Source organism: Neorhizobium sp. IRS_2294 (genome assembly GCF_050500145.1).
Taxonomy (GTDB): Bacteria; Pseudomonadota; Alphaproteobacteria; order Rhizobiales; family Rhizobiaceae; genus Neorhizobium; species Neorhizobium soli.
In genome coordinates this window covers 566,949-624,497 of sequence record NZ_CP191439.1, presented here as the reverse complement: position 1 = coordinate 624,497, position 57,549 = coordinate 566,949, and the positions used below count along the sequence as shown (strand labels likewise).

Below are 57,549 nucleotides of genomic sequence, written 5' to 3'. Positions count from 1 at the left end.
CATCCCAGGATCGCTGATGCTTTTCCACACAATGATTTTGAGAACCCGCTGCGTTTTTTGGCAATTGGCTCAGGCGCCATCCAATGTGGAGCCGTGAGGTGGAAGCGCGCTCAACCAAAGGATGAGAAAGGGCCGCTTCGTCTCAAATTATTTGGCGCAAACTTGCCGACGCGCTGATCACCTCTGGGAGGCGGCCGGAATGCAAGCTGTGAAGGGAATGAGCGGTCGTTAACAAGGTGATGGCCAGACAAACAACTTTGCCCCAAGAGCGGAAATTATTGCCGGGATACCTCTTCTGTTGCCTGAGGCCCAAAGCCAGGGCACAAAGGTCGCATCCACGGTCGCTCGCGGCAGGAAAACAGAGGGGATTCAAGGCTTTCCGATAAGAGGTCCCAGGCAAGTCATTTTGGAACGATTTTTCGATCTAAATTGACGACCATCTCCCCCCCCGGAAAAGTGGCGTCTTCTCAATACGTTGGGCGTTCTTGGCCGCACCTCCTTGGGCTGTCGCGTTCGAAGGCGGCTAGGAAATTGGCTGGGGACCCGCGGTCAATGACCGCAACGGGGCTGGCAGCGGCCGTCGGCTGCTAGGACACCCAACACGGAAAGCTGACTTCTAAGTTCAAACCGCTGACGTCTGAAATCGGCCCGAAGCTGCCATCGCCAGCCTGCGGAAACAACCCCGGCAGGCGGGAGGGTGCTTATCAGCGCTTGCACTAATCGTTGCTGGCGAGGGCTCCCCCTAAGCTCAATCGCTTCTCGGGTGCATAGTCCTTCAGAGCATCAATCAGCTTGCGAATTCGGCGAGGCAGGTGCTGTCGTAACGAGTAGTGACCGTCAGAAAGAACCCGAACGGATCTCGCCATCCGTCACAAGTAACGGTAGAACTCTCTGGGGATTTCCGGGCGGCGACATGGACGACGCGCATAAACAAGCGATCATCATTCGGGGCGCGATTACTGCCGTGCTGGTCTTCGCGGGATTTGCATTTCCGCTAGTCTGAATCGCGGCCGCGTTTTTCGCCTACACCACTTTCCAGGCTTTCCCGGATCCCGAGCCTGAAACGCCCGAAAGCATGTACCGAACCCGGCAGTCGACAATGACCGCCGATGATCCCGAATGGCGCGAATATTTCTTGGCGGCATGTGAATCGCCTGCAGAGACTGCTTTCCTCGAAGCGATGATCAAGGGCTACGATCTGAAACCCGACAAAGGCATCCTTGCCGGCGCGGGGATCGAGCTAGACATGCAGACCGAATACAAGCCTTACCGGCTCGATTTCCTCGTGAACAAATGGCTTGTCGTCGAGGTCGATGGCGCAGAGTGGCATTCTTCTCCAGAGGCCGTTGAGCGCGATGGAATCAGGGACGAATTCGTCAGAGCCAAGGGCTTTGCCGTCCTGCGCATTCCGGCAAAGGTCGTCTTTCAGAAACCAACCGAAGCCGTGAGCAGAGTAAGGGCGGCCATCGCCAATGGCAGGCCAGCACAGAAGGTGGCCGCGAAGGCAGCGCCAATATCGGTCGCCAAGACCTTCACCAACTCGATGAGCGCGTTCGGGAAGTTCATGGACGATGTCGATGCTCACGTCATTAGGGAAAAAGCCATTCAGGAGGCCTTGGGGCCATCAAGACAGACCTTCGATACCGAGAAGATGGTGATCGATTCCGGATTGGAAAATGCCAGGAAGGCGATAGCCCTTGAAGACGAGCTATCTGCGAATCCAAATCTTCGTAAGCATTTCGAAGAGTATCATGCCGAATTCGAAGCGCTCTTGAAAAGCACGCGTTCTAAATATGACGGCGGTCAGAGCGCGACAATCACAATCTCACCGATATCGTGGCCGAAGGCGCATCCGGATCCCGACTTGAACGCGACGATCATGGATATGCACTTAAAACTGCATGGCGACCGAACGCGCTACTTTAACGAGGTTCGACAGCAGATTTCGAAAGACCCACGCTTATCTCCTCACGTCCGAAGCCACCTGGAAAACTTCGGCTGCCATTCGTCGTGGAAGGAGATATCAACGAAAAAGGACCTGTTCTCGCTTGAAGCGTATCTGAAAGAAATTGAGGCCGAGGGTGGGGGCGGCGCACAAAAGAATCCGCCGCCGAGCTGATGAGCAGGGCGGCAGTCCTGTGAGGCCGATGCGGACATTTTCGCGGTCTAGGAGACGTCGGCGGATATCAGAGGTAGACGCGACGGGCCTCATCCAGATCGGCCAACGCTCCGATGAGTTGTTCACGTCACGCTCTTTGCTGTAGGCCGTTCGCGTAACACCATTGATCCTGATCTCGACGACGCTAACTTCTGTTCCATCCTTCTGTGTCTCAACGGATGCGACGACGATCTTCTCTCCAGGATCCGTAAGCCGCTCCGGCTTTCATCGTCATGTTCGACGGGTCGTGGGGGTTCACGTCCATGGATATATGTGAAGCGGGGTAGAACGTTTGCCATCCATCGGAGTTGGAACGACGTTCTGGAGCCGGAAGATCATACGCGTTGATTGGTCGTCGATGACCGGTCATGGGCGCGAAGGCGACCTGGGCTCGCCGCGAAGCGATGTCTGTTTTAAGGCGTGCGGAATGGCGGCCTCTACGACCGGGATGGAGGCGCAAAGCTGCCGGGATCCCGTTTGCCGCCCCGTCGCAAACGTGAGGTCGCACCGCGGAAATTATTTCCGCCAGCCCGCCCGGTTGACTGATGCCCAAAGCCAGGGCACAAAGGTGGCATCCACGGTCGCTCGCGATGGGAAAACAGAGGGAATTTCAGGGCTTTTCCGTTAAGCCGTTGAAATGATGTGAGAATCCAGGTCTCCCAGGCGAACCATTTCAAGCCCATTTTGCGCTGCAAATCAGAGACTATCTCCCCGCCAAAAAGTGGCGTCTTCCCAGGAACTTAGGCGACGTCTGCGAGAAAACGCGGGCTATCTCGCCACATTCAAAGGACGACGGAGAGATTGGCTGGGGACCCGCAGGCGACTGCGACGGGGCCGAAACGAGCTCTCCGATGCACCAATTACGGTCATTGCGGCTGCCGCAAAACTCCCTATTCTGCCACGTCGCAGAAGTCAGGAAAATAAGTGTCGTTATAACTAGGAAATTTGCGAGGCTGTGTTCCACGTTCGTGGCGGCAGCCAACCTTATGAAGGACTAGGGCCAGTCAATCCGTGACTCTGAATGATAGGAGAGACCTATGACGCAAGGCTTCCGTAAAAGCATATTATTTCCGATCACTCTCATGTTTGCTGGTGTCGCCGCGTTTTTTCTTTTCCTTTTTGTGACAGGGCATGATCCTGACGAAAAGCCGCTGACAATGATCCATTGGATTATCGGCGGAGCGCTGATCGGTCCAGGTTTTGGCTACCTCATCCAATGGAGGCGGGACAGGGACCGATCCAAGTTATAAGCAACTCTTAGCTTTGGCGGCCGTCGCAAATTTCCTGTCAACCTCCTGACATCCTTGATCGGGTTTAGGTACGCTGCTCTTCTCGGCGGTCTCTGCGTAGGGCCGACAGGCGGCATGACGCAGAAGCGCCGATATCGTTGAAAAACTCGCCGGATTAGCTGCTCATCCGCCCATTTTGTTTTTCCGGGCGGAGTACCAACGCGTTTCTACATCCGGCATCACCGAACAATCTTCAGCTCCATCGGGTCCGCTGTCATCCGTTCACACTGAAGTCCTACTTGCGCCAGAGAGGCCGAGATATCGACGCCGCAAAGGAAAGACAACATCAGCGCGGCACGCCTATGCTTGGACTTTCCCAAGGGGCATCACCGGATAGCGACTGCTAAGCGTGCCGCGTATCCTGCAAATCGATTTCAGGTCCCATTGGCGCCAGTCATGCAGTATCCATTGATGCCCCAATAGCACTGCCGACTGCGTACGATGAGATATGTCGAAGACGCGCTCCGTTTGAGACTCAAGCGTTTTTCGAATGACTACACAACACCTGCGATCAGACCGCATCAGCGTGAAAAGAAATCTTACGTCGCGCCGCCCGCCTAGCTGACAGATGCTGGTCGATCATCGTCTGTCACCATTTGATGCGATTGGCGCAAACCCTCTTAGTCTAAAGCCAACCAATGCATGGTCGATGCTATCTCTGCCGGATCGTAGGGCTTTGGAAAAAAGACGGTGTGGGCAGGAATGCCGCCGTCCTCGAGCCGGAAGTGACCGGATGTGATGATGATCTGAATCGGTGGCCAGCGATCCCTTACAGCCGCCGCGAGCTTCAATCCGTCCATTGTTCCTGGCATGTCAATGTCGGTAAAGACGATGCGGATATCGCTGCGTCCCTCTAGGATGTGGATGGCTTCGGCAGCATCGCGGGCCTCTACTGCTACGAAACCAGCGTCCTCGAAAGGTCGATCGCCATCAGCCGTAAAAGCGGTTCGTCCTCTACGACGAGCACCACCTGTTTCTTCGGAGCATTTGCCTGTCTCACACGGTTATTCCGCATGCTGCAATTGGTGTAACGGAGCCGTCATTTCTGCTCTGAAGCCTGTAGGAGCGTAAGTGATGTCCACGCCGCCTGTTCCGATTAGTCCCATGCGAATAAGCTTGGAACCGAAACCCCTTCTATCAGGTTCGCGCACTGGCGGACCCCCGGATTCCTGCCATGAGAATATGACGGATGGCTCGTCTTCAACGGTCTTCACACACCAGTCTATCGAGACACGGCCCACATCAACGGAAAGAGACCCGTACTTGAGCGCGTTGGTTGCCAGTTCATGGAGCATCAGAGCTAATGATAGTGTGCCCTTTGGCCCAATGGTGATCTCTGGTCCCCTTACTGCTAGTCGCTCCGTCGGAACAAGGCGGTTGAGGGTTGCATCAATGATCTGGGATATCGGAGCCTCGTCCCTGTTATCCAGCAACAGCACGTCCTGAGCGGAACTCAGGGCCCTGAGGCGATTATCAAAAGCCTCAACATAGGAACGGTCGCTAACTGGCCTCAGTGTCTGGCTTGCGATAGCCTGCACCATAGCAAGCATGTTCTTCAGGCGATGGCTCATCTCGCGGTTGATGATCCGCTGCTGTTCTTCCTGCTTCTTCTGGTCGGCAATATCGGAAACGACTATGACTGCACCAGAAAGTTTCCCGGCATTGTCATGAATAGCTTCTCCTACGATTGCTACCCACACCCAGTCTCCGTCAGGTTTCTTGAACCGCACTTCCATCCTGTTCGAAAGGCACTCTCCCGCCAATATCTTGGATAACGGATATTCTTCCGGCCTTACCGCAGTCCCGTCGCGGTGCTCAGCGACAAATACGTCGTACTGATCTTTGCTTCCGACATCGGTTGCGTCCTGGCCGATGATCTGGCGCAAACGCTGGTTTTGCATGACGATCCGGCCGCTTGGGGCCGAGGCGAGGACCACGCCCACGGGCATGCTGTCAAGGACCGTCCGCAACTGCTGCTCGCGATCCCGTAGTTCGTTTTCCATGCGAAGGCGCTCGGTCACTTCCACGAACATCACGACGAAACGCTCGTCATCGAGTGCTTGGACATGGCCCTCGTACCAGCGGTCGAGCGAGCCGACCTGACGGGTGAAGACCTTCGCCGTCCCGGAATCAACCACGTCGGCAAATTCCATGACCCACTCGTCTTCGATCCCAGGAAACACCTCACGGATCGTACGGCCCAGAGCAGTTTCCGAGGGCACTCCGACCAACTCGCCCCATGCGCGGTTGACCTCCTTGTAACGCCAATCAACGGCATTTCCCCGGTCGTCGCGGATCAGTTCTCCGAGGATGAAACCTTCTTCGAGTTGCTCGAACAGTCCGCGCCAGTGGGCCTCGCTTTCAGACAGGCGGATCTCAGCCGTCTTTCGATCCGTGATGTCGGTAAAGATCGAAGCGATACGCTCGGAATCCAGCCTACGGATACGGTTCTCGAACCAACGTCCGCCGAGTACAGTCGCGCTGTTGGAATGAAGAAAGCTTTCACCGGACTTCAGCACACGATCATAGGCGGGAATCATTTCCTGGACGACATCCGGGAAAAGAACCGTCAAAGTGCTTCCGACAACTCGTTCATAAGGTAGTCCCGTCAGTTCCGTAAATGCCGGGTTCACGTCTTCAAAAAGCACATCCGTCAATTCACCCTGCTGGTTTCTGATCGCGGTCGCGACGTAGTATCCTTCGTGCATGTCAGCGAAGAGGCTGCGGTATTTAAGCTCCGAAATCCCGACGGCGATTTCTTTCTCGACGACTTTGGCCAACGACTCAAGCGATCGACGATCCCGTTCTGTCCAGTCCCGTGGCTTCGTGTCGATAGCCGCCAAGGCACCCACAAGTTCACCGGTAGGGAGGGATATCGGAACACCGAGGTAGGCGACGACGCCCAGGTCGCCTATCGCATGGTTATCCATGACCAGCTCGTGAGCGTTGGCATTCCTTACTACAAGAGGTGCGTTGTCTTCGACCACATGCTGGCAGAATGAATGCGTCAAAGGTGTCTCGCCCTGCGATGCCCAAGGCTCGGGAAGTCCGCAATGCCCCGCGAATACCTGCCTGTGCCGATCGACGATAGAGATGATAGCTACGGGGACCTCAAGGGAAGTTCGAACATGTTCCGTCAAGTGTCCGAACTGCTCGCTTCCCGCGCGATCCAGAAGTCCGCTTCGCCTAATGGCATCGATGCGATTACTTTTAGGTATCAAAATGAGCGTCTCGTCTCTTGCCTCGGAAATGCTGCCGCGCAACTTCACCACCAAAACAGTCCGAGCACTGTCGGAGTAATCACTCAGCCGATATGGAGCTGTCTAGGGCAAGACCAATGTCATGTCTGTCAACAAAGCAAGGGGCAAGTTACTTTCTGGGAGTGTATTTTTAAAGGGGGGGCGAGCCAGCTCTCATCGAGTAGGTCGATGGTCTTTGCGCAGTTGTAAAACCTGTGACGTTGAGAAGGCGGTTGCCGCAGAGAGGTCGAGAAGCCCGGTCCTCGCGTTCGAGTACTGGAACAGCGCCTTCAGTGTACCCGTCCGTAGTCTGCTGGCCCGTCGTCCCAATCGCCTTTCATAAGCTGAGGCGCTCGCTCCAGCGCCTCCTCTCTAGCGATGAGTCAACGCCTTACCTAGATGGCATCCGCAACCGGCCTACTGTCAAACCTGCCATTGCCGATGATGACCTTGTACAGGCAGAGAACGTCGAAATCTTCGCCGATCCCCCAGAAAAGGCACCTGGAAGAGGCCGCGACGGCCAGAACATGCTGTGGAGACACTGCCTCCCCTCGTGCGGGTTCTACAAGCACGATCACATCTATTCTCGCTATCTCATCCCAGGCTAACGTGGGGTTGCCGCGCTGACCACACATTGTTCGGATGAAGTGGAGGTCGCCATCCTTACAAACTCGATCCAAGTTTGCCTCAATGCAAGGTTGAAGTTAACTCCTTAAAACAACTTTCTTTAGGAACGATATCCGCACGGTTATGTTGTCCCGCCACATGCAAGGGGTGGGTGATGCGTAAAGTACTGGTAGTCGACGATGAAGTTCTGATCCGGCTGACCGTGACGGACGCTCTTGAGGATGCGGGCTTTGAGGTCATCGAAGCGAGTACTGCAGACGAGGCCATGGAAAAGATGGACGAATCTGCCATCCACTTCTTGTTTACCGACATCCAGATGCCCGGCCGTCTTACGGGCGTTGATCTCGCCCACGAGGTGGCGGTGCGGTTCCCAGAGGCTGGGATAGTAGTCGCATCGGGCCGTATCAAGCCATGCGACGTCGACTTGCCCCCTTCGGCTCAGTTCTACTCAAAGCCATACGACCTCGCCCTAATTGTCGCGAGGTTCGAGGCGATGTCCCGCGCGCAGATCATCGATAGCTGACCGCTTCAGGTCGGAAAAGACAATCTGCCGTTCCGGTCCGTGATTATCGAGTTCGAATGGTCCCGTACCAGACCTTCCTGGCCCATCATGCGCAGACCTGCCTTCCCCATACCAGGGAAGGACGTTGTGCGCCAGGAGATACCACGATGCGTATGACCATGCCCTCGGCGTCGGAAATTGCCCAGGCCTCCAGCTTCCTGACTTTGATCGGGAACGGGAAGCGTTTGCTCATCCTGGATATCGTCAGCAGAAACGAAACCTCGGTTGGTAGGTTGGCCCTCATGGTGGGTCTGAGGCAGTCGGCTCTTTCGCAGCATCTGACCATACTGAAGAACGCCCACTTGGTGCAGACGCGACGCGATGCCCAGACGATTTATTACAGAAGCGAGTCTGCATCGGTCGCTTTGATACTGGCGGTCATCCACGAGATTTTCAACATCGACGTTCCCGCGTCCCAAGACGTCGATGGTGTCGACGAATCTGTGGTCGTGGAACTGCTCAGGCAGTAAGCGCGACAGCAGGAGATGTCGGCATGAATATCATCGTAGTCGACTTCCACGCGCGCTGGCGGGCGCCCGTCGTCATCATCGGAGACGAGCCGTCATCGACCATCACCATCCTTGGTCCGGCTGACGCGTTGCGGTATCTGAGGACGTGCGCGGCCAGGTCGGACAGGGTTTACATCCGTGCAGTCGATCTCTGCCAGCACGCCCTTCTGAACGGCGTTGACCCGGAATTGTCGCGTCCGCATTTTCTCGCCGCGTGCGCCAACTTGGGTTTAGAGGAGCCAGGCTAAGGCTGGAAGAAGCGATCAGGAAGCCAGGCGGCGCGCATTTAATGTCAGCGCGACAAGGCCGCCGACCGCGGCCCAGTGATAGGAGAACGTTCCGCCAATATGGGCTGACACGGTCCGCTAAATCAGAATGCTGCGGTAGCTACCCGCACCTTGCGGTGTAATTACTTCGAGAGCGCCTGTTCGGTTCAGGCAAAAAACACGTCGTCGCCGTCGACCGACCCCGAGACGTCTTTCGGCCCAATCGCTGCCAAAGAAGACCCGACCCGTCACATATGCCTCTGCTACCCAATCCTCGGCACCTCTCCTGAAACGGCCGGAGAACGCCGTCTCGTCGTAGGGAGCGAGCGCCTGAGTAACGGAGGTCAGCGCATGGCGTAATTGGATCTTAGTCCTTGGCAAACACCGTAGCGGACTCTGAGGTGGAGACCATCGTGTTGTAGTCAGAGACAAGCCATTCGAGATCGTCGCCCGCGCCTTTGCGGGCGTCGCCTTTGGCCATCTCGAGTTTTTCGTCGAAATTGCGAAGCTTCGACAGGAGCGACGCCGGGCTGGACTCAAACACGTGGAATGAGTTGGGATGCTGGAGAGCGTAGTCATCGAACTCCCGGACAGCCTGGGCGTAGTCGGCAAGCACTGATCTGAATGCAGGCATGGCGACCACGGGCTTTTCGTTTGTCGGCATCACGTCCATCACGGCCTCTGCCCGGAACATGACGTTTCGCACATGCCAGCGCGATTTCTTGCCCTCGGCCTTTTCGAGCGCGAGTAGCGATGCGCGGTCGAGCTTGACCTTTTCGGTCCTCAATGCGGCGTCCACTGTCTTCCGGCGTTCTTCATAGACGGGCGATAGGGCAGCGATGTCCTTATGGAACGCCTTACCGTCTGCCATCTTGTCCGACTTATAGTCCTGGCGCTCGTAATACTTGTTCGCCCGCTCGATGACGGGAGCCAGTTGCTGGTAGGTCTCGACATAGGCTGTCATGGCAGCGTCAAGCTCCGGCAGCTTTGGCTCTTCCTGAGCGGAAGCCAAGGCTTTGCCCGCCAACTCTCTCACGTCGTATAGAGAGTACATGCCATAGATGATGCGCTCCTTGCCGGTCGGGCCCTTCTTCATGTCGACCCAACTGTCGTAACGCTGTAGCGACTCGGACGCGCGCAGGGTTTGGTTGAGAAACTCGACGTACGTGTTCATCTTGCCCATCGCCGCGTCAGATACGGTGGCATCGGGTGGCGACTGGGCCTGTACGTGGGATGTCCCCAAAAGATATGGGACCGAACCCTGAAGGATCAGGACCAGAACCGAGGCGGTAACCGCCTTTGCGAGCGTCTTCATCGGATGCGTTCCCCCATCGATCAGCCTGCTATCTGTCGCGCAAGATCCCTAGATCAAGGCCTCGTCTTACTCGGAAGCGCCCGGACGCCGCCTTCATGTTAATGACGCTCCGCCGTCATCTAGCCATTGAAAGCGCTGTTGATACTCCAGCGTGGCCGCATATCTAAGCACGACACGGAGAGACGGGCATGTGCAACCTCTACAATGTCACGACCAACCAGCAGGCGATCAGGGACTTCATCAGCATCTCGCGGTTTCGGGAAGGAAACCTGGCGCCGTCAATCAACGTCCACCCGGATCGCGAGGGGCCGATCATCCGCGTGGACTCTGGTGGCGAGCGTGAACTGACGATGTCGGCATAGGTCGAGGTCGTGCCAATCTTTGCCAACAAACCAATTTAGAAAATGGATTTTTGTCTCGCCATACGAGGCCATCCATTCCGACAAGCGTCGCCAACTCGCCCGGCGTCTCGTAAATTGTTTCGCCATCCACAACCGAGTTACACACATCAGTCTCCTAGAAAGGCATCACGATATCTCGGCGGCCGGTTCGTGTCACGGCCGCTGAATTTCTAGGGGGCAGATGAGATGCTAACCACCAATAGTTTTTCAACAGTATCGGCCGACTGCCGCCCTTGCATGCGTTGCGCCAATAGCAGTCATAGCTACCGCAAGACAAAATTTGCGGTAGCTCCCAGTAAGGGCTGAAAACTGCCGGCACAACTCAAGAGAGCCAGCATGACCTCCCGCTAGTCCCGCGCGGTCCACAGGGCAAACGTCTCTCGTTGGTCTCCCGCTCTGACCGCCTCCAGGTAGCGCGGCTTCCAAACATCACCTATGAAGACCTCCATGGTCGTGGGCAATTTCGGACGATCCGCGTGCTCCCCATGGAACCTGACGATGCCATTATTGAGAGCGTCAGCAGTCAGTGTGTCGTCCTGCCATTTCTCCGGCGTCCCAAAGCGCGCCAGAAATTCAGCTTCCACGTCTTTGCGGGTCGTCTCGATGTGTCGGTACTCCACCGGCCTGCCGATCTCCTTGCCAATCATCGCGACCAATTCGTTCATCGAGATATCTTCCGAGCCGACGTCGCGATAGACACGGTGTATGCCCGTCGGATTGGTCAGTTCCTTCGCCGCCAGCCATGCGATGTCATCGGTCGCCACCCAGGGCATCTTCAAATCAGGTTTGCAGAACCAGGCAATTCGACCGTATTGGGCAACCGGCCCCGTCCACGCCAAAACATTCTCCATGAACCAGGCGGCGCGCAGGTGGACCAGATTGACAGTGTCGAGTTGGTTGAGCTTTTCGTCCAACTGGTGGAAGCTTTCGAAATGGCCGGTTTTCCCTTTGACGTCCGAGCCCATGGCCGTCAGGCTAACGGCCAGTTTGACGGAGGATTTTTCTAGCGCATCGACAAAGCGCTGGGCAACAGCGGGGTAGTGTCCCTCGATGTTGTTCCAATCGGTCTTCACCATCAGGAAAGCGGCATCTGCACCCTGGAAAAATTGGTCAAGGTCTCCCGCGCCTGTGTCGAAGCTTCCGATAAACGGCTCGGCTCCGAGCGCGACCAGTGCGTCCAAGGCTGGGCCACCTCTCGACAGCGCTCTGACCTGATGGCCGGCGCTCAACAGGGTCCGGGTCAGCTTGGCGCCAATTCGTCCCGTGGCGCCGACGACAGAAATTCGCATGACAGTCTCCATTCGGTTGTTAATCACCCAGGAATAGACTATCGCCGTGCGTACGAATTTGGAGATAATGCCAAATGATCTCAAAATCGGGCCAATCCGCAAAACGGCGTCCCTGCTCCGACGACATTGAACCCGACCGGTCGAATCGTCCGGCCTTCGCTGTCCGTCTCGACTTCAGTGACTATGAGGCTGAAGTGCCCCAGCACCAGCACAAGGAAGGGCAGCTCATCTTGGCGCTGCACGGGGCCGTCACATGCCGAACGGAGAATGGCATCTGGATTGTCCCGCCAGACTGCGGGGTCTGGATACCCGGCGGCGTGCCGCACAGCAACCAGGTTACGTCCAACGCACGCCTGTCCTATCTCTTCGTTCAACCCGAAGCGGCCAAGCTGCCTCAGGCGTGCTGTACGCTGTCTGTGTCGCCGATGCTCCGCGAGATGATCCTCCGACTGGCGGAGGTACCAGCCAGTTCGGCACCGGACGATCATGTCGGCCGTATGGTGCGGGTCTTGCTGGATGAACTCACGCAAATGCCGATACAGGGGCTTGATCTACCCGCGTCCAGCCATCCCAAAATCGCCGCGATCACTGCGGCCCTGATGGCGGAGCCGAGTGACCGTCGCACGCTTGTGGATTGGGCGGCACATGTTGCCATGAGTGAGCGGTCCCTGAAGCGGCTGATGGTCCAGGAAACTGGACTGACCTTCGGCCGATGGCGGCGGCAACTGCACCTGGTCGTCGCGTTGCGTGAACTGGCCAGCGGCGCGACGGTCCAGAGGGTGTCGAGCGACTTGGGATATGAATCCGCGACCGCCTTTATCGTCATGTTCAAGAAGGCATTGGGCACAACGCCGACACGCTACTTCGCGAGCTGATTTTCCAAACGGACAACTTCGGTAAGGATGGTCGGCATTTTGCGGCACGTGCAATGACCGCTTTGGGCCGAACGCGGACCACATCACCGCTTACGTGGATGTCCGGTTTTCGCCGTTCGGCACCCATCATCGGACAGTCCGCTTGCGGCCCCAAAGCGGACAAGTCAGGGTGTGCAAGCTGTCCGGTTCATGCGACTGTCGTCCTCATGATGCGATATACGCTTGCAGGCGGCAGGTTTGCATAGGTGGTGCTAATGCGATTAGCCTTGAGCCCCAGCCGCTAGAGTAAAGTATCAGCAATCCTTCACTAAGCAGGCGGCTGCATTAGTTCTATAGTGATACCATCCGGGCCGGAGATGTACGCGACCATTGTTCCGCATCGGGGGCCGGCTGGTATCGGCTGCGGCGAACCGTTCACTGCCCACCCCGCCGTCTCAACCCACGCGATCGCCGTGCGGATATCCTTAACCGTGAGAGCGATATGAGCGGCGCCGATCGCACCCGCGCTACGAGGTGTCTGGCCCAGCGTACGGCCTGTCGAATACTCGAGAAGCTCGATAGGGTAGCCATTTGGAGCCGTCACCAGCGCCATTCGGCAACGGGGGTCGTCAACCCCAGTAGCCTCCCGTAGAAACTCCCCACCCATCTCTCCTTGGCGAGCAAGGTCGAAACCCATCGCCTCAGTCCAGAACTGGATCGCCTCCTCCAACGAGGCGACCGAGAATCCCGTGTGGTCCACAGCTATTACGCCGGCATCTTCGGCCATCTTTAATCCTCACATACCTACCAGTTACGTCTGCCCGATCTAGCGTCGGCTGGATAGCCTTACGAACTTTCTTTCGTCTCTCGACACCATTCCGAGCATCACTTCACGTCACTGCGATGACTGCTTTTGGCGCATAGGCGACGACGTTACATCGCCGAGAGCAATGTCTGCTTTCAGGTGCGCGCGGCGATGACTTCTACGACCGAATTGACGGCGCAAAGCTGCCGGGAGCCCTTTGGCCGCCCCGTCGCACGTGAGGTCGCACCGCGGAAATTATTTCCGCCAGCCCGCCCGGTTGACTGATGCCCAAAGCCAGGGCACAAAGGTGGCATCCACAGTCGCTCGCGATGGGAAAACAGAGGGAATTTCAAGGTCTTTCCACTAAGCCTTTGAAATCATGTGAGAATCCAGGTTCCCCAGCCAATTCTCCCCGACAACAATCGCGGTCGTTGCAAAACTCTCAGCGCCAATGGTGTCGCGTTTGGTTGCGCGTCATTTCTCGGTATTACTTCGCAGGTTCAGCTCGTCCACGCGACAATTGCCCGAGAGACCGTCCGCCAATTGGAAACAATATCCGAGCGCAACTTCGAAAGAGCCTATTGCCAGCGCACTCCGTGAGCAGTTCAACCGGTCATGACCCGAGCGGATCTCACTGTCGATGATCCGAATTTGCCGCGCATGGGACAAGCCCAACATGTACGGGTATCTACGTACCAAATCGAGACGATTTGAATGTTTGATATAGCGCTTTTCTTAATAGGCAGATGCTAATTCAGAAGGTCTGAATCTAGGGTACAGCATTGCCGTTCGTCCACCTTATCCGTCAAGACACTTCGAGACTGCGTGTGTTTGCAGGAACACTGCTTGGCACAGCTCTTTGCGTTGTCGCCGCAGTATTGGCGGACTCGTTTAATTTCGCGGAGATGTCGCAGGATCATTTTCGTCGCGCACTCGCGACAGACATCCTGCTCCCGACCCTGATCGGCGGGCCTTTCTTTTACTTTCTGCTGGAGAAGATCCGGCAACTCGCCGTGGCCAAGGTGGAGCTGCAGCGGCTTGCTTCGACAGACAGTCTTACCGCCGTGCTTAGCCGCGGTGCATTCGAAATGCTGGTCGAAGCCTATCTGGAAAGAGCGCGGGCGGGATCGCTTCCGCAAACGGGATCGTTTCTGATCGTCGATGCGGATCATTTCAAGGCAATCAATGACAGTCACGGGCATCAGGCGGGTGACCAGGCCCTGAAGTTGATTGCTGGGGCGATCAAGGAAACTCTGTCGCCGGCAGATCTTGTCGGACGCGTCGGCGGCGAAGAATTCGCCGTCTTCCTGCCGTCTGTTGTCGATGACACGGCGTCGCGCACGGCCGAACTGATAAGACAGAGGATCCGCGCACTGCCCTTCCCCAGGGACGTTGGCGAAGGGCTGCTGTCGGTCAGCATCGGCGGGGCCACCTTCCGCGAAAACACCAGTTACGAAGAACTGTTCAAGACGGCAGATCGCCGTCTGTACGAGGCAAAGGCGTCAGGCCGCAACCTTGTGAGAATGTCAATTTAAACGCCGTCCCAACTTTATCCCGAAAAGACATTACGACTGAGATATTACATGAAAACCAATGAGGAAATCCGTCTCGCCGCTTTGCACTCCCTGAAATTGCTCGATACGCCAGCAAGTGAGAGCTTCGACCGTATCACGCGCATGGCGAGCCAGATATTCGACCTGCCGATCGCGGCCATATCGCTAACCGATTCCGACAGGCAGTGGTTCAAGGCGCGTGTCGGGGTGGAGCACCAGTCTATTCCACGAGACAAGGCGCCCTGTGCGGCAGTGGCCGAGAGTACCGAACTTCTCGTCGTTCCGGACCTGTCCAAGGATGCGCACTACCACGACAGTGTCCTTGCAAAGACAGGCGTGCGTTTTTACGCGGGAGCACCGCTCACGACGCGCGAGGGGCATTGTCTCGGCGCCTTGTGTGTCCTTGGAGCCGAGCCGCGTGAGACCACCGAAAACGAGATTGCCAGTCTCCAGGACCTTGCCGCAATGGTGATGGCCCAGATCGAACTGCAACATGCGTATGGCAGGATCGAGCCGGTCAGCGGGCTTCCCAATCGTACCCAGTTTTCCGAGGACGTGAGCGACCTTCTCAGAGGACCGGCCTGGCGGACGGCCTATACCGGTGTCCTGATCGACCTTGCCGAGACGCGGCAGCTTGACGACCTTTCCCGCGTGATGGGAACATCCGAAATCGATGCGAAAGTGCGCGATGCCGCACAGCGGCTCAGAGCGATCGTTGGCGGCAAAACCACACTTTATCACGTCTCTACGACGCAGTTTGCGTTCATAAGGGACAGGAATATCGCAGGTCTCGACTGCATGGTTTACCTCAGACAGCTGCTGGGTGACCTGGACGACGAGTCGGACCTCAGATTTCTGATGACGCCGGCAATCGGCGTCGCGCCGCTCAAACCCGACACCACGCCGTCGGATTTCCTGCGTGCCATGAGCAGCGCAGCGCAGGACGCTCGTCTGACAGCGACACATGTCGCGGTCTTTTCACAGGCCAGTGACGATCGCTACCAGCGGAGTTTCCGTCTGCTGCAGGATTTCGACAACGCCCTTCAAGGCAGCGATCAGCTATCGATCGTGTTCCAGCCGCGTGTCAGTTTGCCGGATGGCCATTGCGTCGGAGCAGAAGTCCTCCTGCGCTGGCTCCATCCGGAACTGGGAGCCATCTCCCCCGGCGAATTCGCTCCCATCATCGAGCAGTCTCCACATATAGGCAAGATGACCGCGTGGGTTCTGGATGCCGCTCTGCGCGAAGCCGGCAACCTGAAATCCAGGGGGGTAATCGTTCCGGTATCGGTCAATATCTCGGCGGCAAACCTCGATGAACCGGACTTTGTTCAACGGGTGCAACTGTCCCTCTTGAGACATGGTATCCGGCCGGCGATGCTGGAGCTGGAGGTCACCGAAAGCGCGATCATGAAGGACGCGGCAAACGCGCTGGCGAAGTTGCAGGCGCTTTCCGATGGCGGGGTCCGACTATCGATCGACGACTTCGGCACGGGCTACAGCAGCCTGTCCTATCTCCAGACCTTGCCGACCACCGTGGTCAAGATCGATCAATCCTTTATCCGCAGCATGGATGATGGCTTTCGCGAAACCAATCTCGTCAGATCGATGATCCAGCTGTCGCACGACCTGGGCTACCAGGTCGTGGCGGAAGGGGTGGAGACGACCGAGGCGGCCGAGGCTTTGAGCAAGATGGGTTGTGATGAAGCGCAGGGGTATCTTTTTGCAAAGCCGCTGTCGCCAGCCGCATTCGAAGAATGGTTCTTCGAGAGAAAAATGGAACACCAGATCGCATGCTGATCCGATAGGCTGCCGGCACGAGAAACAGACGATGTCGAAATTCCAACGCGCATCGTGTTTCAAGCGTGTCGGCTCTGCCTGAAGCTAGATCAAGGTCGATGATTTCAAGACGCTGAAACTGTTGTCGTGGTGCAATGCTATGACGCCTTCATGTTCCAGGGCGTAGAGCGCGTTCAGAAGTTCGTTTCTTGAATATCCGGTGGTCGCGGGCGTGTTCGCGATCGTCCCGAACTTGACCTGCGATGGCGGCCTGACCCGCAACCGTCTTAAAACATCCGTCACGGCATTGACGACTTCGATACGTGATTTCACGATAGCGGGCCTCCGGAGAACGGTCATCCCATAATCCGTTCTGTCTTCAACAACACCGGAGGGCTGACTTTGATCCATCAAAAAGACATATCGTGAGCATGCGCCTTCTCCCGCATGCGCCTGGTCTACGCGTTCAAGCGGGCATAGCGCCGACGCTATCAACGTCCGCAGTCAGTCCTGGAATGGATGACACGGACGAATTCGTGCGGATACGCAACCCGCCGATCCAACCCTGTGAGGGAAGCCGTAACCGGCTGGAGCACAGGCAAAACGGGACAGACTTGAGAGCAATATCAACAACGCTGTCTTTGACATCCTTGCCGGTCAATGGAAGTTTCTCGACTTGACCTTGAGCGTGTCGATGTGGAGATCCGGGATATAGATGTCGCGCGTCGGGATGACAGGCTTCGGATTGTCGCGGGGATCAGGCCCGCTGCCATGTTTGGCTCCGTCGCCGCGGCCGTACGGCAAGGGGAAGTCGCCGCCAAGCTCGCCGAGACTGGAGAGATCGCCGGAAAAGTCGAACAGGCGCTGGGCGACGAGATGCACGACCTCGCCTTCGCGCTGTATCCTGCCATGGATCGCCATCATCGAAGCCGACATGACGATCCGGCGCTGTTTCTCGAATAGCGAGGGCCAGACGACGGCATTGACGACGCCCGTCTCATCTTCGAGCGTCAGGAACATCACGCCTTTGGCGCTACCAGGCTTCTGACGCACGAGGACGAGGCCCGCCGTCCAGAGCCAGCGGCCGTCGCGCTCACCCATCGCTTCGGCGCAGGTGACGATCCGCTTTTTCTTCAGTTCCGGACGCAGGAAAGACACAGGATGCGACCTCAAGCTGAGGCCCGTATGGGAATAGTCCTCAACGACTTCCCTGCCCTCTTTCATCGACTTGAGCGACACGTCGGGTTCCTGCATCTCGGCAACGACCCTTGCTTCACGCTTTGCGGCTGCCGCCCATAGTTCCAGCGGCTCGTCGCGCAGCGCCTTGATGTCCCAGAGCGCTTGACGCCGTTCCAGCTTCAACGACGGTAGGAAGGCATCGGCCTCTGCCAGCTTGACCAGCGACGCTGTCGGCACGCCGGATCGCCGCCACATGTCGTCGGCACTCTCGAAAGGCTGGTCAACACGGGCAAGAACAATTCTGGCAGCATTATTCAGCGGCAGCCCCTTTACCATGCGCATACCGAGCCGAACCGCAAAGCGGCCGGGCCTTCCGGTCTCCTCCATCGTGCAGTCCCAGCGAGACCGATTGACACAGACAGGCCGGACCTCCACCCCGTGGTTGCGGGCATCGGTGACGATCTGGGCAACGCTATAGAACCCCATGGGCTGGGAGTTGAGGAGAGCGGCGCAGAAGATATCCGGATGATGGCACTTCATCCAGGAACTGGCATAGGCGATGAGGGCGAACGAAGCTGCATGGCTTTCCGGAAAGCCATAGGAGCCGAAGCCTTCCAGCTGGCTGAACGTCCGCTCCGCGAAGTCTTGGGAGTAGCCGTTCTTGACCATGCCCGTGACGAGCTTCTCCTTGAACCTCGACACGCCGCCCGTAAACTTGAAGGTCGCCATGGCCCGACGCAGCTGGTCCGCCTCGCCTGCACTGAAACCCGCACAGACCATGGCAACCTTCATGGCGCTCTCCTGGAAGAGCGGGACGCCGAGCGTCTTGCCAAGCACCGCCTCGAGCTCCGGCGTTGGATACTCCACCTTCTCCTTGCCCTCCCGCCGACGCAGATAGGGATGCACCATGTCGCCCTGGATCGGGCCGGGGCGGACGATGGCGACCTGAACCACGAGATCATAGAAGGTGCGTGGCTTGAGCCTTGGCAGCATCGCCATCTGGGCGCGGCTTTCGATCTGGAAGGTGCCAAGCGTATCCGCCTTGCGGATCATCGCGTAGGTCTTCGGATCCTCCTGCGGAACGTCTGCCAGACCCATCGCTTCGTTCTTGTACTCCGCCAGCAGCTCGAAGGAGCGAGCCATGCAGGACAGCATGCCGAGTGCCAGAACATCCACCTTCATGAACTTCAACGCGTCGATATCGTCCTTGTCCCATTCCACCACCTGGCGGTCATCCATGGCGGCGGGCTCGATGGGGACCAGATCATCCAGCCTGTCCTGCGTCAGCACGAAGCCGCCTGGATGCTGTCCAAGATGGCGCGGCGCTCCCATGAGTTGCGAGGCAAGGTCGAGCGCCAGACGCAGCCGGTAGTCGGATGCGTTCATGTTGTTTTCTTTAAGCTGCTTTTCGCCGATGCCATCCTTCGACCAGCCCCAGACGCCGGAGGTCAGTTGACCGATCAGGTCTTCGGGCAGGCCGAGCGCCTTGCCCACATCGCGCAGCGCACCCTTGGTTCGGTAGCGGGTGACGGTGGAGCAGAGGGCGGAGCGCGAGCGGCCATAGGTCTCGTATATCCACTGGATGACCTCCTCGCGCCGGTTATGCTCGAAGTCGACGTCGATATCCGGTGGCTCGTTACGCTCCATAGACACGAAGCGCTCGAACAGGAGGTCTCCTGTTTCCGGGTTGATGCTGGTGATGCCGAGGCAATAGCAGACGGCGGAGTTGGCGGCCGACCCCCTGCCCTGACAGAGGATGTTCCTGGAGCGTGCAAAGCGGACGATGGAAAAGACGGTGAGGAAATACGCAGCGTAGTTCATCTTCCGGATCAGGTCGAGTTCGTGCAGGATTGCCTTGCGGACCTTGTCGGGAATGCCTTCTGGATAACGCTCCGCCGCACCTTCCCAGGCGAACTTGGCCAGCGACTGCTGGGCGTCGAGCCCTGGCACAATTGCCTCTTCAGGATACTGGTACTGCAACTCGCTCATGTCGAAACGGCAACGCTCGACGATCTCGCGACTTCTTGCGAGAGCTTCGGGATAGTCGACAAACAAGCGGTGCATCTCCTCCGGCGCCTTGAGGAAGCGGTCAGCATGCCGCTCCCGGTCAAAGCCGACGCTGTCGATGGTGGTGCGGTTGCGGATGCAGGTGACGATGTCCTGAAGCTGTCGGCGGCCGGGCTCGTGGAAGAGCACATCGTTGGTCACCACCGTCTTCACCTTGTGACGCTGCGCCAAGTTCGACAGATCATGCAACCGCAGCCGGTCGTTCGGACGCCGCCGCAGGCAGAGCGAGACATAGGCGCGGTCACCAAAGACTGCGGCCACCTTGCGGAGCTGACCCGCATAGACATCGTCCGCCTCATCCGGAATGAGGATCGCGATGAGGCCCTCGCTATAGGCCTCGACATCAGCAAGGTCGAGAACGCACTTGGCCTTGCCGCCCCGACTTTTGCCAAGCGTCAGCAGCCGGGTGAGCCTGGAATAGGCGAGCCGGTCGGTCGGGTAGACGAGCAGCGACATGCCATCCGTGAGATCGAGATGGCAGCCCACCACCAGGCGCACCCCGGTTGTCTTCGCCGCTTCCCAAGCCCGGACAATGCCGGCAAGCGAGTTGCGGTCGACGACACCAAGGGCGTCGATGCCCAGTGCGGCGGCCGTGGCAAACAGTTCTTCCGCGGAGCTTGCACCGCGCAGGAACGAGAAATGCGTGGTCACCTGGAGTTCGGCATAGCGCATAGTTCAAACCTTACCCGAAGATGCCGTGGAGGAACCATTTGTGTGACCCCGTGCCTGCATCGACGCCGTCGCCGGCGCGGAAGACCCACAGCCGATCGCCGTGCTCGTCCTCGACCACGAAGTAATCGCGCACCGCCTGCATTTCGCGCGGCCGGAGCCACCATTCGCCGAAGATGCGCTCGGGCCCATCGGCACGAACGATGCGGCGGCGCTTGCCGCGCCAGGTGACGACGACTGGCGGCTGGTCGGGCAGGACAGCCATGGTTTCGATTTCTTCGGGATAAGCCAGCAGCCGTGACGGCCGCGGCCACCTGGCTGCCCACTCGGCACCCGTCTCGACGGCCGTTGGTCCGATCCGCCGGAGAGACCGTTCCGGAACGTCGGAGGCGACCGGCGTGATGCGGTAAAGGCGCTGGCCCCGGTTGCCGAGAATATCGACAAGCGGCGTCACATCCACAACCGCCTCTTCCACCAGCGCGTTTGCGACCTGCTTTATTTCCAGCGGCTCGGCCATGACCGCCACCAGCACCATCCGCTCGATGCCGAAACCCGGGTCGATCTTTTCGATACGGTCACAGAGAAGCTTTGTCAGGCGGGCAGGATCACGCACGGGCTTGGCAAGTCCTGCTCGAAGACACTGGCGTGTGTTGTCGACGCGATGGATGATCAGATCGGAGCGCCGGACGCCCAGCCCCCGCTCCTCCAGCTTTGCCGTCAGTTGCGCCACCAGCCGGCGGACGTATTTTGCAATCGTATCGGGCGCACCGATGGGTTCCTGGAAATTGCGCGCCACCTCGACCAGATCCGGCGTGCGCAACGGATCGATGGGTTCTGCAAAACGGCCGAAGAGCTGATCGAGACGGCGTCCGACCTCCGGACCAAATCGCAGTGTCAACGGCGCACGCGGCAGTGCCGACAGCTCTCCTACCGTGTCGATACCCAGGATGCGCAATGCCTGGATCGTATCTGCCGCAAGCCGCAGACAGTGGATTGGAAGTCCGATCACGGCCTTGGTGACATCACCGCGCGGCACCACCGTCGTTTCGTTCGTCGTCAGTCGCGCCAGTGCATGCGCCGCGCCCCAGGTATCGGCGACAGCGGCACGTGCCGTCAGGCCCTTGCCGCGGAGACCGTTGACAACGCCGGAGATCAGCAGCTCTTCACCACCCTGAAGGTGATCGGCACCTTCGGTATCCATGACGATGCCATCCGTTCCATCCACGGCAACGACGGGGCTGTATTGACGAAGCGCCCATAGCGCCAGGCGCTCGACGGCTGCGGCGTCGGCAACGGGATCGGCGTCCACCATATGAAGGTTGCCAATCATCGCCTGTGCCTTGCTGGCAGCCATGCCGACTTTGAGGCCCAGCTTGCGGGCAGCCGTATCGGCTGCCGATATCCAGCGTTTCGAGCCGCTGCGCGAGACCACGACCAGCGGCTGGTCAACCGACACGGCTTCCTCGCCATGTCGACGTATCCGATCCGTTGCTAGATAGGGGAAGTAAACAGACACGACCCTCGGCATCGCAGGCTCCTAACTCAAACTCGGCACATTGCCCCGCCTTTACCCGCATCAATTCCGCCAGCCACCTCGCCCGTCCCACGCCGGCGACAGGAAGCGGCTCGGACGGCAGGGTGCTGATCCTCCAGCGTGTTGTGGACGCCGTCGGCTGACCGTAGTCGGAGGCCTCCGTCTGCCGTCGCCAGCGCCGGACGACCAGGCCGAGCGTCCCCGTCTTCTCGGCAGCCAGTTGAAGACGCCGCGACGCGGTCATCGGCAGCCTCACCAGTTCCCCGACGACGGCCGCCAATCCCCCGAAGGACAGCCCCTCTTCCATCGAGGCAAGCACGTCCTCCTCCTTATCGGCTTCGCAATAGATGACGCGGTCGGGGTGAAGCCCGGCCTGCGACAGCGCCGGCGCAAAGAGATCCGGCCGGGTCAGGCACCAGAGAACCTTTCCCTTGGCCCGGGCCGCAATACCTGCCGCAAACAGGGCGGCCGCGGCACCATCGATTGTACCCGCCCCGCCACCTGCAATTTCATGCAATGCGCCATAGGCAAGCCCCCCGCCCGGCAATCGCTCGTCGACGTCAGGCACCCCGAAGGGCAGCACAAGCGCCTTGCGCGACACGCTGCCTTCCAGATGCGCAATCCGGTCTCTCAGTTCCTCGACAAGCCTTGAGGCAGGGGCATGCGACATCGTTCACGGCCCTCCTCAAGGTTCGCGTTGCACAGGACTTCATGTCCCAAAGAATGTTGGTGTTCTGTTTCTGTTCCGCCGCGACAGAAGAGTCAAGCGGGGTCAGAACGGGATAGCTCTCGGCATTTTAGCGCCGGTGAAGATTCATCGTTCTGAATCAGCTTCGTAGGCGGCTTGAGAGGCTCGATGGAGTGCTTGAGATTTTTTGCATGTTCTTGATCTGGGCTAGGGCGACACGAAAACCGTGAGAACTTTCCGTTCTCAAATCGCCCAATCTGCATATCAAGAATGTAACAGAGTGGCTCGGCGATGTGTGGCAGAGCCAAAGGGGATGAACACTCGCGCTCATGCGGGAATATGGCCGTCTGCGGCCATCCGCCCACGAGCCGCCGCCCTTTGGCTCTTTCCCATTCCCGCAGACACCAAGGAGCACAACGCTACCATCTGCGCCATCGCCGAGGAACTCGACGTTGGATTTGCAGGCGTTCAATGTCAGACGTTTTGTATAGGAGACCAGTGAAGGCTTGCCGCATCAGGTGGCGTCTTCTCCACTGCGAGAGAATGCGGGAGGCGGGCAAGGTTGCCCGTCGCCCGCCGTGCCGCCGTCCTCAGTGGATCGCGGTGCTGACGATCCGGTAGGGGTGTTCAGCTTCATATTCGACCATGATCTGGACGGCCTGTTCGAGAACCTGTTCGGCTTCCTCGACGTGATCGCGTGCAAGCTGATCGGCGTTGATGAAGATCGCTTCGGCCATGTTGCCGGAGATCGCAGCGAACTGGCGGTTACCTTCGACCAGAGCCTCCCTGGCGGCGCCTTCGAGCGCGTGCGCCATGGTGATCAGCGCGTCTTCGCGCTCCTCGATCGTCAGGTCCCGGATTGTCTTTGTCATCTGCTGCATCGTGCCACCCACCTTAATAGTCGTTGTGACGATATCGGTCCCGATAGGGCCCCGTTCACAGCGAAATGGGCATGTTGGCGCCAGATTTCAAGGTTCAGGCCCGCACGGGCTCGTCCTTGTGGACGGCATCGCGGGGCACGAACAGGCAAGCGGGCACGATTAGGATGGCAAACAGGAGCATGGTCAGGAAGGTCGCGTGAAGGCCGTCCTGCAGCGCAAGGCGAACCGCTTCGGCATCGCCACTCACGAGACCGGTTCCGTTCAGGAGAGCACGCAGCTGGTCGGTCGTGATTGCCTGTCCGCTGGTCGTATGGACCAGGCCCCAGCTCAGAACCGCCCCGAGAATCGCCGCGCCCAGCGTGCTGCCGAGGTTGCGGGAAAACACGTTCGACGCCGTGGCACTGCCGCGTTGCGAGGCCGCGACGCTTCCCTGGGTGAGGATCAGTGCGCCGATATTGAGAAGGCCCATGCCGAAGCCCATGACGAGCGAGCCGGCACCCGCAAGCACCGCCGAACTGGATGGCGTCAGCAGGGTCAGGAGGAAGGTTCCCACGGGGACGAACACGGCGCCCACCAGCATGATCGGCCGCAGCCCGAACCGGGTGAAGTTCCGCGAAGCGATCGTTGCGCCGCACGGCCATCCCAAGAGAAGCATGGTCAGTGCAAAGCCCGCCACCAGCGGCGACTGGTTGAGCACGGTCTGCACATACATGGGCAGGAAGGTGGTGAGCCCCATGATCGCCATGGAGGCGAAGAAGACAGAGATGTTGGCGGCCGCAATCGGTCGGTAGAGCCAGAGATCCGGCGCGACCATCGGTTCTTCGACGCGGCGCTCCTGCCAGATGAACAGCGCAAGCGACACGGCGAACAGGACGAAGGAGACGATCGCGGACGTCGACAATCCGGTCTCGGAGACCGTGAGGCCAATCATCAGCGCCGAGATGGAGACGGCAAACAGCACGGCGCCCAGGATATCGATCGAGACCGTCCGGGTGTGCTTTTCCTCGTGGTAGAACAGGATGAACGCTGCGGCAGCGGCAAGGCCGACCGGCACGTTGATCCAGAAGATCCAGGCCCAGGGCAGGTTATGGATGATGACGCTGCCGAGCAGCGGGCCAACCACGGCCGAGAGCGCCCAGACGCTGGCCAGATAGCCCTGAACCTTTCCACGCTGGCTGCCCGGAAAGAGATCGGCCACCACCGTCATGGCGACGGGCTGAATGGCGCCAGCGCCGATGCCTTGGAGCAGTCTGAAGGCAATCATGGACGGCATCGACCAGGCAAATCCGCAGAGGATGGAGGCGACCAGGAAGACGGCGATGCCAGCCAGCACGATCGGCTTTCGCCCGTAGATATCGGAAAGCTTGCCGAAGACGACGGTCAGCGCGGTCTGCGACAGGAGGAAAGCGGAAAACACCCAGCTGTAGAGATTGAGCTGCCCGAGCTGGGCTGCGATCTGCGGCATGGCGGTGGAGACGATGGTCGCTTCGATGGCGATCATCGCCATGCTTGCCATGATCGCGGCTACGACGAGCCCGCGATGTGAGACTTTTTCAGACATGAATGAATCCGAAGCCCTGACGGAGGGCGCGACAAGAGAGAAATTCGGCGGTCGCGGCAGGATATTGCGTCTGCAAAGCGTGCATCTGCAAGTTCTGGTGGCCGTCAGTGCGTCATCGACTTAGGAGCGCAAACTTGGTTGCGTCAAGCTATATTTGATTTAGATCAAGTTCCACAAGCGCTCCTCACCCCTTGGATATCCAGGCGGCCGCTGCAATTTTCATTTGCGCTGCGCCTGACCCGGCGTCATGGTAACCTGCTCAGTTATCTCATATGGATTCAATATCATGGCAGCGGATGTGATCGTTCTCGGCGCCGGCATCATCGGTGTTTCGACGGCTCTGCAATTGGCGCGGCGGGGAAAATCGGTCGCCCTGGTGGACCGCAGGGAGCCCGGGATGGAAACCTCCTACGGCAATGCCGGCCTGATCCAGCGCGAGGGCGTTGTCCCCTACAGCTTTCCCCAGCAGTTCGCCCAGATCCTGCGCTATGCCAGGAACAACCGCATCGACGCGCATTTTCACTGGAGCGCGATGCCGTCGGTCTCCTCGTTTCTGGCAAAATACTGGTGGCATTCCAACGTGCCGAGGCATGAGCTGATCGCCCGCGCCTATGCGCCGCTGATCGAGCATTCGATCGCCACCCATGACGAACTGATCCTCGAGGCGGGCGCCGAGGATCTGATTGCCAAGAACGGCTGGCAGGAAGTGTTCCGCTCGCAGGCCAAGCTCGACGAGACGGTGCGCGAAGCCGACCGACTGAAGCGTGAATACGACCTTTCCTTCAAAGTTCTGACGCCTGCGGAACTTGCGGTTGCGGAACCCAATCTCTCCGACGATTTCATCGGCGCGCTGAAATGGGAAGACCCGTGGGCGGTCAAGGATCCGCTCGCGCTGACGCGTGCCTATGTGGCGCTGTTCGAAAAGCTTGGCGGCAGGGTTCTGACGGGTGACGCAAAGAGCCTTTCGAAGACCGCGACCGGCTGGCGCATCATTGCCGGCGAAGGCGTGGTCGAGGCGAAGGATGTCGTGGTCGCGCTTGGTCCGTGGTCGGACACGGTGACCAAGCCGCTCGGCTACAATTTCCTCGTCGGCGTCAAGCGCGGCTACCACATGCATTATGCGCCAAAGGGCAATGCCAAGCTCAACGGCTGGACGATGGATGCGGAGCGCGGCTATTTCCTGGCCCCGATGAACCAGGGGATCCGGCTGACGACCGGTGCCGAATTTGCGCGCCGCGATGCGCCGAAGACGCCGGTTCAGCTTGCCCGCGCCGAAGCGGTCGCCCGTGAGATCTTTCCGCTTGGCGAGCGGCTGGACAAGGAGCCCTGGATGGGCGCCCGCCCCTGCACGCCGGATATGATGCCTGTCATCGGCAAGGCGCCGCGTCACGACGGATTGTGGTTCGCCTTCGGCCATGCGCATCACGGCCTGACGCTCGGTCCGGTCACGGGTCAGGTCATCGCGGAAGCGATGATGGGCGAAAAGACCCGGATCGACATATCCGCTTACAGGCCGGAGCGGTTTAACGTCTGACCCTCTTCTTCATTTGGTCTAGCGGCAGGAGAAAGTCTGGGCTACCGGTGTTTTCATGGATACGATCGATACAGCCCGGACCTTTCTCGATGACAATCCCGATATCGAGGTTCTCGAAGCCTTCGTGATCGACGTCAACGGCGTGCCGCGGGGCAAGTGGATCCCGCGCGAACGAGCGCTCGACGTGCTTTCGAAGGGCATGGCGATGCCGCGCTCGGTCTACGCGCTCGACGTCTGGGGACGCGACGTCAATGCCGCGGGCCTTGCGGAGGGCACGGGTGATCCGGATGGCATCTGCTTTCCCATCGCCGACACACTGTCGCGTGTGACATGGCTGAAGCGGCCAACGGCGCAGGTTCTACTGGGCATGAACGAGCAGGACGGGACCGGATTTTACGGCGATCCGCGCCAGGTGCTGGCGAATGTTCTCAAAGGTTTCGAGCGGATCGGCCTGACGCCGGTCGTGGCGACGGAGCTGGAATTCTACCTGATCGACCCAATCCGTTCGGCGATCGACCCGGTGCGGCCACCGAATTCACGCGAGGGCCGCTGGCATACGGGCCAGACACAGGTGCTCTCGATTTCCGAGCTGCAGGATTTCGAGAATGTCTTCCACGGCATCGCCTCTGCAGCGAGGGCGCAAGGGATACCGGCCGATACGACACTGCGGGAAAACGGCCCGGGCCAGTATGAGATCAACCTCAACCACGTGCCAGACGCGCTGAAGGCTGCCGATTATGCGGTGCTCCTCAAGCGGATCGTCAAGGGCGTGGCGCGCGCCAACGATCTCGACGCGACGTTCATGGCAAAGCCCTATGGCACGCAGGCCGGAAGCGGCATGCATGTGCATTTCTCGCTGATCGATAGCGACGGCCGCAATGTCTATATGGGCGAGAACGGGCCGTCCGAGGCGCTGTTTCATTCGGTGGGCGGGCTTTTGGAAAACATGGGGGAAAGCATGGCGGTGTTTGCCCCGCATGCCAATTCCTACCGGCGCCTGCGCCCTTCCGAGCACGCCCCGACCTATGCCTCCTGGGGCTTCGACAACCGCTCGGCCGCCGTGCGCGTCATCACGGCCTCGAAGCCGGCGACCCGGATCGAGCACCGCGTCGCCGGTTCCGACACCAATCCCTATCTTGTGCTGGCGATGATCCTCAGTGCGGCCCTTGCCGGCATCAAGGAGAAGCGCAATCCGGGTGGGGCGATCACCGGCGACGACCATGCGATCAGCCATGAACCGCTGCCGACCAACTGGGACTATGCGCTGCAGCAGTTTTCCCGCTCCACATTCGCCTATGCGACGCTCGGGCCGAAATACCGGTCGCTCTATACGGCCTGCAAGCAGCAGGAACTGTCGGAATTTTCTCTGCGGGTGACCGACGTCGAATACGACGCCTATATCAGGACGGTGTAAGATGGCTTTCAAACCCGCAGACAATCCGCGCCACGCCAATTCCTGGTATGCCGCCTCGGCCAACGACAAACGGGTGCGCCCTGCCCTCGAGGGCGAGATCGAGGCCGATGTCTGCGTGATCGGGGCTGGCTTTTCCGGCATCTCGGCCGCTCTCGAACTGGTCGAGCGCGGCTATTCCGTCGTGGTGCTGGAGGCGGAGCGGATCGGCTTCGGCGCGTCGGGCCGCAATGGCGGGCAGATCGTCAACGGCTACAGCCGCGATCTGGAGACGATCGCCGGACGCTACGGGCGCGACAAGGCCGTGCAACTCGGTGCGATGTCGCTCGAAGGCGGCGAGATCATTCGCGGCCGCGTGGCGCAATACGGGATCGACTGCGGTCTCGTGCCCGGCGGTTTCTTTGCGGCGTTTACCGACAAGCAGGTGCGCGAGATGGAGGTGCACAAGGCCGTATGGGAACAGCACGGCCATGACGGGCTGGAGATGGTCTCGAAGGCTGACGTCGGACGCTATGTGAAAAGCGACCGCTATGCCGGCGGCATGATCGACCGAAAGGGTGGCCATATCCATCCGCTCAATCTGGTGCTCGGGGAAGCGGCAGCGGCCGAAAGCCTCGGCGCGCGGATTTTCGAGGGATCGCGGGTGGTCGGCATCGACCAGACGGCAAAGCCCGTGGTCAGAACCGACAAGGGCCGCGTCACCGCATCCTATGTGCTGGTGTGCGGCAACGCCTATCTGTCGCCTCTGCTGCCGGAGATCCATGGCCGGATGATGCCGGTTTCGAGCCAGGTGATGGCGACGGAGCCGCTGGAGGCGGGCCTGATCGAAAGCCTTCTGCCGGCAAATTACTGCGTCGAGGATGCCAATTACATTCTCGATTACTATCGCCGCACCGCCGACAACCGGCTGCTCTACGGCGGCGGCATCGGTTATGGCGGCAGCGACCCGAAGGACCTGACGGGCGTGATCCGCCCGAACATGCTCAAGACCTTCCCGCAGCTGAAGAATGTCAGGATCGACTACGCGTGGAGCGGCAATTTCGCACTGACGCTGACCCGCATTCCGCATGTGGGAAAGCTGTCCGACACCGTGTTCTTCTCGCACGGCGACAGCGGCCACGGCGTGACCACCACGCATCTGCTCGGCAAGATCCTGGGCGAAGCGGTGGCCGGCCATGCGGAGAGGTTCGATACCTGGGCATCCCTGCCCAACCTACCCTTCCCGGGCGGGCGGGCGTTCCGCGTGCCGCTCACCGCGCTTGGGGCCTGGTGGTACGGCATGCGGGACAAACTCGGGCTGTAGCTTACAGCGATGCGGGAAAACTGCCTTTGAAGTAATAGGTCGACTGTGCCCGCACGATCGACTTGAACTGTGCAACGATTTTGGCTGCCTCGTCTTCCGTCACCATCAGCGCCAGACGCAATGTTGCCGCGGCCATGTGGAACATAAGAAACAGTGTGCGGGCGTAGTTCTCCCAAAGCTGTTCGCTGACGAACCGCTTGGTGATCTCGAAGAAGAGGTCGGCCTGGAAGCGGGTTTCGGTAATGTCACGGTCTGCCAGCGCCTTGTCGGCCTGGATGGCGTTCAACAGATCCTGCGTCGACGGCTTTTCGCGCATGCGGGTGTAATAGAGGTCGAAAAGAACGTCCGTTGCATCCAGCGCGTCTTCAGCCGTCGAGATCTGCGGAATATGTCCGACGATGATACCGCGGACTTCCTCGACATAGCGCTCATGGAGCATGGCGATGATCGCCGACTTGTTGGGGAAATACTGGTAGACGGAGGCGATCGGACCACCTGAAAGAGACGCAATCTCCTTCATCGTGACCGCATCGATACCCTTTTCACCGATCAGCTCCATCGAGACCTTCAGGATATCATCAATGCGTTCGCGGCTTCTTTCCTGTTTCGGTACCCGACGAAGTGAACTCCCGCCTGCACTCTGCATCGAATCTCGCATCCGCAACTCTCTCCGTACGCCCTGTCGCCTATACTGGACGAGGCGATAAGAGAGGCACCTGGCAGCATAGTTACATTATAAGTTTGCGTTGTACGGCAAGTCAGGCATGTCGGATCACCGAAAGCATTAGAATTTTGAAAATAATTCGACACTCAAACAGTTTATCTTGAATTAGGATCGCGTGTCATATCGTATCCGTCAGCCCCGCTACGGCATCTGCCACGATGCGGTCGAGCGTGGCGTCAATGTCGACGGTCACGACGCCTGCTTCACCCTCGGGGCTTTCCAGCGTGGCGAGCTGGCTTTGCAACAGAGACGTCGGCATGAAATGGCCCTTGCGCTCGCCCATCCGGCGGCTCAACAGCTCCTGGCTTCCTTTGAGAAACACGAAGGTCAGTTTGCCACCCGCAGCGCTGCGCAGCCGTTCGCGGTAGACGACTTTCAGTGCAGAGCAGGTCACCACGAGGTCTTCTGAACGCGCGAGAGCCTCGGCGATCTTCTCGCCGATCACGTCGAGCCAGGGCCAGCGGTCTTCATCGGTGAGCGGAGTTCCCTGCGCCATCTTGTCGACATTGGACTGCGGATGCAGACTGTCGCCTTCCATGAAGCGGCAATTCAGGCTCTCTGCCAGACGCTCAGCGACGGAACTCTTTCCAGCGCCGCTGACGCCCATGACGATGATGGCTCTGCCAGCCTGTTTGCTCATTGGTTGCTCCTCTTTGATATCGACAGCCGGTCTCCTTCAACCGCATTGAGCGACAGATCACAAGTCCCGGCGATCTTCAACGCCAGTCGCGGACTTGCCCGGACCCGTTTCATCGCGCCCGAGCGCAAACGGCATCAGGATCGACAGAAAGATCAGGCGCAGGACGTGATGGGCGCCGACATAGGTCGGGTCGGCATGCAGCATGACCGCCATCGCCGCCATGGTCTCCAGCCCACCGGGCGAAAACGCGATCAGGGCCGCATCGAGCGGTATGTCCAGGACATACGAGACGGTGCCGGCCATGGCCGCCGCCATGACCGAGACGATCACCGTGACCACGAGGCCGGATACTAGCGCTGTGCGCACCTCGAGAAGCGAGATTCCGCAAAAGCGCGTTCCGATGTTGGCGCCGAGAAGGATATAGACGGGGACAATGAGCCAGGAGGGAACGCCACCGGTGCCGAACGATGTCACGTGGGTGGAGATCGAAACCAGTGTGCCGGCGAGCAGAAGGGCTGCGGGAAGCTTCCAGCGCAGGAAGAGCATGCCGATGACGGTCGAGACCGCAAGGATGCCCAACAGCATCGGCAGGTCCATCGCGATGACCTGAGCGACACTATCTCCGCCGCCAAGATCAAATGCTGTGACAATCATGGGTACGCTGATCGTCAACAGAAGCACGCGCACGCTCTGGGAAATGCCGACCGTTCGCTGGTCGCAACGCATGTCAGCGGCAAGACTGAGCACGTAGCTCAGATGTCCCGGCGAAGCTGCGAGGAAAGCCGTGGTGCGGTCGTAATGGAAGAAACGCTGCATGACCCAGGCCGCGACGTAAAGCAGGGCCGTGACGGTAACCATGACCATCACGAAGCTTAGCGGCCAGCGCTTGATCGCCACCAGGATGTCGGGCGTGACGGTCGCCCCCATCGAGATGCCGATGACGATGAAGCAGCCGTTCCGGACGATTTTCGGGATCGAGAGGGTGAGGCCTGCGATACCCGCAAGCGACACGGCCAGCGCCGGACCGATCAGATAGGGAGCGGGGAAGCCGATCATCGCGGCGATCAGCGCACCGCCGGCACCGACCAGCGCGGTCAGGGCAAATTCACGCAGTTGGGAAAAGGGCATGGCAACGAATATCTGGGTGACCACCCGGAGCCACGCTCAAGGGGCCATCAATAAAGGAAACGTTGCCTACTCCTAAAGAAGACAGCCCGGAGGTCAACCTACCGGGCCGCTAAACTGATGCTGCGATGAGATCTGGATTGAGATCAGGCGGCGGGTGCCGCGACCATCTTGGCGATTGCCGGCGGCGGATCGATCCCGAGCAGGAAGTTGATCTGCGGGCGCGCCTTGACCAGATCGTCGATCGTATAGTCTGCCAGCACGTCGAAGAAGGCATTCAGCGCCTTGCGAAGTGCCGAGTTGAGACCACAGCTATCGACCAGAGGACATTCGGCGACGCCCTCCTCGAAACATTCGGCCATCGCGAAACTGTCTTCCGTCACGCGGATCACATCAAACAGAGTGATACGGTCGGCAGCGCGACCGAGGCGAACACCGCCGTTTCGGCCGCGAACGGTCTCGACCAAGCCGGCCTTGGTCAAAGGCTGCAGGATCTTGAAGAGAAACAGTTCGGACACGCCATAGGCGCGCGCGATCTCCGGGATGCGGCTGAGCTTCCCCTCGTTCGCAGCACAGTACATGAGCATGCGAACGGCGTAGTTGGTCTGCTTTGTCAGGCGCATATTCGTCTCCCGAGACTCGTCACGGCCCCATACATAGTGGGTTTGCTAGTTTTGAACAATTCCAAAGTTTGCGAAATTGCCCTTGAACGCTGCGTTGCCGATGACGCGCTTTATTGCCGGCATTATCCGGCAAGGCCCATGTGTACCGCAAACCAGACTGGAACTGCAAACAGGAAGGTCGCCGCCAGAAACGTTATGCCGATTTTTGCCAGGCGGATGCGGCGCGCGCGCGAAACGTCCCACTCGTAATTCATGATGAACACTCCCCCTCACACGAATGTGTAAATTAGCAGCGCCTAGGAAGAGGTCAATGTCTCCGCCGCACGAGAATGCGGCGGAGCGTGTCTATTCGACAGTCGGGCTTACTTCATCACGGGCATGACGAATTCGGCGCCATCCTTGATGCCTGTGGGCCAGCGGCTGGTTACCGTCTTGGTGCGGGTCCAGAACTTGATCGAATCCGTGCCATGCTGGTTGAGGTCGCCGAAGGACGAGGACTTCCAGCCGCCGAAGGAGTGATAGGCGAGCGGCACCGGGATCGGAACGTTGACGCCGACCATCCCGATATTGATCCGCGAGGCGAAGTCGCGGGCGGCATCGCCGTCGCGGGTATAGATCGCGACACCATTGCCGTATTCGTGCTTCATCGGCAGGTCGAGCGCTTCCTCATAAGTCTTGGCGCGCACCACTGACAGGACAGGGCCGAAGATTTCGGTCTTGTAGATGTCCATGTCGGGCGTGACGTTGTCGAACAGGCAGCCGCCGACGAAATTGCCGTTTTCATAGCCCTGCAGCTTGAAATCGCGGCCATCGACAACGAGGTTTGCGCCCTCTTCGACACCCTTGTTGATCAGGCCGAGAATACGCTCCTTGGCCTCCTTGGTGACGACCGGGCCCATGTCGGCCTTTTCATCCGTGTAGGGACCAATGCGCAGGGATTCGACCATCGGTGTCAGCTTCTCGATCAGGCGGTTGGCGGTTTCCTCGCCGACCGGGACTGCCACCGAGATCGCCATGCAGCGCTCGCCGGCCGAGCCGTAACCGGCGCCCATCAGGGCGTTGGCGGCCTGGTCGAGATCGGCATCCGGCATGATGATCATGTGGTTCTTGGCGCCGCCGAAGCACTGCGCGCGCTTGCCGTTCATGGCGGCGGTTCCGTAGACGTAGCGGGCGATCGGCGTCGAGCCGACAAAGGAGACGGCAGAGATATCCGGATGTGTCAGGATCGCATCGACCGCGGACTTGTCGCCGTTGACGACGTTCAAAATGCCGGCCGGAAGGCCTGCCTCGATCATCAGTTCGGCCAGACGCATCGGCACGGACGGATCGCGCTCGGAAGGCTTCAGGATGAAGGCATTGCCGCAGGCAATCGCCGGTGCAAACATCCACATCGGGATCATCGCCGGGAAGTTGAACGGCGTGATGCCGGCACCGATGCCGACCGCTTGCCGAATGGAATACATGTCGATGTTCGGACCGGCACCCTCGGTGAACTCGCTCTTGGAGAGATGCGGGATGCCGATGACGAATTCACAGACTTCAAGACCGCGAACGATGTCGCCCTTGGCATCCTCGATCGTCTTGCCATGCTCGCGCGACAGCATCTCGGCAAGTTCATCCATGTTGTCATTCAACAACTGGACGAACTTCATAAAGACGCGGGCGCGGCGTTGCGGGTTGGTGGCGGCCCAGTTCGGCTGGGCAGCCTTGGCATTCTCGACGGCTGCATTCAGATCCGCATCGCTCGCAAGCGCCACGGTCGCCTGGACTTCGCCCGTTGCCGGATTGAAGACATTGGCCGTGCGCCCGCTCGTGCCGGCAACATGCTTGCCGCCGATGAAATGACCGATCTCGTACATGGTGATCCTCCTTCTTGAAATTGTAAGCGGCGAGGATACGCGTCAATTTGCACAAGGCAACGCCATGGTTTACGCATCCGTTGTGCAAAATTCGACACAACGATACCCACCGTGAGGTGACGATGAACTGGGATGACCTGCGGCTTTTCCTGGCTGTGGCGCGCAGCGGACAGATCCTGGCGGCTTCCCGTCGGCTGGGCATCAACCATGCGACGGTCGGGCGCCGGATATCAGCGCTGGAAGAGGATCTGCGCACGCGGCTGCTGATCCGCCGCACCAATGGCTGCGAGTTGACGCCGGAGGGAGAGGTGTTTCTGCGGGCCGCCGAGCGGATCGAAACGGAAATGCTGGACGCGCAGGCGAGTACCGGTCGGATCGACGCGGCAATTGCCGGTACCGTGCGGGTCGGCGCACCCGACGGGTTCGGCGTGCACTTCCTTGCCTCGCGCCTGGGAATGCTGACGAAGCGGCATCCGCAGCTGAAACTGCAACTCGTGCCGGTGCCACGCTCGTTTTCGCTGTCGCAACGGGAAGCGGATATCGCAATCACGATCGACCGGCCAGAACAGGGGCGCCTGGTCTCATCGCGGCTGACGGATTACACGCTCGGCCTCTACGCCTCGAAAGCCTATCTTAAGGACGTAGGCGTGCCCGACAGTATCGAGGCCCTCAAGGACCATGCGCGGATCGGTTATGTGGAAGACCTGATCTTTTCCCCGTCGCTTAACTTCACCGGCGAGGTGATGCGCAACTGGGATGCCGGGTTCGAGATTTCGAGCGCAATCGGCCAGATCGAAGCGGTGCGGTCCGGCGCCGGGATCGGCATTCTGCACGACTATGTCGCTTCGCAGGACATGAACCTGACCCGCATCCTTCCGGACATCTCCATTCGCCGGGCCTATTGGAGCAGTTATCACGAGACGGCCAGGAACCTGGTGCGGGTTCGAACCGTCGCGGATTTCCTGCGGGAAGTCATTCAGGAGGAAGCGCGGATCTTCGTGTGGAAACCGCCGTCCGGACAAAAATAAAGCCCGCGAGAAGCGGGCCTTAAGCATTCACAGCGTCCAGCCTGATAGGCCGGACGTCTGCGATTACGACGCCTTCAGAACCGACATCGGCATCTTGAGGGCATTTGCGATGCGCTTCAACTTGGCAGGATCGAAATCCGTGCCGTTCTCCATACCCACGATCTCGTCCGTGACCAATCCGGTCGTAACGGCAAGATCGTCGATGCTGTAGCCGGCAGCCTGGCGCGCCTGGGCAATCAACCCAGCCACCTGATCCGGTGCGAGAACCTGTTCTGTCGAGGCACGAAAGTTATTAATGGAAACCGTCATGGTAATCTTCCTTCCGTCAAAATCTGCCGCTAGGCAGTGAAGGGGGCAAGCAGCCCGAAGTTCGACTGCACAATTTTGGTGCCGCCAGAGCCCAATAGATATGCATTGATGCCCCCACGGCAAGGGCATTCGCTGCACTGCAACAAAAAGTGTTGAGCGTCGTCGCAGATCCGAGCCCGTTGTTTGCCGCTTTTTCGAACAAAAACAGTCTTCGCGCGTTCTCTGCTCGAATAGGGACGTCAATATGCATCAGTCGAGTTCGAAACGTTTTGAAAATCTGGGTATACCCGGAAGCACCGATGCTGACATTCTCGAGGCGGCGCATCGCCTTGTGGAGCTTCACCTGACCTATTTGCGCGAACACGAGACGAAGAACGACCTCTTCGACGTGCGCGACCTGCCGGCCTCCAAGGACTCGCTGGTCAATGCTTTCCGGTTGACGCTAGCGACCGAAAACAGGACTCATATGCGCACGCTGTTGCTGAAGGCGGGCATGACATTGGCGCAGTTTCAGGAAAACATCGGTCGCCCGATGATTGTCAAATCGCAGGATGGCCAGAAACCAAACCAGGTCCGGCGGAGCGATATCGATGCTGCCGTAGCGCGGCGGTTCAACAAGGCCCTGGTCCAACTGGGCGAAGAACGCGCCAGGCTCGGCCGTGTGTTTCAGGACGCCATGCGGATTGCCGGCGACAAGCCGCTTCACTGATCTGAAATTCCAGGAAAAGAAGTGGTACGGTTGAGTGGGGTCGAACCACTGACCTCAGGCGCCACAAGCCTGCGCTCTAACCAACTGAGCTACAACCGCACAAGACGCCTAAATCGCGTCGCCGGTGCAGATACTGCCATCGGCAGCGTTTGGCAAGCCCCTTTTGAGAGAACGAAGCCAAAAATGGAATGGCCGCCCAGTCGGCGGCCATGGAATATGGGCGTGATGCGCTGGTCGCTATCACGCGGTTCGGAAATTTGCCATTGCCTTTTTGGCAGCGTCCTTGCCCGGCCGCGACACGTCTTCTGCAAGCTGGCGGGCCATGTCCTGCATGGATTTTGCCTGCTCGACCGTCGCCTCTGCCTGACGGCGGATGAACGAGGTCTGCAATTCGAAGAATTCCGACGCTGATTTGACGCCGAGCAGCGCCTGCATGTGCGAGAGCGACAGATCCGCATTGGACCGGAACGCTTCCATTGCCTTAAGCCCGAGTTCAACGGAACCGGACTGGGCCGTGTGAACTGTGGATTCCACCGCCATGGTGGCTTCCTCTGTCGCGGCTTTCATCCTAGCATAGGCTTCACTGGACTGGCTTGCGCCCTGCCCGGCAAAGTCGCTAAGGCGTTCGCCAAGCTTCATGGGATCGAAAGCGGAAAACGAAAACATCTCTTCTGTGCCGTGTGCCATCGCGAAAGCTCCTCCAAGGCCCTACCCCGACTTTTAAATGGGCAAAAGCCGGAGTTGGATGCCTGAAATATAATCGCAAACGTTGTGCCGCGCAACGAATTTGTGCGGCGCACAAAAGCGCCGCCGTTAACCCTGACGGAGGTTTAACCGGTCGGCCTGTGGACCCCGGAAGGGGGGCAAGGTATTAACGAAGGATTAAGTCTCTCAGGAATGCCGGTAGTTAACCGACAGGTCGTTCATGTCCTCTGTACAGTACCCTTTCATCGACATCGCCGTCCACGAGCGCGTCAGGGAACGCTTTGCAGCGGGCGACGGTATAGTGCTGTTTTCCTCCGACATGCGCATGCCTTTGTGGGCGAACGGACGCGGTGCAGCGCTCTTCGGATTTGGCTCGATCTACGACCTGATCGATCAGGGGCCGAACCGCGCCGACGTGGCCTTTCGTCAGGTCGAGGCAACCGCCCGCCAGCTTGCCAAGGTCGGCGATACAAGAGGCCTCGCAGTCCGCGTTATTTCCGGTTTCCAACGGGTCGTGCTTCGCGGGGCCTGTGAACTTGTCGAAGTCCATGGCGAGCGGGCCATTCTCTTTTCGGCAGCACCCGAGCGGGAGCTTGCAACGATCGCCGAGCGTGCGGAGCGGATGATCGAGGGCTTCGAGGAAGCAGACACCCATATCGCTATCGTTGACGCGGCAGGCAAGGTTGCCGCTGCCTCCGAGCGTTTTGAAAGTCTCGACATATCGGAAGCGGCGATCACGACGCTTTCGGCGACGGCATCCGCCGATCCCAGCCGGCTTGCCAAACGGCCGATCACGACCGCCAAGGGCAACCTTCCGGCTGCCATCGGCAAGCTTTCGGACGCCCCTGCCCTCTACATTCTGTTCACTGTCGATATGGCGACCGATGACGCGGTTACCCCGCAAACCTTGGTTGATCCCGGCGTCGTTGCGATGGTGCCCAATGACGAGACCGCCGTCATCGACGCCCTTGCCGCGATCGAGGACGATGTTGAGGCTCAGGAAGAGTTCGAGCTTCCTGAAACCGTGACGGCGGCAGAGGCAACCGAGATCAACACGGTCGCGATCGAAGAGACTGCGGCGGACGAAGAAAATTCCGAGCCCGCCGAGCAGCCGGAGCCGGTTGCGGAAATAGAGGCTGCGGTAAGCGCGGTTAATGACGCAGCTACGGTTGCTGACGCGCCGGTCGATGGCGACGTACCAGTTGAAGAAGCGGCGGCGGTAGAGCCGGAGAGTGAAGAAGTCGATCTGGAGCCGGCTCCGGAAGCAGTTGCCGAAGACATCGTGTCGGAGGATGTTGTCGAAGACATTCCGGCGCATGAGATCGCGGAAGCCTCGGACGAGATCGCGGAAGACCGCCTTCCGGCACCGGAGGCAGCGGATGCATCCGAGCCCGCCGAAACACGGAGCGAGCAGGCTCTGATATCGGTTGCCGCTCCCGAAACTACGGTTGCCGAGCCCGATGCATCCGGCGACGTCGAAGGCTTCGTGTTCAGCCGCGATTCACGCGCTGTGCGTTTCGTCTGGAAGATCGATGCCGATGGGCAGTTTACAGAGGTCTCGGGCGAATTCGCCAAGGCCGTGGGACCGCATGCGGCAGATGTTGTCGGCATGGCGTTTTCCGACCTCGCCGCTCTCTTCCATCTCGATCCCGAGGGGCGCATCACCGAACTGCTCGGCAAGCGCGACACCTGGTCGGGCAAAACTATCTGGTGGCCGGTAGAGGGCACGGCACTTGTCGTGCCGGTCGATCTGGCGGCACTGCCCACCTATACCCGCAGTCGCGAATTCGACGGCTTCCGCGGCTTCGGCATCGTGCGGATCGCCGACGCCAAGGATGATCCTGACGCCACCGGCCTGACGCTCTCGCCGACGACGGTCGAGGATGAAGCGGTCAAGGAGATTGACGAACCGGGCATCGAGGACGCGGTAAACGCCGCCGATCTGCCATCCGATGACGCGGAGCAGGTCTCCGACGTTCTGGAAGACCGCCCGGTGGCGACGGAAGCGCAACCGGCGGAGCCGGAAGCAACGTCCCCGTCTGATAGCGCTATCTGCGGAACCACCTATTCCGATAGCGACCGTTCCGACGCTGCCCCGCTCGAGTGGCCGGCCGGTGAGCGTCCTGCGCTGCGGCTGGTCGAGAACCCCGGCCGTCGCCAGTCCGACAAGGTCATCCAGCTCGAAGAACACCGCGCCCGCCTGACGCCGGTTGAACAGGCGGCCTTCCGCGAGATTGGGCGCCAGCTCGACCGCGCAACGGAAGAAACGCCAGTGAGCGCCGAGACTGCGCCTGCTGAACCAGCGCCGAGCGAAGCTTCCCCCACAAGCGAGATTTCCGCGGAGAATACTGACGTTTCAGAGCCAGTGGCAGATGAGACTGATGTGACCAATGCTTGGCAGGAGCAGCCTGCTTCGCACGTGGCATCCGAAGAAGAGGTGCGTTCCGCCGATGACGCACCGGCCGCAGAAGACCACGTGTCGGATGAGGCCGAGATCGCCGCTCAGGCGGAAGACGAAGACCAGAGCATCGAGGCATCCGAAACCGATCTCGACGGCAGCGCTGTTGACGACCACTTCGCCTCGGACTTCCCGCCTGTCGCTGCAAACGAGAACCAGAGCGACAGCGAGGACGACGCTGGCACGGAAATCCCGGCTGCAGCAATGCTTGAGCCCGCAGATGTTGCGCCGGAGCCAGAGCATGTCGAGCCATCCGACGTCCCTCTGCTGAGCATGATCCCGGTGCGCGAGCGCATCGGCCTCTCCGCCGAGATTGTCGACCAGATGCCGGTGGCACTGCTCGTTCACAACGGCGACACGCTGATCCATTGCAATCCGGAATTCCTCAAGCTGACCGGCTATGCATCACTTGAGGAACTGGAAGAGGTCGGCGGTCTGGATGCCCTCCTGCAGCGCCAGGACTTCGATGGCGATGGTGCGAGACCAAGCGGCATGGTGGTGGTGCGTGCCGACGACGAGATCCTGCCGGTGACCGCACGTCTGCAATCGGTTCGCTGGGACGACACGACGGCCCTGATGCTAGCGCTGATGCCGACGACATCCGACGCGTCGGAAGCAAACTCGCTGTCCGATCACCCGGGCGAGGAAATCCGCACGGTTGCCCGCACCGTCCGCCCTGCCGACCAGTTGGTCCGGCTGCAGGTGGAAGTCGAAGAGTTGCGTGCAATCCTGGAAACTGCGACCGATGGCGTCGTGCTGATCGGTGCGGATGGCGAGATCCGTTCGGTGAACAGGGCGGCAAGCGCGCTGTTCAACTACGATCAGGAAGAAATCGACGGCAAACCGTTCGTGATGCTGTTTGCCCATGAAAGCCAGCGGGCGATCGTCGATTATCTTTCCGGACTTGCCGGGCATGGCGTTGCCAGCGTGCTGAACGATGGCCGCGAGGTGATCGGTCGCGAAGCGTCCGGCGGGTTCTTGCCGCTGTTTATGACGATCGGCAAGCTGACCTCGTCGAACGGTTATTGCGCCGTGATCCGCGATATTACCCAGTGGAAGCGCACCGAAGACGAGCTTCGCACGGCAAAGCGCGCCGCCGAGACAGCCAACGCCCACAAGAGCGATTTCCTGGCGCATGTCAGCCACGAGATCCGCACGCCGCTTAACGCCATCATCGGCTTTTCAGACATGATGGCCGGCGAGCGGTTTGGGCCGATCGGCCATCCGCGCTATATCGAATATGCCAACAACATCGGTCGGTCCGGTCGCCACGTACTCGACATCGTCAACGACCTTCTCGACATCTCGAAAATCGAAGCCGGCGAGATGGAACTGGATTTCGTCGCAGTCGGCCTCAACGAGACGATATCGGAAGCCGTGTCGCTGGTGCAGCCGCAGGCAAACGGCCAACGGGTGATCATCCGCACCGCACTGTCTCAGGCCGTGCCGCAGGTCGTGGCCGATCTGCGCTCGGTCAAGCAGATCGCACTCAACATTCTGTCGAATGCGATCCGGTTTACACCATCGGGCGGGCAGATCGTGGTGTCGACCGCCTATGAGCCGAATGGCAGCGTGGCGCTGCGTATCCGCGATACAGGGATCGGCATGACCCGGGCGGAACTGGAACTTGCGATGAAGCCTTTCCGGCAGGTTGCCGGTGCTGCCCGCAAGCGTGGCGACGGAACAGGTCTCGGGCTGCCGCTTACCAAGGCGATGGTGGATGCAAACAAGGCAGCCTTCTCGATCAGCTCGGCGCCGAACGAGGGAACGCTGGTGGAAATCACCTTTCCGCCGCAGCGGGTGCTTGCCAACTGAACGCACGTAAAAAGAAGGCAGCCCTGAGGCTGCCTGGAATTGATGCTGTTCGAAAAGTGACGGAAGACTTCCTAATCAGCAAAGCCTGAGCCTTGCTCATCTTCCCTACACGAAAAGTATCATGCCGGATCAGTTTTGGCGGGCGAGGCTTAACACGCCGTTAAAAACCAATACCAGTTCCGGCAATGCAGGAACGGCGACCCGCAATGGCACAGGGCACCTGATGGCCGTCAATTCCGCAACTCCGCGACATTGGCAAACAGCTCCAGTGCGTCCGGGTTGGCAAGCGCCTCCCGATTTCTGACCGGCCGATTGTGAACGATATCGCGCACGGCAAGTTCGACGATCTTGCCGGATTTGGTGCGGGGAATATCGGCGACCTGGACGATCTTTGCCGGCACGTGCCGTGGCGAGGCGCCTGCGCGAATACGCGCCTTGATCTCCCTGGTCAGTCGGTCGTCCAGCGTCAGTCCGTCCGCCAGCCGGACGAACAGCACGACGCGCACATCCTCGTCCCAGTCCTGGCCGATACAGATCGCTTCGGCGATCTCGTCCATCTGCTCCACCTGATTGTAGATCTCAGCCGTGCCGATCCGAACCCCGCCGGGATTAAGCGTCGCATCGGAACGGCCATGGATGACGATGCCGCCATGGGTCGTCCATTCGGCAAAATCGCCGTGGCACCAGATGTTGTCGAACCGCTCGAAATAGGCGGCACGGTATTTCTGGCCGTCGGGATCGTTCCAGAACATCAGCGGCATGGATGGGAATGCCTTGGTGCAGACGAGTTCGCCCTTTTCGCCACGCACCGGCTGGCCCTCGTCGTTCCAGACATCCACGGCAAGGCCGAGGCCCGGCCCCTGGATCTCGCCGCGCCAGACCGGTTTCAGCGGATTGCCCAGCACGAAGCAGGAGACGATGTCCGTGCCACCGGAGATGGAGGCGAGATGGACGTCGTTCTTGATGCCCTGATAGACGAAGGAAAAGCCTTCCGGTGACAGCGGCGAGCCCGTCGAGGTCACGAGGCGAAGGGTGGACAGATCGTGGCTCTGCGCAGGCACGATGCCGCTTTTGCGCACGGCGTCGATATATTTCGCGGACGTGCCGAAAACGGCGAACCGCTCCTGTTCTGCATAGTCAAACAGGATGTTGCCATCCGGAGCAAAGGGCGAACCGTCATAGAGGCAGAGTGTGGCGCCAACTGCGAGACCGGAGACCAGCCAGTTCCACATCATCCAGCCGCATGTGGTGAAATAGAACAGGTTTTCACCCGGCTCGATGCCGCAATGCAGCCGATGTTCCTTCACATGCTGGAGAAGCGTGCCGCCGGCCGAGTGGACGATGCATTTCGGGATGCCGGTCGTGCCTGACGAAAACAGGATGTAGAGCGGATGCGAGAACGGCAGCGGCTCGAATTCGACGGTCCGTGCCGTAAATGGCGCCAGGAAATCGGCAAGCGCGCGGCCGTCGGATAGGGTCTTTGCGAGCGGCGCGGCATTCTTGTCCTGCGACCCTGCATAGGGCACGACCAGAACCGGTACTCCGAGCGTCTTTGAAACCGCGTCGACCTTTGCCGACACATCCTGCAGTTTGCCGTTGTACCAGTAGCCATCGCAGGTGATGAACAGCTTTGGGCCGATCTGTCCGAACCGGTCCAGCACGCCCTGTTCACCGAAATCCGGTGAGCAGGAAGACCAGATTGCCCCGATAGAGGCTGCTGCCAGCATGCAGGCGATCGTTTCAGGCATATTCGGCATCATCGCGGCGATGCGATCTCCCCTGCCGATGCCGAGTGCGCGGTATGCCTGCTGAAGCCTTGACACCTCGCCCTGCAACCTTTCCCAGGACCAACGGTCCTTGACCTTGTCCTCGCCCCAGAAGACCAGAGCGTCCGAGGTCTTCGCGTCGGCTCCGCTGCCGGCAAGCAGGTTTTCGGCGAAGTTCAGGCGTGCATGGGGAAAGAAGCGGGCGGCGAGCATCTCGCCATCGTCGTCCAGGTAGACGTCGCCCTTGTCGCCCTTGACGCCGCAGAAATCCCAGACGGCGGACCAGAAATCGCCGCGCTGTTCGATCGACCAGCTGTGGAATGCGTCGTAATCCTCAAAACCGATTGAATACCGCTCGCTGCACCAGACGATGAAGCGGGCAAGCGGTGCTGTCCGCAACGTCTCCTCCGATGGCGACCAAAGCGGCTGCTGCTCACTCATGCAATTCTCCTCCTATGCCGTTCACAGGCGCGTCCCTGACCGTCTGTATATCATGCGATCGAAGGGGATAAAGCACTGGAGCGCGCGCTTGCTGCATTTGCGCGACGCCGGCATTTCCTATATTCGCGTGAGCCATGCCCAACGAGACAGACGGAAAGCTGCGCAGGACCTTCGGACGCCCCTTAGGGACGCGGACGCGCATCGCCTTGATCGTTCTGGTCTCGCTGCTGAGCCTCTTCGTCGCCTTCCAGCTCGCGGCACCCTTCCTTGTTTCGACCGTGCTGGTACGGGAACGGATGGAGCGCGCCGTCGAGGAATGGATCGGCCACGACGTGTCGATCGGCGGACAGCCGTCGCTTGCCTTCTGGCCGGAGCCGCGCATCACATTCTCCGATGTAATGGTTCGCAACATCGATCATGGCAAGAAAGGCATGCTTGGCAGCGTCCGTGAACTGTCGGCGTCGTTCGATCTTCTGGGCGCGCTGGTGGGACAGCCGGAATTCAAGGATTTCCACCTCAAGGACCCGCAGCTTTTCGTGCTGCGCAAACCGGATGGGCGACTGGACTGGACCAATGACGGATTGCTCAGCCGCGCCGTTCGCGCTGTCAAAAGCGATGGCACCGGTCAGTTGCTGGACAATTCGAATGATGCGCCGATCGGCGATGTCCTGATCGAGAACGGCACGCTTCAGATCACCAACGAAGAGGATGGCCGCATCGTCCGGGTCGACCGGATCGACAGCGAGATCGACTGGTCCTATCTTTCACGCAGCGCGAGCTTCAAGGGCCAGGCAACGATTGCCGGCCGCAGGGTCACGGCCGATATCACCTCGCGCCAGCCTCTGCTTCTGTTTTCGGGCCGCAGCAGTAGCACTTCGGGCTCAATCCAGTCGGACCTGTTCAACGCGAAATTCAGCGGCGTCGTCAACCTCGCGAGCCACGGCTTTTTATCCGGAGATGCCGAATTTGCAACGGCGGATGGCGCCAAAGCCATGCAGTGGATGGGGTTCGACCTGCCAGGCACGGAAAAGCTGAAGCAGCTCTCCGTGAAGGCGCGGCTGATCACTAACGATACAGCGATGCGGTTCGAAAGCCTGTCGCTCGGTATCGACGACTTCACGGCAAGCGGCATTCTGGACCTGACCATGCCGGCGGATGCGCCCCCGCGGCTGACGGGGACGCTCGCCCTCAACACCCGCGACGTGTTGCCGATGCTGGCCGAGATCGCGCCGCGACTTCTCGACAAAAGCGATCCCGCCGCAAGACTGCGCGACCGGCTCGAGCTGGATTTGAGGCTTTCCGCACAAAGCGTCGAAATCGGCACCTTCCAGCTCAGCGAAGTTGCCGTCGGCATCATGAATATCGGTGACCAGTCACGGATCGATATTCTCGACAGCGATTTCGAAAACGGACGACTGACCGGCCGCATCGCGACGATCAAGGACGGCGAGACCGGCGGCGTTGCCATAAGGCTCTCCGTGCAGGACGCCGACTTCGCCAGCGTGATCAGCCGGCTTGGCCTGACGGCCCCGCTACCCGGCGCCTCGGGCTCGCTCGAACTGGCGCTGGACGTGGCGCGACCGGTGACGGCGGAAACGCTGCGCAACGCCAAAGGATCGCTGCGCTTTCGTGCCGGCAGCGGAACTCTGCCCGGTGTGGACATGGCAGGCATAAGACGGCTGGCGACCCAAAAACCCTATTTCACGCTGAGCGAAGCAGGGACAGGACCTTACGAATTCCAGAGCGTCGATATTAACGTCACCGTCGCTGATGGTTTAGCCGATATCCGCAACGGGCTGATCGTTGGAACCAACGAGCGTATTACGCTCAACGGCATCGTGCCCTATGCCAATAACAGCCTCGCGCTTTCTGCCGGTGTGCTCACAGATTCGAGCGGAACAACCAGCGGGGACGCTGCCGCTGGTCGCCCGGATGCCACCCACTTTTTCATTGGGGGATCCTGGCAGAACCCGGTGATCTGGCCGGTCGTGAAGCCCGCGCCGAAGATCACCGAATGACGTACGCCCCGAAAGTTCAGCTGCCTGTCCGCAGCGCCATATGCTCGTCGCGGATGCGCCGGACCTCGGCGCGCTTGGTGCCGATCGAGGTGGCGATGACGCCGAGTGTCACCAGCGCGATCAGGATCGTGCAGATTGCGTTGATCTCCGGCGTCACACCGAGCCTCACCTGCGAATAGATCTTGATTGGCAGCGTGGTGGCACCTGGCCCAGTGTTGAAGCTTGCGATCACAAGGTCGTCCAGCGACAGGGTGAAGGCGAGCATCCAGCCGGAGATGACGGCGGGCAGGATCAGCGGCAGGGTAATCTGGAAGAACGTCTTGACCGGCGGGCAGCCGAGATCGAGCGCTGCCTCTTCCAGACTGCGATCGAAGGTCAGTAGCCGCGACTGAACGACGATCGCCACGTAGCACATGGTGAAGGTCGTGTGGGCGATGATGACAGTCCAGAACCCGCGATCGACACCGATCGCCACGAACAGAAGCAGCAGCGACAGGCCGGTGATGACCTCTGGCATGACCAGCGGCGCATAGATCATGCCGGAAAACAGCATCTTTCCCGGAAACTTCTGGTAGCGGACCAGCGTCAGCGCGGCCAGCGTGCCGAGGATGGTACCGAACGTGGCGCTCAACAGACCGACGCGGGCCGTGACCCAGGCGGCATCCATAAGACCCTGGTTCGACCACATCGAGACGTACCAGTTGAGCGAGAAGCCGCCCCAGACCGTGACGAGCCGCGAGGCGTTGAACGAGTAGACGACCAGAATGATGATGGGGATGTAGAGGAAGGCGAAGCCAAGCGTCAGGACGGTGGCATCAAGGCGGTTCTTTGTCATCTCACGCCACCTTCTTCTGCTGGTTCTGGAAGATGGCGATCGGCACGACCAGCATCAGGAGCAAGACCACTGCTACGGCCGAGGCAAGCGGCCAGTCGCGGTTGCTGAAGAACTCCGTCCACAGCGTCTTGCCGATCATCAGCGTATCGGCGCCGCCCAGCAGATCCGGGATGACGAATTCGCCTGTGATCGGGATGAAGCAGATCATCGAACCTGCGATCACACCCGGCAGCGACAGCGGGAAGGTGATTTTCCAGAACGCCTTCCACGGTGGGCAGCCCAGATCGTTGGCCGCTTCGAGCAGGGTATTGTCCATCTTTTCGAGCGCCGCATAGAGCGGCAGGACCATGAAGGGCAGATAAGAATAGACGATGCCGATAAAGACGGCCGTGTCGGTTCGGAAGATCTCCACCTGTTCGTCCGGTCCCATCAACCCGATCGTCTGCAAGGCGAGCGTCAGCAAACCGTCCGGCTTCAGGATGCCGATCCAGGCATAGACGCGGATGAGGAACGAGGTCCAGAACGGCAGGATGACCAGCATCAGCAGGATCGGCCGGACGGCATTGGGTGCCCGCGCCATGGCAAGCGCCATCGGATAGCCGATCAGCAGAAGCAGGATCGTCGAGATCGCCGCGATCCGCAGGGACGACATATAGGCCTGGAAGTAAAGCGGGTCCTCGGTCAGGAACAGGTAGTTCTCGATGTCCAGCTCGGAGACGAAATCGCTGAGGGCGCTCCAGCCGCCGAAGACCGGCGTATAAGGCGGCATGGCAATGGCCGTGTCCGACAGCGAGATCTTGAAGATGATCAGGAAGGGCGCGACGAAGAACAGCAGCAGCCAGAGATAGGGCACTGCGACGACCAGCCAGCGGGCCGGGTTGGCATGCGGATTGTCGGCTGTCGTATCGGCCATGATCGCGCTCCCTATCGTGTCAGCACAAGGCCGGCATCGCGTGACCAGGTCAGCCACACCATGTCGCCGAAGGTGATCGGCCGATCGACCAGGCGCGAGACGTTGGCCTGTGCGGCGCGGACGATACGGCCATCCTCCATCTTCACGAGAAACACCGAGAAGTCGCCGAGATAGCCGATGTCCCAGACTTCGCCATAGGCCGCATTGAGGGACATATCAGCGGGCTGTTCCTGAGAAATGCGCACCTTTTCCGGGCGGACCGCGTAGGCGACGTGATCTCCCTTGACGGCCTGGCATTCCTGTTCTGCGGCAACGCTAAGACCGTCGCTGTCGATCCGCACCAGACCGGGGGCGCCGAGCGCGCTATCGGTTTGCGTCACCGTGCCTTCGAGGATGTTGATATCGCCGATGAAGTCCGCCACGTAGCGGCTGTTCGGAGCCTCGTAGATTTCGGCCGGCGTTGCCACCTGCATGATGATGCCCTTGTCCATGACCGCGATACGGTCCGACACGGTCATCGCCTCTTCCTGGTCGTGGGTAACGATGAGGAAGGTGAGGCCCAGCGTCTGCTGGATATCCATCAGTTCGAACTGGGTTTCCTCGCGCAGCTTCTTGTCCAGCGCGCCGAGCGGTTCGTCGAGCAGCAGGACCTTCGGGCGCTTTGCGAGCGACCTTGCCAGCGCCACGCGCTGGCGCTGGCCGCCGGAAAGCTGTGCCGGCTTGCGCTTGGCGAACTGCTCCAGCTTGACCAGCTTCAGCATTTCCTCGACGCGGGTATCGATCTCGCCCTTGGCCAAATTGTCCTGCTTCAGGCCGAAGGCGATGTTCTTTTCGACCGACATATGGGGGAAGAGCGCGTAGGACTGAAACATCATGTTGGTCGGGCGCTTGTAGGGCGGAACACCGGAAATGTCCTTGCCCTGCAAAAGGATGCGGCCTTCCGTCGGCTCCTCGAAGCCTGCCAGCATCCGCATCAGCGTCGTCTTTCCGCAGCCGGACGGCCCGAGCAGCGAGAAGAATTCCCTCTCGTAGATATCGAGCGTCAGATTGTCGACGGCGGTAAAATTGCCGAAGCGCTTGGTGATGTTTTCAAAGCGGATGAAGGGCACCGACGCCGGATCGGTCCACGGAGAGAATTTTCGTTTTACCGGTCCGAGTGTTTTTGCCATCGCCTGCCCCGCCTGCCCTCAAGAAATATTGCCAGAAACAGATCGGGGCAGGTTTGCCTGCCCCGAAGCCGATGGTTACTTGCCGGTCTTGATCTGGGTCCAGAGCCGGTTCAGCACGCGCTGTTCCTTGGGTCCGTAAGGCGAGATCGTGAAGAGCTTCTTGGTGACCTCTTCGGTCGGGTAGACCGCCGGGTTTTCCAGGACTTCCTTGTCGATGAACTTCTGCGAGGCCAGGTTGCCGTTGGCATACTGAACATAGTTCGATGCCTTGGCGATCACTTCCGGCTTCATCAAGTAATTGATGAATTCATGCGCTTCGGCCACGTTCTTGGCATCGGCCGGGATCGCAAGGTTGTCGAACCACATATAGGTTCCTTCCTTGGGGATCGAGAACTCGATGTTGACGCCGTTCTTAGCTTCCTCGGCGCGGGTCTTTGCCTGCAGAATGTCGCCCGACCAGCCGATGGTGATGCAGATGTCGCCGTTGGCGAGATCATCGATATAGGACGAGGAGTTGAACGTCTTTGCCGAGGAGCGGATGTCGGAATAGACCTTTCCGCCCGCTTCGAGATCCTTCGTTTCCTTGCTGTCGGGATCCTTGCCGACATAGTTCATGCCGATCGCAAAGGTTTCGTCGGATGCGTCGAGGATGTTGACGCCGCAGGACTTGAGCTTTGCAGCATTTTCAGGCTTGAACAGCACGTCCCAGCTGTCGAGGGGCGTATCGCCGAGTGCCTTCTTGACCTTATCGACATTGTAGCCGATGCCGGTCGTGCCCCACATGTAGTTGACGGCGTATTCGTTGCCGGGATCGTATTTGGCAAGACGCGCCGAGATTTCCGGCCACAGGTTGGAAAGGTTGGGGATCTTGGACTTGTCGAGCTTCTGGAAGACGCCGGCCTGGATCTGGCGGGCGAGGAACGGGGCGGTCGGCACCACGACGTCGTAACCGGAGCCGCCGGCAAGCAGCTTGGTTTCCAGGATATCGTTGCTGTCAAAGACGTCGTAGACAACCTTGATGCCGGTTTCCTTGGTGAAGTCCTGCAGGATCGATTCATCGATGTAGTCGGACCAGTTGTAGACATGCACAGTGCGTTCCTGGGCGGAAACACCAGACACGCCGAAAGCGGTCGCAGCCAAAGCGGCGGCTATGCTGAGCAAATGGGCTTTCATCAATTCTCTCCTGTTGCAGCACCTGCAGCCACCGACCCTGCGCGGCAGGACGGTTCGCGCGAATTTCCCTATAATTTTGAGGAGAGTAGAAAGGAATTCCCCAGGCCACAAGGGGGAATGTGCAATGCAGCAGCGGTTACCGGAAATCGACGCCGCCTGAATCCATGCCCTTGTGCCAAGCCGAAATCGCAACCGGCTCATCGTTCACAAAAAAGGGCGGCCCGAAAGCCGCCCCTTGTCATTTCATCTTCCCGCGCTCAGGCTGCCCGGCTATCCTGACGGGCCATTGATCTCTGGCTGTCGATCTTGAACTGCTGGACGAGGCCGAGCAGCATATCCGCCTCTTCAGCAAGTCGACGGCTCGCCTCGCTGGTTTCGCCCACCATGGCACCGTTCTGCTGGGTCATCTGATCCATCTTGTTGACGGAGCTGTTGATGTCCTGAAGCGCTGCGGCCTGGTCGCGGCTGGCAGTGGCGATCGTATCGACATGCTTGCTGATGATGGTGATGTCGCTGCTGATCGTGGCCAGCACTTCGCCGGCTTCCTGCACCAGCGTCGATCCGGAATGGACCTCGTGGCTGGACTGGTCGATCAGGCCCTTGATTTCCTTGGCCGCATCGGCGGAGCGCTGGGCCAGTTCACGCACTTCCTGGGCGACGACCGCAAAGCCCTTGCCGGCATCCCCTGCCCGCGCGGCTTCGATGCCGGCGTTCAAGGCGAGGAGGTTGGTCTGGAAGGCGATGTCGTCGATGACATCGATGATCAGCTCGATCTTCTTGGACGCTTCCTCGATCTTGCCCATCGCTTCGACGGCATTGCGGACCACGGTGCCGGAACTGTCGGCGCTCTTCTTGGTCTGCGTCACGGCGTCATTGGCTTCACGAGCGCGTTCGGCAGACGAGCGCACGGTGACGGTGATCTCGTCCACGGCGGCTGCCGTCTCTTCGAGCGAAGCGGCCTGGCTTTCGGTGCGGCGTGACAGGTCCGTCGACGAGTGGCTGAGATCGGAGCTGCTCTTCTGGATCAAGAGCGTGCTGGTGCGGATATGCGTCATCGTTTCACGCAGCCGCAGGATCGAATTGTTGAAATCGGTCCGCAGGCCTTCAAGACGACCGGAGAACGGCGTGTCGATCGATGCGGACAGATCGCCCTGGGACAGACGCGACAAGGCCGATCCAAGCTGCGTGACGGCGTGCTCGATCTGGGCGTCGACATGCTGCTTTTCGGTATCGTTGCGATGGCGATCCGCTTCCGCCTCGGCACGCTCTGCGGCGCTGCGGCTTTCGATCAGCTGCTTTTCGCGGTCCTTATCGCGGAAAACCTCAAGGGCTCTGGCAATGTTGCCGAATTCGTTCGGCAGCTGGAGATAGGGGATCGCACTCTTGTTATCGCCCTGCGCAATGGCGCGGACGCTGCCGGTCAGCACGCCGAGCGGGCGCACGAGAGCCCGGATGGCGAAAAAGCTGAAGAAGCCGAGCACCAGAAGCGCGATCGCCGACGTGCCGATGAGGATATAAGCAGACGACGCGATATGGGCGAAATAGACTTCCATCGGAACACCGATGAAGAGGACGCCGGTGACTGCACCTGCGGCAGTGGTGATCGGGTAATACCCGGTCATGTAGTCCTTGCCGAACAGAACCGCGTTTCCGAAATAGGATTCGCTCTTGCCGAGCTTCGGCTGCGCCGGATGTTCGGGAGCAAGCTTCGTGCCGATGGCGCGCTCACCCTTTTCCGTCTTCACGTTGGTGGAGATGCGGACGTAGTCTGCGCCCTGCTTTTCAAAAATCGTTGCAACGCCGCCGATGGCAGCAGCGGCACGGTCGACCACGTCATGGCCTTTCAGAGCGCCTTCGCCCTGGAGAACCTTGTTGACGACTTCGTCGCGGATCTCGGTCTTCGCACCGGGCAGTTCCAGCTCATAAAGAAGCCCCAGCGTGCGCATCGCCTTATAGGCATCGGCACGTGCACTCGACATGACGTCGTTCCGAAGATTGACATAGGCAAGCCCGGAAAGAGTAGCCGCTGCCACGGAAACGAGAAAAAGGCAGAGGAGAACAATCCGGGATACAACGGATGAGGGGAGAAGCTTCTTGGTCAAAACAGGGCTCTTTCCAAAATGTGAGAGACACTGTTGTTTTTGACGGAGATATCTGAAGATTAGATAAATAGGAAATTGACGTAACTCAAGCGACCGACGTAGATCCAGAGCTACACCGACGCCGTTACTCGTCCACACATTCCTTGCCGCAGCAAGGCTGCGGGGAGACTACGTCAGAAGTAGAAAGGAACCGAAAGAAGAGCAACAGTTGCTCCAATCGCCATCGCCAGAAATCTTACGCGGATCAACTTTGCGTTATCCTGGGTCTTGGCAATAGCAATTGCACGGGCGCTGCGGGTCTTCTGCATAGGTATCCGACTCCACGATCTTGGTGATGGCCGCCGGAAGCCGGCGGGTACGCAGCCTATAGACCAAACAAATGGGCTGGCATTAAGGCAGCATCCTCCAGGCATATTAACAACACCTGAATCGAGCACAACTGGCATTTCTACCTAGAGGCTGTCTCCGCAAGCATAGCCGGAAGACCAGGCCCACTGGAAGTTATAGCCGCCAAGCCAGCCTGTAACGTCGACGCACTCGCCGATGAAATACAAGCCTGGCACGGCCTTGGCCTGCATCGTTTTGGAATCCAGTGCGGAAGTATCGATACCACCCAGCGTGACCTCGGCCGTGCGATATCCTTCCGAACCGGCGGGGCGGATCTTCCAGTCCTGGATCGATGCTGCAAGCCCTGTCAGCATCTTGTCGGAGAGATCGGCGAGATTGCCGGTGACGCCCCGGTTTTCGACGAAGTATTGGGCAAGACGCTTGGGCAGTATTTCGCAAAGCGCCGTCTGCGCCGCCTGTCTGCCGTTCGTCTTGCGGGCCGCCTTCAGTGCATCGCTGATTGAGGCATCCGGTTCGATCGACAGCGTGATGTCGTCACCCTCCCGCCAATAGGAGGAAATCTGCAGGATCGACGGGCCACTGAGGCCGCGATGGGTAAACAGCATGGCCTCGCGAAATCCCGTCCGGCCATGGCGCACTTCTGCAGGAACCGCGATCCCAGACAGCGGCGACAGTTTTTCGAGTGTGTTCTGATCGAAGGTCAGCGGCACGAGGCCGGGGCGCGTCTCGACCAGCTTGAGCCCGAACTGCGCCGCAATCTCGTAGGCAAAGCCCGTGGCGCCCATTTTCGGGATGGACTTGCCGCCCGTCGCCACCACCAGCGACCCGGCTTCGAACTGGCCGGCAGAGGTGGCCAGCCGATATCCGTCGGGCGATTTTTCGATGCCGTCGATCGCCGTCTGAAGCTTCAGGGACACTTTCGCGGCCGACATTTCCGCCAGCAGCATCGCGATGATGTCCTTGGCGCTGTTGTCGCAGAACAGTTGGCCGAGCGTCTTTTCATGCCAGGGAATCCGATGCTGTTCCACCAAGTCGAGGAAATCGCGGGCCGTGTAGCGGGCGAGTGCCGATTTGACGAAATGCGCGTTGCCGGAGAGGTAATGCTGGGGGGCCGCACCGATATTGGTAAAGTTGCAGCGGCCGCCGCCCGAGATGCGGATCTTTTCGCCAGGCGCCTTGGCATGATCGAGCACCAGCACCGAGCGACCACGCTGGCCGGCGCGGATGGCGCACATCATGCCGGCGGCACCGGCGCCCAACACGATCACATCGAATTTCTGTGCCAATGGTCATCCTCTCGTCATCGACTTGCTGTTTTCGATTGGAGCCTCCAAGTCAAGATGGCGGGGGCACAATAGCGAATTCAGCCTGCTCCTCGCCAAGAAGTCAGCGCGCTCTCAGCCAAAGAGTGTTCCCAAACATCATTCCATGGCTATGATGGGGCTCCGATCAACATGACCCCGGTGTGTTATGCCGCGCAAGAAATCATCCCCTGTCCTGGCAACCGGAACCGTGGCGAAAGCCGCGACAGCCCAGCCGACACTGACTTCGCTTCGCGGCGTTGCAGACTGGCGCGAGGCAGCCGCTTGGCTTCGGGCACGCGGGATCGAAGACATCGAATGCATCACGCCCGATCTAGCCGGCGTGCCGCGCGGCAAGATGATGCCCTCGTCGAAGTTTACCTCCAACACCTCGCTGGCGCTGCCTTCCGCGCTCTATCGCCATACCATCTCCGGTGAGTATCCCGACGAGACGGCAAACTTCCGCTATGAGCCGCGCGACAGCGATCTCAAGCTGATGCCTGATCTCTCGACGCTTGCCGTCGTGCCCTGGGAGAGCGACCCGACGGCGCAGGTGATCTGCGACATCGTCGACACCGATGGTCAGGCGGTGTCCTATACGCCGCGCAACGTTTTGAAGAATATCGTCAAGCTCTATAACGACCGCGGGTGGAAGCCCGTCGTGGCGCCGGAGATCGAGTTCTATCTGGTCGCCAAGAACGACGACCCGGATTATCCCCTGCATCCGCCGAAGGGCCGCTCCGGTCGGTCGATCCTCGGTGGACAGAGCTATTCGATTGCCGGCATCAACGAGTTCGACGAACTGATCGACGACATCTACCATTTCTCCGAAAAGCAGGGCCTCGAGATCGATACGCTGATCCACGAGGAAGGCCCGGCGCAGCTGGAAATCAACCTTCGCCACGGCGATCCGGTGGAACTGGCCGACCAGGTCTTCATGTTCAAGCGTACCATTCGCGAGGCGGCGCTGAAACACGGCATCTACGCAACCTTCATGGCAAAGCCGATGCAGGGCCAGGCGGGATCCGCGATGCATATCCACCAGTCGGTGGTGGAGATCGAGACCGGCAAGAACGTCTTTTCAAACGCCGACGGTTCGGCATCGGAGGAATTCTTCCACTTTATCGGCGGCATGCAGGCCTTCATTCCGAAGGCGCTGGTGATGATGGCGCCTTATGTGAATTCCTACCGGCGTCTGACGCCGGATATGGCGGCGCCCGTCAACTCCGCCTGGGGTTACGACAACCGCACCACGGCCTTTCGCGTACCGGTTTCGGACGCGAACTCGCGGCGTGTCGAGAACCGCTTGCCGAGCTCCGATGCAAATCCGTATCTGGCGCTTGCGGCCTCTCTCGGCTGCGGCCTGCTCGGCATCAAAAACAGGCTCGACCCGACACCGCCGACGGAAGATTCCGCCAACGAAGGCGAGATCGACCTGCCGCGCGACCTTCTGAAGGCTGTCTCGCTCTTGGAGGAGGAGCCGGCGCTTGCGGAAGTGTTCAGCAAGGAATTCATCGGCCTTTATGCCGGCGTGAAGCGCGGCGAATTCGAGACGTTCATGCAGGTGATCAGCCCTTGGGAACGGGAATTCCTGCTCCTCAACGTGTGAGGGAAAAGGTATCTTGGACAATTGGCAGAGCCCCATCGCCTCGGGCATTTCTTGGTATCAGGCAAGCGTTGGCGACCGGGCGACCTACCCTCCCCTCGACGGCTCGAAGAGCGTTGACGTTGCCATCATCGGCGGCGGCTATACCGGGCTTCAGGCCGCCTACACGCTGGCGAAAGCCGGCACGTCGGTGGTGCTGATCGAGGCCGCGCATTTTGGCGATGGCGCATCGGGACGCAATGGCGGACAGTTGGGCACCGGCCAGCGCTCATGGCCGGAAGAGATCGAGGAAAAGCTGGGTTTCGAGCGCTCGAAAGCGCTGTTCGACATGGCCGAGGGCGCCAAGCGCTATCTGATGGATTTCGCGTCCGCCCACGGCATCGACATGGAATACGTGCCGGGACAGCTGAACGTTGCCCACAAGCGGGGATACGAGCGATATTACCAGGCCAATGCCGCAATCGCGGCCGAGCGCTACGGCTATCCGCATGTGACGTTCATGGGCGCGGAGGAAACCGCCGAGCGGGTCGGCACGACCGACTACCATTGCGGCGTGCGCGACATGGGAACCGGCCATATCCATCCGCTGAAGCTCCTGATCGGACTGGCACGGGTGGCGCATGACGCAGGCGCTGCGATCCACGAGGAAACGCCGGCAACCAGGATCACGCAGTCCGGCGGCAAGACGCTCATCGAGACGCCGCGCGGCACGATTTCGGCCGCTCGGGTGCTGCTTGCCACCAACGCCTATATCGGCAATCTCGAACCGGTGACCGGCGCGCATATCATGCCGATCGGATCCTTTATCGCGGCAACCGAACCGCTCGACGAGTTTCCGCAGGTCATTCCCGGTGGCGAGGCCGTCTGCGACAGCCGTTTCGTGGTGCGCTACTTCCGCAAGTCGCTGGACAACCGGCTGTTGTTCGGTGGCCGCGAGGTCTACACGTCGAGCAATCCGAAGGACACGGCCGAGGCCATCCGCCGCCAGATCGTCGATACCTATCCGGCGCTGAAGGATGTCCAGATCACCCATGCCTGGGGCGGCAATGTCGGGATTACCCTGCCGCGGCATCCGTTCGTTCGCGAGGTGATGCCGGGCGTCACATCGATCGGTGGCTATTCCGGTCATGGCGTGATGCTGTCGAATTATTGCGGCAAACTCTACGCCGATATGGTCCTGGGAAATCGCACCGAGCTCGATTGTCTGCGGGACCTCGACATACCGTCCTTCCCCGGCGGGCGGCGCATGCGAAGCCCTCTTCTGTTCCTCGCGCTGACTTGGTTTGCGCTCAGAGACAGGATGTGAGACGCCTCCCCTACCGCCCAGTTGCGATTTCGGGCTAGCGTTTTTAAATCGATTAGAATATGTGTTCCACCAACTATGCGAGATGAAAGAATAGCGATGAGCAGCCAGATCATCCCAGTCGAGCCGTTTGATTGCGTCGTTTTCGGCGGCACCGGCGACCTTGCGGAGCGCAAGCTTCTGCCGGCCCTCTACCATCGTCAGATCGAAGGCCATTTCACCGAACCAACCCGAATCATCGGCGCATCGCGCAGCGCGCTTTCGCACGACGACTACCGCAAGTTCGCCCAGGACGCCCTCAAGGAGCATCTCAAGAAGGGTGAATACGACGAGGCGGAAGTCGAGAAGTTCTGCAAGCGTCTCTATTACGTGTCCGTCGATGCGAAATCGGAAGGCGGATGGGCCGAGCTGAAGAAGCTGCTCGACGAGGGCAAGGACCGCGTCCGCGTGTTCTATCTCGCCGTCGCGCCTGGAATTTTCGGTGCCATTTCCGAAAAAATCCGCGATCACAAGATGATCACCAAGCAGACCCGTATCGTCGTCGAAAAGCCGATCGGCCGCGACCTTGCGTCAGCGCTGGCGCTCAACGACCAGATCGGCAAGGTCTTCCCGGAAGAACAGATCTTCCGCATCGACCACTACCTCGGCAAGGAAACCGTGCAGAACCTGATGGCGCTGCGGTTTGCCAACGCGCTCTATGAGCCGCTGTGGAACGCCAACCATATCGACCACGTGCAAATCACCGTTGCCGAAGCGGTGGGCCTCGAAGGTCGCGCGGGTTACTACGATACGGCGGGTGCACTGCGCGACATGGTGCAGAACCACATCATGCAGCTCGTGTGCCTTGTGGCGATGGAAGTCCCATCGTCGATGGACCAGGAAGCCGTTCGCGACGAAAAGCTGAAAGTGCTGCGTGCGCTGAAGCCGATCAACGAATCCAACGTTCAGCAGATGACGGTGCGGGGCCAGTACCGCGCCGGCGCTTCGGCAGGCGGCGCCGTCAAAGGCTATCTGGAAGAGCTGGAAGGCGGAGTTTCCAACACCGAGACCTTCGTTGCCATCAAGGCCGAAATCGGCAACTGGCGCTGGGCCGGCGTTCCCTTCTACAT

47 protein-coding genes, 1 tRNA gene and 1 pseudogene (2 of these 49 running past the window's edge) are annotated in these 57,549 nt (G+C 59.7%); 19 read left to right on the top strand and 30 right to left on the bottom strand.

Translation table 11 applies throughout. The annotated features are described in order from the left end of the window. Positions 1–80, bottom strand: the 5' end (the start) of a protein-coding gene (locus tag ACQY1K_RS02990; protein ID WP_430258267.1) for a DUF3427 domain-containing protein. Its footprint begins 3,547 nt before the window's first position; only the first 80 of its 3,627 coding nucleotides appear in the window; its start codon is at positions 78–80; its stop codon lies beyond the left edge, outside the window. A gap of 1,019 nt (positions 81–1,099) precedes the next feature. Here ACQY1K_RS02990 and ACQY1K_RS02985 point away from each other — a divergent pair. Together ACQY1K_RS02985 and ACQY1K_RS02980 are read left to right on the top strand one after the other, a co-directional pair. Further along, positions 1,100–2,119, top strand: a complete 1,020-nt coding sequence (locus ACQY1K_RS02985; protein WP_430258266.1) for an endonuclease domain-containing protein — start codon at positions 1,100–1,102, stop codon at positions 2,117–2,119. A 1,076-nt stretch (positions 2,120–3,195) separates the two neighbouring features. Further along, positions 3,196–3,408, top strand: a complete 213-nt coding sequence (locus ACQY1K_RS02980) for a hypothetical protein (protein WP_062576813.1) — start codon at positions 3,196–3,198, stop codon at positions 3,406–3,408. A 659-nt stretch (positions 3,409–4,067) separates the two neighbouring features. On the opposite strand, the gene ACQY1K_RS02975 is transcribed toward ACQY1K_RS02980, so the two are convergent. Next, a complete protein-coding gene (locus tag ACQY1K_RS02975; protein WP_430258884.1) occupies positions 4,068–4,307 on the bottom strand; it encodes a hypothetical protein in 240 nt (79 codons plus the stop codon). Positions 4,308–4,451: 144 nt separating this feature from the next. Next, positions 4,452–6,719 carry a PAS domain S-box protein gene (locus ACQY1K_RS02970; protein ID WP_430258265.1) on the bottom strand — a complete coding sequence of 756 codons (2,268 nt, stop codon included), beginning with the start codon at positions 6,717–6,719 and terminating at the stop codon, positions 4,452–4,454. Positions 6,720–7,467: 748 nt separating this feature from the next. Between ACQY1K_RS02970 and ACQY1K_RS02965 the strand changes: the two genes are divergently transcribed. From ACQY1K_RS02965 to ACQY1K_RS02955, 3 genes are all read left to right on the top strand, one after another. After that, complete coding sequence (locus ACQY1K_RS02965; RefSeq protein ID WP_430258264.1) at positions 7,468–7,836, top strand: response regulator; 369 nt, start codon at positions 7,468–7,470, stop codon at positions 7,834–7,836. Between the two features lie 146 nt (positions 7,837–7,982). After that, positions 7,983–8,345, top strand: a complete 363-nt coding sequence (locus ACQY1K_RS02960; RefSeq protein ID WP_430258263.1) for an ArsR/SmtB family transcription factor — start codon at positions 7,983–7,985, stop codon at positions 8,343–8,345. A gap of 23 nt (positions 8,346–8,368) precedes the next feature. Beyond that, the gene (locus tag ACQY1K_RS02955) at positions 8,369–8,632 is read left to right on the top strand and encodes a hypothetical protein (RefSeq protein WP_430258262.1); all 264 of its coding nucleotides are present in this window, start codon (positions 8,369–8,371) and stop codon (positions 8,630–8,632) included. A gap of 385 nt (positions 8,633–9,017) precedes the next feature. Here the strand turns inward: ACQY1K_RS02955 and ACQY1K_RS02950 are convergent, their stop codons facing one another. Continuing rightward, the gene (locus ACQY1K_RS02950; protein ID WP_430258261.1) at positions 9,018–9,965 is read right to left on the bottom strand and encodes a YiiG family protein; all 948 of its coding nucleotides are present in this window, start codon (positions 9,963–9,965) and stop codon (positions 9,018–9,020) included. A gap of 188 nt (positions 9,966–10,153) precedes the next feature. Between ACQY1K_RS02950 and ACQY1K_RS02945 the strand changes: the two genes are divergently transcribed. Further along, the gene (locus tag ACQY1K_RS02945; RefSeq protein WP_430258260.1) at positions 10,154–10,327 is read left to right on the top strand and encodes a hypothetical protein; all 174 of its coding nucleotides are present in this window, start codon (positions 10,154–10,156) and stop codon (positions 10,325–10,327) included. A gap of 386 nt (positions 10,328–10,713) precedes the next feature. Here ACQY1K_RS02945 and ACQY1K_RS02940 read toward each other — a convergent pair whose 3' ends face one another. After that, a complete protein-coding gene (locus tag ACQY1K_RS02940; RefSeq protein ID WP_430258259.1) occupies positions 10,714–11,655 on the bottom strand; it encodes an NmrA family NAD(P)-binding protein in 942 nt (313 codons plus the stop codon). A gap of 74 nt (positions 11,656–11,729) precedes the next feature. Here ACQY1K_RS02940 and ACQY1K_RS02935 point away from each other — a divergent pair, with 74 nt between their 5' ends. Further along, a complete protein-coding gene (locus ACQY1K_RS02935; RefSeq protein ID WP_430258258.1) occupies positions 11,730–12,530 on the top strand; it encodes an AraC family transcriptional regulator in 801 nt (266 codons plus the stop codon). A gap of 187 nt (positions 12,531–12,717) precedes the next feature. On the opposite strand, the pseudogene ACQY1K_RS02930 reads toward ACQY1K_RS02935, so the two are convergent. Further along, positions 12,718–12,810: pseudogene (locus ACQY1K_RS02930) on the bottom strand (phospholipid methyltransferase); the annotation flags it as partial. 27 nt (positions 12,811–12,837) lie between these two features. Then, the gene (locus ACQY1K_RS02925; RefSeq protein ID WP_430258257.1) at positions 12,838–13,296 is read right to left on the bottom strand and encodes a VOC family protein; all 459 of its coding nucleotides are present in this window, start codon (positions 13,294–13,296) and stop codon (positions 12,838–12,840) included. An 845-nt stretch (positions 13,297–14,141) separates the two neighbouring features. Between ACQY1K_RS02925 and ACQY1K_RS02920 the strand changes: the two genes are divergently transcribed. Together ACQY1K_RS02920 and ACQY1K_RS02915 are read left to right on the top strand one after the other, a co-directional pair. Next, positions 14,142–14,849, top strand: a complete 708-nt coding sequence (locus ACQY1K_RS02920; protein ID WP_430258256.1) for a GGDEF domain-containing protein — start codon at positions 14,142–14,144, stop codon at positions 14,847–14,849. 48 nt (positions 14,850–14,897) lie between these two features. After that, positions 14,898–16,664 (top strand): putative bifunctional diguanylate cyclase/phosphodiesterase, encoded by a 1,767-nt coding sequence (locus ACQY1K_RS02915; protein ID WP_430258255.1) that lies wholly within the window; start codon positions 14,898–14,900, stop codon positions 16,662–16,664. 84 nt (positions 16,665–16,748) lie between these two features. On the opposite strand, the gene ACQY1K_RS02910 is transcribed toward ACQY1K_RS02915, so the two are convergent. The 6 genes from ACQY1K_RS02910 to ACQY1K_RS02885 form a co-directional block, all read right to left on the bottom strand. Beyond that, positions 16,749–17,054 (bottom strand): hypothetical protein, encoded by a 306-nt coding sequence (locus ACQY1K_RS02910; protein ID WP_062453746.1) that lies wholly within the window; start codon positions 17,052–17,054, stop codon positions 16,749–16,751. Positions 17,055–17,300: 246 nt separating this feature from the next. Then, a complete protein-coding gene (locus ACQY1K_RS02905) occupies positions 17,301–20,561 on the bottom strand; it encodes an error-prone DNA polymerase (protein ID WP_174195655.1) in 3,261 nt (1,086 codons plus the stop codon). 10 nt (positions 20,562–20,571) lie between these two features. After that, complete coding sequence (locus ACQY1K_RS02900; RefSeq protein ID WP_430258254.1) at positions 20,572–22,086, bottom strand: Y-family DNA polymerase; 1,515 nt, start codon at positions 22,084–22,086, stop codon at positions 20,572–20,574. Further along, a complete protein-coding gene (locus ACQY1K_RS02895; RefSeq protein ID WP_062579172.1) occupies positions 22,004–22,762 on the bottom strand; it encodes an ImuA family protein in 759 nt (252 codons plus the stop codon). The genes ACQY1K_RS02900 and ACQY1K_RS02895 overlap by 83 nt, the downstream gene beginning before the upstream one ends. A 608-nt stretch (positions 22,763–23,370) precedes the next feature. Continuing rightward, entirely contained in the window at positions 23,371–23,661 is a 291-nt protein-coding gene (locus ACQY1K_RS02890; RefSeq protein WP_062579170.1) for a hypothetical protein, read from the bottom strand. Positions 23,662–23,755: 94 nt separating this feature from the next. After that, positions 23,756–25,222, bottom strand: coding sequence for an MDR family MFS transporter (locus ACQY1K_RS02885; protein ID WP_430258253.1), 1,467 nt, complete (start codon positions 25,220–25,222; stop codon positions 23,756–23,758). A 286-nt stretch (positions 25,223–25,508) separates the two neighbouring features. On the opposite strand from ACQY1K_RS02885, the gene ACQY1K_RS02880 reads away from it, so the two are divergent. From ACQY1K_RS02880 to ACQY1K_RS02870, 3 genes are read left to right on the top strand one after another with little or no spacing between them, the layout of a single operon-like run. Then, a complete protein-coding gene (locus tag ACQY1K_RS02880) occupies positions 25,509–26,756 on the top strand; it encodes an NAD(P)/FAD-dependent oxidoreductase (protein WP_430258252.1) in 1,248 nt (415 codons plus the stop codon). Positions 26,757–26,811: 55 nt separating this feature from the next. After that, on the top strand, positions 26,812–28,170 hold the full coding sequence (locus ACQY1K_RS02875) for a glutamine synthetase family protein (RefSeq protein WP_092661257.1): 1,359 nt from the start codon (positions 26,812–26,814) through the stop codon (positions 28,168–28,170). Between the two features lies 1 nt (position 28,171). After that, entirely contained in the window at positions 28,172–29,470 is a 1,299-nt protein-coding gene (locus ACQY1K_RS02870) for an NAD(P)/FAD-dependent oxidoreductase (protein WP_430258251.1), read from the top strand. A gap of 1 nt (position 29,471) precedes the next feature. Here the strand turns inward: ACQY1K_RS02870 and ACQY1K_RS02865 are convergent, their stop codons facing one another. From ACQY1K_RS02865 to ACQY1K_RS02840, 6 genes are all read right to left on the bottom strand, one after another. Continuing rightward, positions 29,472–30,116: a TetR/AcrR family transcriptional regulator gene (locus ACQY1K_RS02865; protein WP_174196027.1), complete on the bottom strand. Its 645-nt coding sequence runs from the start codon at positions 30,114–30,116 to the stop codon at positions 29,472–29,474. A 196-nt stretch (positions 30,117–30,312) separates the two neighbouring features. Beyond that, positions 30,313–30,834, bottom strand: a complete 522-nt coding sequence (locus tag ACQY1K_RS02860; RefSeq protein ID WP_184654040.1) for a gluconokinase — start codon at positions 30,832–30,834, stop codon at positions 30,313–30,315. 57 nt (positions 30,835–30,891) lie between these two features. Continuing rightward, on the bottom strand, positions 30,892–31,962 hold the full coding sequence (locus tag ACQY1K_RS02855) for an AbrB family transcriptional regulator (RefSeq protein WP_430258250.1): 1,071 nt from the start codon (positions 31,960–31,962) through the stop codon (positions 30,892–30,894). Between the two features lie 143 nt (positions 31,963–32,105). Next, a complete protein-coding gene (gene rirA / locus ACQY1K_RS02850; protein ID WP_062453758.1) occupies positions 32,106–32,582 on the bottom strand; it encodes an iron-responsive transcriptional regulator RirA in 477 nt (158 codons plus the stop codon). A gap of 122 nt (positions 32,583–32,704) precedes the next feature. Further along, the gene (locus tag ACQY1K_RS02845) at positions 32,705–32,836 is read right to left on the bottom strand and encodes a hypothetical protein (protein WP_256413688.1); all 132 of its coding nucleotides are present in this window, start codon (positions 32,834–32,836) and stop codon (positions 32,705–32,707) included. A gap of 108 nt (positions 32,837–32,944) precedes the next feature. Further along, the gene (locus ACQY1K_RS02840) at positions 32,945–34,441 is read right to left on the bottom strand and encodes a CoA-acylating methylmalonate-semialdehyde dehydrogenase (protein WP_430258249.1); all 1,497 of its coding nucleotides are present in this window, start codon (positions 34,439–34,441) and stop codon (positions 32,945–32,947) included. 122 nt (positions 34,442–34,563) lie between these two features. On the opposite strand from ACQY1K_RS02840, the gene ACQY1K_RS02835 reads away from it, so the two are divergent. After that, on the top strand, positions 34,564–35,469 hold the full coding sequence (locus ACQY1K_RS02835) for a LysR family transcriptional regulator (protein WP_430258248.1): 906 nt from the start codon (positions 34,564–34,566) through the stop codon (positions 35,467–35,469). 63 nt (positions 35,470–35,532) lie between these two features. Here ACQY1K_RS02835 and ACQY1K_RS02830 read toward each other — a convergent pair whose 3' ends face one another. Continuing rightward, complete coding sequence (locus ACQY1K_RS02830; RefSeq protein WP_062579161.1) at positions 35,533–35,778, bottom strand: helix-turn-helix domain-containing protein; 246 nt, start codon at positions 35,776–35,778, stop codon at positions 35,533–35,535. Between the two features lie 244 nt (positions 35,779–36,022). On the opposite strand from ACQY1K_RS02830, the gene ACQY1K_RS02825 reads away from it, so the two are divergent. Then, positions 36,023–36,487 carry a hypothetical protein gene (locus ACQY1K_RS02825; RefSeq protein WP_092661249.1) on the top strand — a complete coding sequence of 155 codons (465 nt, stop codon included), beginning with the start codon at positions 36,023–36,025 and terminating at the stop codon, positions 36,485–36,487. Positions 36,488–36,509: 22 nt separating this feature from the next. Here ACQY1K_RS02825 and ACQY1K_RS02820 read toward each other — a convergent pair. Both ACQY1K_RS02820 and ACQY1K_RS02815 read right to left on the bottom strand, forming a co-directional pair. Further along, positions 36,510–36,586: transfer RNA gene (locus ACQY1K_RS02820), tRNA-His, on the bottom strand. Between the two features lie 141 nt (positions 36,587–36,727). Next, positions 36,728–37,174, bottom strand: coding sequence for a phasin family protein (locus ACQY1K_RS02815; RefSeq protein ID WP_430258247.1), 447 nt, complete (start codon positions 37,172–37,174; stop codon positions 36,728–36,730). Between the two features lie 238 nt (positions 37,175–37,412). On the opposite strand from ACQY1K_RS02815, the gene ACQY1K_RS02810 reads away from it, so the two are divergent. Then, positions 37,413–41,465, top strand: coding sequence for a PAS domain S-box protein (locus ACQY1K_RS02810; protein WP_430258246.1), 4,053 nt, complete (start codon positions 37,413–37,415; stop codon positions 41,463–41,465). A 230-nt stretch (positions 41,466–41,695) separates the two neighbouring features. On the opposite strand, the gene ACQY1K_RS02805 is transcribed toward ACQY1K_RS02810, so the two are convergent. Next, positions 41,696–43,672, bottom strand: coding sequence for an acetoacetate--CoA ligase (locus ACQY1K_RS02805; RefSeq protein WP_430258245.1), 1,977 nt, complete (start codon positions 43,670–43,672; stop codon positions 41,696–41,698). A 134-nt stretch (positions 43,673–43,806) separates the two neighbouring features. On the opposite strand from ACQY1K_RS02805, the gene ACQY1K_RS02800 reads away from it, so the two are divergent. Beyond that, on the top strand, positions 43,807–45,690 hold the full coding sequence (locus tag ACQY1K_RS02800; protein WP_430258244.1) for an AsmA family protein: 1,884 nt from the start codon (positions 43,807–43,809) through the stop codon (positions 45,688–45,690). Between the two features lie 16 nt (positions 45,691–45,706). Here the strand turns inward: ACQY1K_RS02800 and ACQY1K_RS02795 are convergent, their stop codons facing one another. From ACQY1K_RS02795 to ACQY1K_RS02765, 7 genes are all read right to left on the bottom strand, one after another. Beyond that, the gene (locus ACQY1K_RS02795; RefSeq protein WP_062453767.1) at positions 45,707–46,525 is read right to left on the bottom strand and encodes an ABC transporter permease; all 819 of its coding nucleotides are present in this window, start codon (positions 46,523–46,525) and stop codon (positions 45,707–45,709) included. Between the two features lies 1 nt (position 46,526). Further along, complete coding sequence (locus ACQY1K_RS02790) at positions 46,527–47,438, bottom strand: ABC transporter permease subunit (protein WP_430258243.1); 912 nt, start codon at positions 47,436–47,438, stop codon at positions 46,527–46,529. Positions 47,439–47,449: 11 nt separating this feature from the next. Next, positions 47,450–48,607, bottom strand: a complete 1,158-nt coding sequence (locus ACQY1K_RS02785; RefSeq protein ID WP_430258242.1) for an ABC transporter ATP-binding protein — start codon at positions 48,605–48,607, stop codon at positions 47,450–47,452. Between the two features lie 75 nt (positions 48,608–48,682). Further along, positions 48,683–49,780, bottom strand: a complete 1,098-nt coding sequence (locus tag ACQY1K_RS02780; RefSeq protein WP_430258241.1) for a polyamine ABC transporter substrate-binding protein — start codon at positions 49,778–49,780, stop codon at positions 48,683–48,685. A 257-nt stretch (positions 49,781–50,037) separates the two neighbouring features. Further along, on the bottom strand, positions 50,038–51,759 hold the full coding sequence (locus ACQY1K_RS02775; protein ID WP_249406466.1) for a methyl-accepting chemotaxis protein: 1,722 nt from the start codon (positions 51,757–51,759) through the stop codon (positions 50,038–50,040). 296 nt (positions 51,760–52,055) lie between these two features. Further along, positions 52,056–52,190 carry a hypothetical protein gene (locus ACQY1K_RS02770; protein WP_256413687.1) on the bottom strand — a complete coding sequence of 45 codons (135 nt, stop codon included), beginning with the start codon at positions 52,188–52,190 and terminating at the stop codon, positions 52,056–52,058. A 144-nt stretch (positions 52,191–52,334) separates the two neighbouring features. Further along, positions 52,335–53,516, bottom strand: a complete 1,182-nt coding sequence (locus tag ACQY1K_RS02765; protein ID WP_430258240.1) for an NAD(P)/FAD-dependent oxidoreductase — start codon at positions 53,514–53,516, stop codon at positions 52,335–52,337. 184 nt (positions 53,517–53,700) lie between these two features. On the opposite strand from ACQY1K_RS02765, the gene ACQY1K_RS02760 reads away from it, so the two are divergent. The 3 genes from ACQY1K_RS02760 to zwf all read left to right on the top strand — a co-directional run. Beyond that, positions 53,701–55,140 (top strand): glutamine synthetase family protein, encoded by a 1,440-nt coding sequence (locus ACQY1K_RS02760; protein WP_184654052.1) that lies wholly within the window; start codon positions 53,701–53,703, stop codon positions 55,138–55,140. 13 nt (positions 55,141–55,153) lie between these two features. Then, entirely contained in the window at positions 55,154–56,443 is a 1,290-nt protein-coding gene (locus ACQY1K_RS02755; RefSeq protein ID WP_113109512.1) for an NAD(P)/FAD-dependent oxidoreductase, read from the top strand. Positions 56,444–56,539: 96 nt separating this feature from the next. Beyond that, positions 56,540–57,549, top strand: the 5' portion of a protein-coding gene (gene zwf, locus ACQY1K_RS02750; protein WP_062453773.1) for a glucose-6-phosphate dehydrogenase. The gene runs 463 nt beyond the window's last position; the window shows 1,010 of its 1,473 coding nt (coding positions 1–1,010); the start codon lies at positions 56,540–56,542; its stop codon lies beyond the right edge, outside the window.

What these genes read in the sequence shown, in the direction of transcription:
- ACQY1K_RS02985 (WP_430258266.1), top strand. Translation starts at nt 1,100, where the DNA reads ATGACCGCCGATGATCCCGAATGGCGCGAATATTTCTTGGCGGCATGT.
- ACQY1K_RS02980 (WP_062576813.1), top strand. Translation starts at nt 3,196, where the DNA reads ATGACGCAAGGCTTCCGTAAAAGCATATTATTTCCGATCACTCTCATG.
- ACQY1K_RS02965 (WP_430258264.1), top strand. Translation starts at nt 7,468, where the DNA reads ATGCGTAAAGTACTGGTAGTCGACGATGAAGTTCTGATCCGGCTGACC.
- ACQY1K_RS02960 (WP_430258263.1), top strand. Translation starts at nt 7,983, where the DNA reads ATGCGTATGACCATGCCCTCGGCGTCGGAAATTGCCCAGGCCTCCAGC.
- ACQY1K_RS02955 (WP_430258262.1), top strand. Translation starts at nt 8,369, where the DNA reads ATGAATATCATCGTAGTCGACTTCCACGCGCGCTGGCGGGCGCCCGTC.
- ACQY1K_RS02950 (WP_430258261.1), bottom strand. Translation starts at nt 9,965, where the DNA reads ATGAAGACGCTCGCAAAGGCGGTTACCGCCTCGGTTCTGGTCCTGATC.
- ACQY1K_RS02945 (WP_430258260.1), top strand. Translation starts at nt 10,154, where the DNA reads ATGTGCAACCTCTACAATGTCACGACCAACCAGCAGGCGATCAGGGAC.
- ACQY1K_RS02940 (WP_430258259.1), bottom strand. Translation starts at nt 11,655, where the DNA reads ATGCGAATTTCTGTCGTCGGCGCCACGGGACGAATTGGCGCCAAGCTG.
- ACQY1K_RS02935 (WP_430258258.1), top strand. Translation starts at nt 11,730, where the DNA reads ATGATCTCAAAATCGGGCCAATCCGCAAAACGGCGTCCCTGCTCCGAC.
- ACQY1K_RS02925 (WP_430258257.1), bottom strand. Translation starts at nt 13,296, where the DNA reads ATGGCCGAAGATGCCGGCGTAATAGCTGTGGACCACACGGGATTCTCG.
- ACQY1K_RS02915 (WP_430258255.1), top strand. Translation starts at nt 14,898, where the DNA reads ATGAAAACCAATGAGGAAATCCGTCTCGCCGCTTTGCACTCCCTGAAA.
- ACQY1K_RS02910 (WP_062453746.1), bottom strand. Translation starts at nt 17,054, where the DNA reads ATGGATCAAAGTCAGCCCTCCGGTGTTGTTGAAGACAGAACGGATTAT.
- ACQY1K_RS02905 (WP_174195655.1), bottom strand. Translation starts at nt 20,561, where the DNA reads ATGCGCTATGCCGAACTCCAGGTGACCACGCATTTCTCGTTCCTGCGC.
- ACQY1K_RS02900 (WP_430258254.1), bottom strand. Translation starts at nt 22,086, where the DNA reads ATGCCGAGGGTCGTGTCTGTTTACTTCCCCTATCTAGCAACGGATCGG.
- ACQY1K_RS02895 (WP_062579172.1), bottom strand. Translation starts at nt 22,762, where the DNA reads ATGTCGCATGCCCCTGCCTCAAGGCTTGTCGAGGAACTGAGAGACCGG.
- ACQY1K_RS02890 (WP_062579170.1), bottom strand. Translation starts at nt 23,661, where the DNA reads ATGCAGCAGATGACAAAGACAATCCGGGACCTGACGATCGAGGAGCGC.
- ACQY1K_RS02885 (WP_430258253.1), bottom strand. Translation starts at nt 25,222, where the DNA reads ATGTCTGAAAAAGTCTCACATCGCGGGCTCGTCGTAGCCGCGATCATG.
- ACQY1K_RS02880 (WP_430258252.1), top strand. Translation starts at nt 25,509, where the DNA reads ATGGCAGCGGATGTGATCGTTCTCGGCGCCGGCATCATCGGTGTTTCG.
- ACQY1K_RS02875 (WP_092661257.1), top strand. Translation starts at nt 26,812, where the DNA reads ATGGATACGATCGATACAGCCCGGACCTTTCTCGATGACAATCCCGAT.
- ACQY1K_RS02870 (WP_430258251.1), top strand. Translation starts at nt 28,172, where the DNA reads ATGGCTTTCAAACCCGCAGACAATCCGCGCCACGCCAATTCCTGGTAT.
- ACQY1K_RS02865 (WP_174196027.1), bottom strand. Translation starts at nt 30,116, where the DNA reads ATGCAGAGTGCAGGCGGGAGTTCACTTCGTCGGGTACCGAAACAGGAA.
- ACQY1K_RS02860 (WP_184654040.1), bottom strand. Translation starts at nt 30,834, where the DNA reads ATGAGCAAACAGGCTGGCAGAGCCATCATCGTCATGGGCGTCAGCGGC.
- ACQY1K_RS02855 (WP_430258250.1), bottom strand. Translation starts at nt 31,962, where the DNA reads ATGCCCTTTTCCCAACTGCGTGAATTTGCCCTGACCGCGCTGGTCGGT.
- rirA (WP_062453758.1), bottom strand. Translation starts at nt 32,582, where the DNA reads ATGCGCCTGACAAAGCAGACCAACTACGCCGTTCGCATGCTCATGTAC.
- ACQY1K_RS02845 (WP_256413688.1), bottom strand. Translation starts at nt 32,836, where the DNA reads ATGAATTACGAGTGGGACGTTTCGCGCGCGCGCCGCATCCGCCTGGCA.
- ACQY1K_RS02840 (WP_430258249.1), bottom strand. Translation starts at nt 34,441, where the DNA reads ATGTACGAGATCGGTCATTTCATCGGCGGCAAGCATGTTGCCGGCACG.
- ACQY1K_RS02835 (WP_430258248.1), top strand. Translation starts at nt 34,564, where the DNA reads ATGAACTGGGATGACCTGCGGCTTTTCCTGGCTGTGGCGCGCAGCGGA.
- ACQY1K_RS02830 (WP_062579161.1), bottom strand. Translation starts at nt 35,778, where the DNA reads ATGACGGTTTCCATTAATAACTTTCGTGCCTCGACAGAACAGGTTCTC.
- ACQY1K_RS02825 (WP_092661249.1), top strand. Translation starts at nt 36,023, where the DNA reads ATGCATCAGTCGAGTTCGAAACGTTTTGAAAATCTGGGTATACCCGGA.
- ACQY1K_RS02815 (WP_430258247.1), bottom strand. Translation starts at nt 37,174, where the DNA reads ATGGCACACGGCACAGAAGAGATGTTTTCGTTTTCCGCTTTCGATCCC.
- ACQY1K_RS02810 (WP_430258246.1), top strand. Translation starts at nt 37,413, where the DNA reads ATGTCCTCTGTACAGTACCCTTTCATCGACATCGCCGTCCACGAGCGC.
- ACQY1K_RS02805 (WP_430258245.1), bottom strand. Translation starts at nt 43,672, where the DNA reads ATGAGTGAGCAGCAGCCGCTTTGGTCGCCATCGGAGGAGACGTTGCGG.
- ACQY1K_RS02800 (WP_430258244.1), top strand. Translation starts at nt 43,807, where the DNA reads ATGCCCAACGAGACAGACGGAAAGCTGCGCAGGACCTTCGGACGCCCC.
- ACQY1K_RS02795 (WP_062453767.1), bottom strand. Translation starts at nt 46,525, where the DNA reads ATGACAAAGAACCGCCTTGATGCCACCGTCCTGACGCTTGGCTTCGCC.
- ACQY1K_RS02790 (WP_430258243.1), bottom strand. Translation starts at nt 47,438, where the DNA reads ATGGCCGATACGACAGCCGACAATCCGCATGCCAACCCGGCCCGCTGG.
- ACQY1K_RS02785 (WP_430258242.1), bottom strand. Translation starts at nt 48,607, where the DNA reads ATGGCAAAAACACTCGGACCGGTAAAACGAAAATTCTCTCCGTGGACC.
- ACQY1K_RS02780 (WP_430258241.1), bottom strand. Translation starts at nt 49,780, where the DNA reads ATGAAAGCCCATTTGCTCAGCATAGCCGCCGCTTTGGCTGCGACCGCT.
- ACQY1K_RS02775 (WP_249406466.1), bottom strand. Translation starts at nt 51,759, where the DNA reads ATGTCGAGTGCACGTGCCGATGCCTATAAGGCGATGCGCACGCTGGGG.
- ACQY1K_RS02770 (WP_256413687.1), bottom strand. Translation starts at nt 52,190, where the DNA reads ATGCAGAAGACCCGCAGCGCCCGTGCAATTGCTATTGCCAAGACCCAG.
- ACQY1K_RS02760 (WP_184654052.1), top strand. Translation starts at nt 53,701, where the DNA reads ATGCCGCGCAAGAAATCATCCCCTGTCCTGGCAACCGGAACCGTGGCG.